The sequence below is a fragment of the Spirosoma lituiforme genome, from assembly GCF_054776635.1.
On the sequence record NZ_BAAHBO010000001.1, the window covers coordinates 288,358 to 346,028 of the forward strand.

The following is a 57,671-nucleotide window of genomic DNA, read 5'->3' on the forward strand; positions in this document are numbered from 1 at the left end:
GCTGGGGCTGTACGTCTTCGCCGTAAACGTCGAAGAATACCGCAACGGGCTGAAAATTGGCGAAGTAAGGCGCGACTTTCAGCTGCTCGTTGTCGACTGCCCGCCAACGACGACACCCGATCCATCCGTGCAGATTAAAAGTCGACCCAAACAACCCGTAACCATCCTTTGCGAGGGCGACTCGGCGGTACTGATGGCCAGCGTGAACGACAATTGGAATTACCAGTGGCGCAAAAATGAGGTTAACATTGCCGGCGCTACGAATTCGTCGTTGTCGGTGAAAACATCTGGCCAGTACGCCGTCATTGTTTCGCTGAAAACATCGTGCAGTAAAGTGGGTAGTTCCGAAACGCTGATCGTCGATGTGATCGGCAGTACGGCGACCGTTTCGGCGAATGGGCATCTGTGCGCCACAACGGGCACCATTGACCTGAAGGCAAGCCGGCTACCCAGCGTAACGTACCAGTGGTATAAAGACAACCAGGCTCTGGCGGGGAAAACAATTGACTCCCTTCAGGCTACGCAACCCGGCAAGTACTGGGCCGTGCTCACCTACCCCACCCTCGGCTGCCAGGCCCACACCGACACGGCCGTTCTCGATCGTTCGCCCGCGGTAGTGGCCGAAATCAAATCAAGTTCGGGTTTCAACCGGATTTGCCCGCAGGATTCTCTCCCCCTGCTGGGTAGTGGCGGCTTGCTGTACAGCTGGCAGAAAGATGGCGTAATCGTTGGTAGCAGCGGGTCGAAACTGGTGGCAACATCGGCAGGTACGTATGTGGTCAGGGCCACCGATCTGTATGGTTGCGAAGGCACATCCGGTCCGGTTACGTTGACCCAGCTTGCGCCCGTTGTTGTTACCCTCGACTCCATTCCGGGCGTTTGCGGACCCGACGTTCCCGTACACACATTGACGGGCAGCCCGGCCGGGGGCGAATTTTCTGGCGTTGGCGTAACGGGTAACGTGTTTAGCCCGAAGCTGGCCGGTGTCGGCAATCATCCCGTAACGTACACGGTTAAAGCCGCGCCCGAGTGTGTGGGTACGGTGGCCAGTCGTGTAGCGGTTGTTGCTCCCATCCCGACCATTCAGCTGACCGATTCGCTGACGACCTACCAAGGGAATACATTTTCGCTTAACCCGGTGTATACGGGTAATCCAACCCAGTTTATGTGGGTCTCATCGACTTACCTGGACAATCCGAGCGCTGCGAACCCGACCATTACCTCCATTGCCAACGACATCACGTATACGCTCGATGTAAAGAACAGCACCGGCTGCGAAACGAAAGACACCATTCACATCACCGTGTTTGCTACCGTGTGGGTGCCGGACGCGTTCTCGCCCAACGGCGATGGGCTGAACGATGTTCTGGAGTTACCCGGCGTCGAAGCCTTCCCCGATGCAGTCCTGACCATTTTCAACCGATGGGGTGAAGTCGTTTACTCGTCGGGGAAAGGCTACGCGAATCCGTTCGACGGTACCCTGAACGGTAATTCCCTCCCGATGGGGGTGTACGCGTACACCCTACACACCGTACCGGAAAAGCCCGTTATCAAGGGCCGACTGGTTCTGGTACGGTAACCCGCTACAGCACAAATCCGGAATGAACTGATTTACTCAGTTCATTCCGGATTTGTGCTGGATTTCTATTTATGGAGTTAAGCCTGCTTCGTCAACTGGATGTTCAGCACCAGTTTCACATCGTCGCTCACAACAACACCCCCCGCTTCGGTAATCCCATCCCAGGTCAGGCCAAACTCTTTTCGTTTGATCGTGCCGGTTGCCTCAAAACCAGCTTTGGTCTGACCGTAAAAATCCTGCATCTGGCCACCATGCTCTACATTCAGGGTTACGGATTTTGTAACACCATGAATGGTCAGATCACCCGTCAGGTTGTAGGTATCGTCACCCGTTTTGGTCATGGCCGTTGACACGAACGTCAATTTAGGGAACTGCTCCGCATCAAAGAACTCAGCCGATTTCAGGTGGCCGTCGCGTTGTTCCTGACCAGTGCTGATGCTCGAAATATCGGCGGAAAACGAGATTTTAGCATCCGAGAAATCATCACCAACTGATTCGACCTGGCCTTCGTACTGACCAAATGAACCGGTTACGGTGGAGATAACCAGATGTTTCACCTTGAACTGGATCTCGGAGTGGGCTGGATCAATGGCCCAGGTTGTTGCGGTTGCGGGTTGTGCTTGCATATGTTTAGTGGTTTATTTCGTGTAATCGTATTTGATGTATATACATTTAATTCACATCAATTGGTTCACATCAATCGTAAAAAGTTGACTTTTTACTGAATCATGCTGTTGGTACTGCCGGTTACTTGATCAGCATAACGGCGGCCATGATGTCTATACCGTCCCACAGATACTGTACTTTGACATTTTCGTTCTCGGCATGCTGGTTGTTGTCGTAATTAACCACCGGCACCGATACGACGTTGGCTTTCAGGACTTTCTCGAACAGATAGAGGGGTAAACTCCCCCCCGCCGAGGGCGATAGAACAATCGGTTCAGCGCTGGTGGTCTGCACCGCTTTTATAACATCCTGCGCAATGGGCAGATCCATGGGTGTCCGCTGGGCGTTGTAACCCGTACCCTGCGTTATCTTGATGAGTTTCGGATACTGCTGCCGCTCCGCATCGGTCGGTTCATGGTCGAGAACCTGATATCCCTGCGCCCGGATATGGTCAATTACCCGGCCGACCTGCCGCACGGCATCATTGCCCCGTACGAGTCGTAAATCCAGAACAGCCTCCGCTTTGGTAGGAATAATGTTGCCCGCCATTGCGCCAACGTTAGCACTCTGCATCCCGTTTATGTTCAATGTTGGGCGCATGAGCAGTTCAACAAACGAGGTGCCGTTGCCATCGGGTCTGGCAATGCCCAGCTCCTTTTTCAAAGCCGCTTCCATATTGGGCACACTGGCCATGGCCTTTTTTTCACTGGCCGTCAGTGGCACCACATCATCATAAAACCCGTTGATAACGACCTGATCCTGGTCATCTTTCATACTGGACAGCAGTTTGACCAGCCGCATGGCCGGATTGGGTGCCCAGTTTCCGTAATTGCCACTGTGTAGCGGCCGTTTAGGACCGTAAACCGTCAGATGCATGTTCACATCGCCCCGAACTCCGAATTGAACAACGGGTTTGCCTGATACATGGCGCGGTCCATCGGCAATGATCCAGAGGTCGCTGGTCAGTTTATCCCGGTGCTTGTCGAAAATTTCCCCCAGGTGAGTGGAACCGATTTCTTCCTCTCCTTCAAAGAAAAATTTCAGGTTGGCCGTAAGCGGAATTTTACTTTTCACTAAAGCATCATAGGCGTTGAGGATGGTCATAACACCCGCTTTATCATCGGCGCTCCCCCGACCAGCCAAGCGCCAGTTTGGGTCGATCGAGTCCCCTGATTTGTAGGTTGAAACGACTTTGCCTCCCTGCTCAACGGGGGCAGTAATAAATACCGGGGTAAAGGGCTGCAGGCCTTCAGCCCACTGTTTGGGATTAACCGGCTGACCGTCGTAATGCGCGTAAAACACCAGCGTCTTTTTAGCACCCGGCACCCGGACTTCACCAAACACGGCGGGGGTTGTACCGGGCGTGGGCCCTTCGAGGAGCTTACCCGAAATACCCCGTTTCTGCATCATTTGCAGGATGAAAGCCGCGTTTTTTCGGATGTTGACCGAATCTGCCGACACGTTGGGTATGGATAGAAACGCCCGGTATTCATCCATCAGCGCCGTTTCCTGCGCCTGTCGATACTGCCGGATGCGTTGCTGGGTAGTTTGTGCGTTGGCCGAAATGATACTGACAGCCACTACGAAGAGGAAGGTTTTTGGAAACATGAATGCGTCGATTAATCCGGCTAAATATAGGCAGAAACCTGCCTACAAAAGAGCGGATAACGCGTCGCTGTGCGGTTAAAAATCCGGACAACAGCCGCACGAGTTCAGCGACTCAGTCGTTTCACTCGTCAGGCCATCAGGACGATGGAGCGCAATCTGGCCGTTATCAGTTTACGAATGAGGTAACTTCATCCGGTACAATCTAAACGGGTAATCCACCTTATCGACCCCTTTATTGTAGCGTTTGGTCCGGTGAATCTGGGCGGCTGTCAGGTACAGGTAGCCATCCGGACCAATAGCAAAACTGTCGGGCCAGAGCAAACGGCTGTCTCTAACGAGCGTTTCCAGCCGACGGTCAGCGGTCAGGTAACGAACCGCTTTGTTGGGTGAATCGGTCAGGTAAACATTGCCGGCTTTGTCCGAGATCATTCCGTGAGAAACACCGGTTTCAGCCATCGTTTCGACCATTTCACTCAACTGGGCCGGGCTCAGCGATGGGTTCGTGAGCGATTCGGTCCTGATGCGAAAAAGCTTGGTCTGCGTGATGGGCCGGTAATAAAGAAAGGCGAAATCGTCCGTCAGAGCGATTCCGTTCACGTTGCTGGCAAAGTACTTCCCTTTCGTATCCCGCACCTCCTGCCCATCAATTTTCAGCTTGAAATCAGGATCTGCTTTGGTCGACTTATCCCCTTCCAGCACCGTGCGACTCTTCCCCGAAGCCAGATCAAGCACGACAAGGGCTGCCCGACCCGGATCGGACAGGTACGCAACCTGCCGACGCGTATCGACCCGAACATCATTCAGCGCCGTTCGCTCCCGGGGCAAATCCTCGAACCGATAAATTTTCTCAATCTGGTTCGTCGCTAAATTAATTTTAAGAAGTTTTATCCCCGCAATGATGGGCGCTTCATCACCCGGGTTGGCCGGGTCAAGTACCCAGAGGGTATTGGTCTGATCCACAAACAAGGCCTGCACGTTGATAAACCGATTCTGTGGATTCAGCGAATCCCACTGATTCCAGGTCGCATTGGGATAAGGAACGCGCTGGCCACCCACAATTTCGGCCAGGCCAAAGTCGTAGTTTTCAGGAGTTTTGGGGAACGTAATAAAGATTCGTTTCTCTTTTGAGACGCCTACGCCAATGGGCTGGTGTTTGCCAAACTCAGCGACTACGTCCAGTTTAGGGGATTCGGCCGCAACGGGCTGTGCCTGGGTGTGTAGGCTATTCATCAGCAACAGAAAAAAAAGGTAGCAATATCGTCTCATGCGAACAGTTGAGCCATACATGCTGCTTTAACGAGCCGTTCGAAGAAATGTTCGGAACTGCAGTCAGGCTCAGTTTAGCGCAGCTGTGCGTTGGCCAGCGGCAAAGCAAGTCGATAACTTTTAGGCCAACTGATGAGTTGGCAATAAAGCTACTTGAGCCCCTTAGACGTGATGAACTTTCTACAATACGCTGCCAAACGGCTACTGACCGGTTTGTTTTTGATTTCCTGCGTGGCTACTGCCCAGTCACAACCTTATGCGACGATTGGTCAGGTTGTTCGGCTGGATCCTCAACTTGACCGACTTATTCCACCCGATGCCAAAATCGACGTGATTGCGGCCGGTTTTGGTCATCTGGAAGGGCCTGTCTGGTACAGAGACAGCAGTTACCTGCTGGTCAATGACACCAAAGCCCAGACAATCTATAAGTGGTCGCCCAAAACGGGCTTGGCCAAATTTCTCGAACATACGGGCTATACCGGTCGGTTGCCCTACAGTGAAGAACCAGGCAGTAATGGCATGACCATCGATCAGCGTGGTCAGTTAATTATCTGTGATCACGGTGACCGTCGGATTGCCCGGATGCCGCTGGTGGGTCGTGGGGGCAAACGCACAGTGACGGACAATGTGGCCGGCAAACGATACAACAGCCCAAATGATGTCGTTGTACATCCCAACGGTAGTTTGTATTTCAGCGATCCACCGTATGGATTACCCGGCAAAGAGAACGATCCCAGCCGCGAAACAACGGCCAACGGCGTTTATCGGGTGGCCCCGTCAGGCCAGGTAACGCTTCTGACAAACGAGCTGAAATACCCTAACGGACTGGCCTTTTCAGCCGATGGCAAATTGCTGTACGTTGCCCAGTCTGATTCGTTAAAACCGCTACTCATGGTCTATCCGGTGAAAACCGATGGGTCATTGGGCAAAGGCCGCGTCTATTTTGATGCCACGTCTTTACCCCGCTTGCGCCCTAAAGAGGTTATTGACGGCCTGAAAACGGATCGGGAAGGCAACGTTTGGGCAACAGGGCCTGGTGGCCTGTTAATCATCTCGCCAGCGGGTAAACTACTTGGCCGAATCGACACGGGCGAAGTGATTTCAAACTGTAGCTGGGGTGACGACGGGACTATGCTTTATCTGGCTTCCAGCATGTTTTTATGCCGCATTAAAACAACGGCCCAGGGAATAGTAGCGGGCCATCTGGCCACTTCGCGCGCAAAATGAGCTTGTTTGCTGGTCAGATAGTCCTTCTGTGGCGGGGATACTTGTCGTGCTGTTTTCGGGGTATTCAGGCCTGCCTTTTGACGGTATCCCTAAACAATATTTATCGCTCGGTACTGTCTTTGCCGGGGCTGTCGAGCGTTTTGGTGAGGTCAAGCCCCGCGTCAGTCAGTTTGACAACCTTTCCTCCCGCATCCAGCATGAACCTTACGAAATCTTTCCCATTCCAGAACTGGTCATATGTAAGCCGAAAGGTGTCGTAATGCCAGTGGTCGAGGTAGCCGGTCATGACCCTGTTGAGGGAAAAATAGAGCTTACCATCGCGCAGCGTTACCTCAGCTTTGCCATAGAGCGGGTCCGTGTAGAAACCAACGTAGGCCGTTAGCGGAAGCGATGGTTTGGTATTCATACTCCGGGTACTGTCTGCTCTTCGTTCAGCCAGTTGGGTCTTTTGCCTGATTGCTCCGTACAACTTCTGGCAATCCGCGCTCCAGTCATTCGATAGCCCCAGCGCAAACGCATCGAATGCCCGAAGCATCAGCGCGTGGCGTAACTCGGCATGGTCGAGATTTCCCTGAATATACACCGCCAGTTTTTGATCAGGCAACTGCCCATGCATAGCCACCATGCCGGTTAGGCTGCCTGTGTGAAAATTGATCCGATGACCGCGGTAGTCCTGCTGAAACCAGCCTAGTCCGTAGGTTTTCCAGACGGGCCTGGTCAATGCCTGGGTCGGATAAAATTCCGCGTCCGTTACCAGCGTTTGGGGCTTGAACAACTCGGCCCAGGTAGCGGGTTTCAGGAGTGCTTTCCCCTGCGGTTCGCCGTTGTAGTACCGACCACTGTCGAGCATACACTGCATCCAGGCCGCAACGTCATCGGCACAGGTCCAGACGGAGCCAGCCGGGCCAACGGCATCGACCAGCCCTTCTTCTTTGGCACTATTGATGGCCCGTATCGTATCATTAATAGTCATGTGCGGCCTGGCCCGATTCGCATTGGTTACGTCACGAAACAAAGCCTTTGTCCGGCGCATACCCAGCGGGTCGAACAGGCGGGTGCGCATAAATACAGGCCACGGCATACCGCTTACTTTCTCCAGCACTTTACCAGCGGCCAGGTACATAATATTCTGATAAACAAAGCCTGACCGAAACGAGTAGGTCGGTTTAACGAATCGCATCCGGCGCAAAATTTCGTCGGGAGATATCGTCATGGCCGCCCAGAGAATATCGGCATTACCCACGCCGGTGTTATGGATCAGCAAATCCCGAACCCGCATTTCGCGGGTTACGGCAGGGTCGTACAACTGAAAATCGGGGAGATAGTCCGTAACCGGATCGTCCCAGCGCAGCTTTCCTTCATCGACCATCATACCGAGGCAGGCGGCCGTCATGGCTTTGGTGGTCGAGGCCATAGCAAAGAGCGTTTGCGTATCAACGGCTTCGGCCTTACCCGAACCCACCCCCGGTAACTCCCGAACGCCGTACCCTTTTTTCAGCAGGAGTTTACCGTCTTTAATGACTGTAACCGTCAGGCCCGGCACCTTCCATTCGCGCACAGCCTGCTGCACATACGCATCGTACTGGGCAACGGGATCGGTCGTATGCTTCTTGGATTGAGCCGACAGAGGTTGTTTGGCAAGACCCGCAAGCAATAACCATAAAAGAAGGTAAGGCGGTTTCATGGCGAAGGTTTGTTTTGTAAAGGTGACAAATAGCCGAGCAGCAATTTACGAAAAGCATTCCGTCAGGAGACGTACATTTGAGCGGCTGTCCGTAGATTTGTTAAGGGCCAGTTATCAACCTATAACAAAACGATGATCTATTTAAACTTCAGCAACATTCGGTTCCTGATTACGGCAGTAACGCTCTTCTGGGTCACAACGACCAGCCAGGCCCAGCCTAAAGTCAGTGCCGCCAAAACGGCAAATGCAGTATCGGCGATCAAGGAAAGTGATATCAAGCGGGATCTGTTTGCGCTGGCAGGCGACCATTTTCGCGGGCGGGAAGGCGGCTCGCTCGATGAACTCAAAGCGTCGGTCTGGATTGCGGATCAGCTTCGGGCTATGGGTTTGCAACCCGCAGGCGATGACGGAACCTTCTTTCAGTTTTTTCACATCCAGCGCACCCGCATCACCGAAACCAGCCGGCTGAACATCGGGAGTCATCAACTTGTCCACGGACAGGATGCCTTTATTCTGGCACCCGCCATTGCCTCCGTCGACGCTCCCCTCGTTTTTGTGGGCAAAGGAACGCCCGAAGAGCTGGCCAACGTCGATATAAAAGGCAAAGCGGTCGCCCTTGAATTTTCCGGAACAGGCCCGCCAGAACTGAGTTATCGGCGTTTTCTGTTCGGAACGATGACCCGCCGGGCCGCCGACCTGATAAAAGCTGGAGCTTTAGCGGTTATCTGGCTATCCGACACGCCTGCTCAGTCTTATTTTGAGCGCTGGACAACGGGCCTCGAACGGGGCCGTTATGATCTGCCCGGTGGAGCCAATACCCGGGTGTTTTCGCAGGCACCAACGATCTGGTTACCAGCCAGTGCACTGGCGTGGATCAAACAGCCGGGTCAGCAGTTCACGAACGTCGTCAACGTGGAAAGCTTCAACTACCCGTCCGTCAATATTGTGGCGAAAGCGCCGGGAACAGACCCAAAACTAAAAAATGAATATGTCCTGTTCAGTACCCACCAGGATCATGACGGGGTTCGGCGGGCCGTGGCTGGTGACTCGATCTGGAACGGAGCCGACGATAACGCCAGTGGCTGCGTAGCCACGATGGCCATCGGGCGGGCATTCGCTCAAAAGCCCGGCAAGCGGTCGGCCCTAATCGTTTTTCACGGCGCTGAAGAGCGTGGTCTGCTGGGGTCGCGCTATTATGTGGAGCATCCAACCGTACCGAAAGGCTCCATCGTAGCCGTCCTCAACGCGGAAATGATTGGCCGGAATGCGCCCGACAGCGCGGCTATTTTAGGCCAGCAGTCTCCGCACAAAAACTCAACGGATCTGGTGAATGCTGCCCTGGCCGTCAATCAGTCGGAAGCTCATTTTAAGCTCGATACACTTTGGGATAAACCTGAGCATCCGGAAGGCTGGTATTTCCGCTCCGACCACCTGCCCTACGCCCGCGCCAACGTACCGGCCATTGCGTTCACAACCTTGTTGCACCCGGACTACCACACGCCGAAAGATGAACCGGACCGCATTAATACGGCAAAAGTAACCCGTATCGCGAAGTGGATCTACCTGACCGGCTGGGATGTCGCCAACCGCCCCGACCGGGTACGAGTCGACCAGGGGTTTAAGCTGGAACGATAGAAAAAAGGCTGCCAATGTGATCTGGCAGCCTTTTTTATGTAAAGAAACGTTGCTGTATCCGAACCGTCCGTCATATCTCGGTAGGGCCTCTGTGGTGTCAGTTTCTCAAAACTGACACCACAGAGGCCCTACCGGCGACCGCCACCGTGGAAACCACCGCCCCCAAATGAGCGCATGCCGCCACCGCTAAAACCGCCACCGAATGAGCGCATACCGCCCCCACCCCAGCTTTGTCCGCGGGAACCGCCAAACGTAGTGGCTGGTGCCGCAACCCGAGCGCCACCGATACGACCAGTTGATTGATTGAATGGATGGGCATTCGTGACCCAGTTACCACGGGTTGACGGGCCAAATGCCCGGTGAGCAGCCGTCATGAAGCCCGCGCTGGCCGGCGTAAACCGCCGATTAAAGCCCGTATACGTGCTGTAGTATCGGTTGAAACGACCGTATAAATGCGGATAGGCATAGTAGCCTCCCCCGAAGAACCAGTTCGAGAAGCCAAACGACGGTAACCCGAACACCATCATGTTTCCACCCAACCCGTAGTAGAAACCCGTACCCATCCACCAGGCCGATGGATACCACATGGCCGATGTATACCAGTAGGGATAACCAAACCAGTAAGGATAGGGATTCACGTAGTAATTGGTCGTGTTCGTCCAGGCCGGGTTTGGGTTGATCCCCGTTTTGTACCCGTTCGCCTGAGCGTAGGCCTGACCCGCCTGCTGCAACTCCTGCCGCGCCTGTGGATCCTGATTCAGCTGATTCTGGTAGTCAGCCACGTCCCGCTGGTTTTGAGCCGTGATGCTGTCATGCATAGCCGTCAGGTTCTGCGTTACTTCATCAGGATTTGCCCGGTAGGCACTGGCCAGTTCAGCCGTTTTGTCGGGTTGGTCAGTCAGCTGCGTCAACACATCGGGCATGTCGATCAACTGCCGGAATGCCTGTTGCGTTGGGCCGTCGAGCGGACTGATTGCGTTTTCGAAGGCTTGCCGGGCCTGCTCGTTCAGGTTGTCAACCCTCGCCAGATCATCGTGATGGTGGCGGTACAGCTTCCAGGCAGATTCCTGCGAATCGGCGGGTAAGGTTTTCGCCAGTTCTTTCACCTGCGCTTCGCTGGAGCCAGCGGGCAAGGCAGCCAGCGTATGCAGCACATCGGGATAACGCGAGAGGTCATAAAACCAGCCTTGCTTATTTTGGCCATAGGCCTGAATCAACTGACTAAACGCCTGCTGACTGGATGCCCGTTGCTGGGCCAGGCGGCTCAGTACCTGCGGCTGTCCGCAGGCAAGCAAAACCGACTGGCGGACATCGTCGCGGTAGGGAGCAACGACGGAAGCCAGCGATTGATCGGTAGCCTGTGCGGGTTGCTGCCCGGCATTCGTGCTTTGGGCATTAGTGGGTTGCCATCCTGCGGCCAGTAAGCCAATTGAAAGCAACAGAACTTTTGCCGCGATACTCTGGATGAACGTTTTCATGAGCTACTCTCTTTAATCGAGATACTAATTGGTTGTATGGATGCTTAGCAAGCCGCTAAAAACGGGGTTTGTTGGCCGAAAAAAGAATCGGTTTTGTCCGTCCGTCAGCCCTCGTCGCCGACTACACAAACAACAAGAATGCTCCCCGATTAGGTATAAATCCCCAATTAATGTTTCGTTAAAATGGGTTGATCGAGTCTCGTCTGTAGGCTAACCCGGATGAGCGCGGGCGAAGACAGATTACAGGCACTACTGCTCACCGGATCCGCTCCACAAACGGGCACCTACGAGAAAGGCTGCTGTTCGAACGACGGCCATCGGCTTAGGGAACGCATGGAAACATTTTACCTATCGCAATATTGCGATAAACTACGTACCTTTGTGACATGGGGCTAACGAAAACCGAGATCTTCACCGATGAGCAGAACCGCCTGGCAGATCTGGCTAAGGCTTTTGCGCATCCCGCCCGAGTAGCTATCCTGCAAATGCTCATCGCCCGAAAAGCGTGCGTTTGCGGTGATCTGGTCGGTGAATTGAACCTGGCCCAGCCAACGGTTTCCCAGCATTTGAAAGAACTGAAACGCATCGGCATCATTCGGGGCGAAATCAACCCGCCCCGCGTCTGCTACTGTATCAATCCGCCCGTGTGGGAGGAGGCCCAAAAAGCGTTCGGAACGATTCTGGCGTCGTGGGTACCGGCGTCCATCACCTGTTGCTGAGACGAGACCGTCTATTTTTTTCCCTTATTTATCGTAATATTACTATATACCAATGAACGAACATGCTACCAATCACGAGCCAATGACCTGGCAGACGTTTAAACACACACTCGGTCAACATTCTGACAAACGCCTGCAGTTCCAGTACGCGGAAGGCGCATTCGTTCACCCGTCCTTTCACCTCACCGAGATCAAGCAGGCATCCATTGTCTCGGTCGATTGTGGCGGTCAGATGAACGCCTGGACGGAAGTGATCGTGCAACTCTGGGAACCGCAACTGGCAGAAGCCCATCACGCGATGCCTGTCAGCAAGGCGTTGTCAATCATTGATTTAGTAGAGAAATCATTACCGCTGGATCCGGCGGCTACGGTCAAGATCGAGTTCGGCAATACTACCTTCGATACCCGCCAGCTGTATCCCGGCGAACTGACCACCGAAGGCAACAGGCTCACGGTTAATCTGACGCCTGATTACACCCAATGCAAAGCCCTCTCCCGCGGTGGACGCTGCGACACGCCCTCTGTTGGTGAACCTTGCTGCGCACCCGCCGATGCGAACAAAACAGCTCAACCTACCCTAGTTTTTATCGAAACGGAGGCTCCCTCCTGTACACCGGGCTCCGGCTGCTGCTAGTCAAAATCAGTATTCCCCCATAAAGTTGCCATGAAAAACATCTTAGTTCTTTGCACGGGCAATTCGGCCCGCTCCCAGATGGCCGAAGGCTATTTACAGCATTTCGCCGGTAACCGGGCTCAGGTCTACAGCGCCGGGGTTGCACCGCATGGGGTTAATCCCCTGGCCATTCAGGTCATGGCCGAAGATGGCCTTGATATTGCCCACCATACGTCGAATCACGCCGATGAATACACCAGCTTACCCCTAGATTACGTCATAACGGTCTGCGACAATGCCCGCGAACAATGCCCTTATTTCCCTTCAACGGCCCAAAAGATACACCACAGCTTTACGGATCCGTCTCACGCCCCCGAGGGTGAACGCTTAGCGCAGTTTCGCATCGTGCGCGATGAAATCAAAGCCTACAGCCGTCAGTTCATTGACGCGAACGTACCCCGTTGATTTGTTCTGGACTGACGCAACCAATACGATGACCAACAACCGTCTCTCTTTTCTCGACCGCTTTTTAACCCTGTGGATTTTCATGGCCATGCTGATCGGCGTGGGCATCGGGTATTTTTTTCCGCAGTCGCAGGGCTTCATCAACCAGTTCAATGCCGGCTCAACCGCAACGGCGGCCGTCAATATTCCGCTGGCCATTGGGCTGGTGCTGATGATGTACCCCCCGCTGGCCAAAGTGCGGTACGAAGAATTGCCGAAGGTATTTGCCAACACCAGCATACTCGGTCTGTCGCTGCTGCAGAACTGGATCGTCGGTCCCCTGCTCATGTTTGGTTTGGCGGTTATTTTTCTGCCGGACAAGCCCGAATACATGACCGGCCTGATCATGATCGGCATTGCCCGCTGCATTGCCATGGTGATTGTCTGGAATGACCTGGCTAAAGGCGACCGACTGTATGCCGCTGGTCTGGTGGCGTTTAACAGTATTTTCCAGGTACTCTTTTACTCGATCTACGCCTACGTGTTCATTACTGTGCTGCCTCCCTTGTTCGGGCTGAAGGGGTACACCGTCAACATCACCATTGGCGAAGTCGCCACGAGTGTTTTCATTTACCTGGGCGTGCCGTTTTTAGCCGGTCTGCTCTCCCGTATCGTTCTTACGCGACTGATCAGCCGCCAATGGTATGAGGACCGTTTTCTGCCCGCCATCAGCCCCATTACGCTCCTTGCGCTGCTGTTCACCATCGTTGTGATGTTCAGCCTCAAAGGGCAATTGATCGTATCGATTCCGTTCGATGTGGTACGCATCGCCATTCCGCTGACGATCTATTTTGCCATTATGTTCTTTTCGGCTTTCTACCTTTCAAAACGGGCCGGGGCCGATTACGCCAAATCGACGTCACTGGCTTTCACCGCAGCGGGCAATAATTTCGAGTTGGGCATTGCGGTAGCCATCGCCGTTTTCGGGATCGATTCCGGTGCCGCCTTTGCAGCTGTTATTGGCCCCCTGATTGAAGTACCGGTGCTGATTCTGATGGTCAATTTCGCCTTGAAGCAGGAAAAAAAATTTACTCCGCAATTCCCAGACGCTGGTTGACTCTACTTCCCGCAACGAAGCCGGTCAGCAGTCTATTGTCCGGCACATTCGGCGTCCGGCAGCGTGCGGTTGGCCAAAGCCTCTAGCCATGAACCAACGCATGAACATCCGTTACCTCACTTAAGGACCCGTGACTAATCAGAATGGTCCAGGGTTTGTATACAGGTTTTCCACCATTCCGTATGCTACTTCGTCTGACCGTAATTGATTCGCAGAATCGAACCAGAAAACTCTATCTACAAATTAAGCAGCCTGAACAGGGATTCGACGTAGTAAACCACATCGTGGCTAGTGCAGAAAAACTGATGTCGGCTCAACTGGTCGATGGGAAGACCGTTGTCGATTTGCCGGTTGATTCCTTTGATCCTGGGTTATCCGTCGAGCAAAATACAGACCTGGAACGGGAATGGCAGGCTGTTCTGAAGAAACCACAGCTAACGGCAACTGAATTTTACTCGGCGTTACTGGAAATCACCAGAAAGCAACTAGCGGCCTGCGAGAGCCGGATCGCCCGGTTCGAACCGTTGGTTAGCCGTATTGACGCCCTGCTGGCACACGTTCAGACAATGAACATATCCCGGGAAGCCAGGCAAACACTGGAGAACAACTATGAACAAGCGCTTAGCCGGTATCGACAGCAACTGGCCAACGCTTACCTTACTCATCAGCATTTACTGGACCTGATTAATAAGTTAACGTAAGACGGGCTACCGCCTGCGGAGGACGGACGGCTACCCGACTTCCGGCTATCTACCAGAAAGCGATACGGCTGCTTGCCTACCCTGCTTTTCCGGAAACAAATTGGTAAAGCAGGGGGTTATTCATGGTATTTCTAGCGGGAAAACGGGCAAATCACTGTCTGTTGTTAATTTGCACCGTACTCAGTAGCCGCCTTCAATGAATAATGATCGAAGCCCCCTGGACGTAACGAAGAAACTCACGGAGCAACTCGATGTTGACTTTGCCCTTAAAGCCGCCGGGCTTGGGGTCTGGGAAGTAGACCCCGTTACCAACAGAGTAGTATGGGATGATCGATGCCGTGAACTCTTTGGGCTGTCGAAAAACAACGAGTTATCGTTTGATCAGGCCCTTCAATCCATTCATCCCGACGATATAGACCAGGTTAACCGGGCCGTACAGTGGGCAATGACTCCCCAGTCGAACGGGTATTACGACGAAACCTACCGCACAGTGGGCGCGGATGACGGTCAGATCCGGTGGATTCGCTGCTACGGCAAAGGCTACTTTTCGGAAACCGGTGACATTTACCGCTTTGCGGGCGTGACGCAGGAGGTAACCCAGCAGATGCTGGCCCAGCAGAATGAGGCCAAGCTCATCAAAAAAAATGAAGCCCAATTTCGTTCCCTGATCGAAGAAGCTCCCGTAGCCACCATGCTGATGGTCGGCTCTGAGCACACGATTGAAGTGGCTAACGAAGCCATGCTTCGCCTGTTGGGAAGAGACGCAACCGTAGTGGGTCAACCCGCCATCACAGCCGTTCCCGAACTGGCTTCTCAGGTATATTTACAGTGGCTAAATGACGTGTTCGCGACCGGAATCACTCACGAAGCCAAAGCCATGCCGGGCGAACTGGTTATCAATGGACTAACCGAACACCACTATTTCGATTTTACCTACAAGCCCCTGCGCAACCCCACCGGGCAGGTGTATGGGATCATCAGCATGGCGGTGGATGTTACCCAGCAGGTGAAGACGCAGCAACGGCAGGACGAAAATCAACGGCAGTTACTGGACTTATTTGAACAGTCACCCGTGGGCTTGGCCACGATCAGTGCCGACGACAACCTGGTGATTCAGTGGGCGAATACGTTTTATGGCGAAATGGTGGCACGCCCGCTTCAGGCTGTTGTGGGCAAACCCTTGCTGGAAGCGATGCCCGAACTGACAGGTCAGGGATTTGACGATATTCTTAAACACGTCATTGCGACAGAAATTCCGTTTAATGCGCCTGAAGTAGCCGTAGACATCCTGCGTGACGGGGAGCTAACAACTATCTACATTGACCTGACGTATCAGCCCCGCAAGGGAAATCTGGGTTCCGTTGATAGTATCTTGGTTGTAGCCACCGACGTCACCCAGCAAGTACGGTCGCGCCGGGAGATTGAAGCCAACGAGCGGAATTTACGGGAAATGGTCATGCAGGCCCCAATTGGGATCTGCTTACTGAATGCCTCGAACCTGACAATCGAAAGCGTCAATGCTGCGTTTGTGGAGGTGGCCGGCAAGCCCACCGACGCCCTCGTAAACAAACCTTACTGGGAACTTTTTGCGGAAGTAGCCTTCCAGCATGAAGAGGACCTGAAGCGGGTCATACAGAATAGAGAAGCCTTTTATGCCAATGAGGTCGAAATGACGCTGGTTCGGCATGGCAAGAAGGAAACCATTTATGTCACGTTTGTCTACATGCCCCTGAGAGATGGAACGGGAGAGATCAAAAAAGTGGCCGTGTGGGTACTGGAAAATACGTATCAGGTAACCGAACGGCAAAAGATTGAAAAACAGGTGCAGCAGCGTACGGAAGAGCTGGCAACGGCCAACAAAGAGCTGGCGGCCATGAACAAAATGCTGACCAGCAGCAATGAAGAGTTACTGATCACCAGTGAGAAAACTATAGCGGTTAACGAAGAGCTGGCCCAGTCGAACTACAACCTCAGCCGCTCGAACGACAGCCTGGAGAAGTTCGCTTACGTGGCCAGCCACGACCTGCAGGAGCCACTACGCAAGATTCTTCAGTTCAGCGATATACTCAGCTTACAATATGGCGCACAATTAGGTGAAGGTACCCTGTATCTAGAGCGAATGCAGTCGGCAGCTGCCCGTATGTCCACCCTGATTCGTGACCTGCTCACGTTTTCGCGCATTGCTACCCAGCCGCCGACGGCTATACCGGTACCCTTGGGGAAGGTCATTGACACCATTCTGGATGATCTGGAACTCCGTATCCGAGAAACTGGCGCCGTTATCGACGTTGATTCCCTGCCGGTGGTGCCAGGTGACCGCCTTCAGTTAGAGCAACTGTTCCAGAACCTGCTGAGCAATGCGCTCAAATTTCACCAGGCCGGGCAACGTCCGGTCGTTCACGTTGGCTACCAAAAAATCACCCGGAATCAGCTGCCGGCCTCACTAAAAGCGGGACAAACGGCCAGTCAGTATCATCAGATTGATGTGACCGACAATGGGGTTGGCTTCGATGAGAAGTACCTGGACCGCATCTTTCAGGTCTTTCAGCGACTACACGGCCGAAATGAGTTTGCCGGCACGGGCATTGGGCTGGCTATCTGCGAAAAGGTAGTGACCAATCACGGTGGCGCCATTACCGCCCGTAGCCAGCCGGGGCAGGGGGCCACGTTCACGATTTATCTGCCGGCCTAGCACCCGGCACGCCAGTTGACTTTCACCCCTTTCCTGCCAGGTTTCTTCTTGGCCAATTCCGAAAAAATGCGTAGTTTTATAGGATAGCAAACAGGCGTGGTGATGGTGAATGAGCGAGTGATGGAGAAGCTGGAAATCCTCTCCGATGCGGCAAAATACGATGTTTCCTGTTCGTCGGGGCAGAGTAAGCGAGCCAATAAGGACAAAGGGTTGGGCGACTCGAAAGGCTACGGCATCTGTCATGCCTTCACGGACGATGGCCGCTGCGTATCCTTACTTAAAATCCTGCTGACCAACCACTGCATTTTCGACTGCGCCTATTGCGTGAGCCGCAAAAGCAACGACGTAAAGCGAGTTGCCTTTACGGTGGAGGAAGTCGTCGATCTGACCATCAGCTTTTACCGCCGAAATTACATTGAAGGACTGTTTTTGAGCTCCGGCATATTTGATAGCCCGGATTATACGATGGAGCGGCTGGTCAGGATTGCCAAAAAGCTGCGTACGGAAGAAAACTTCAACGGCTACATTCACCTGAAAGCCATTCCGGGCGCGAGTGAAGACCTGATGAAGGAAGCTGGCCTGTACGCCGATCGCCTGAGCGTTAATGTGGAAATGCCCACCGAACAAAGCCTGAAACTACTGGCTCCCGAGAAAAACCACCAGGACGTGATTCGGCCTATGGCGTATCTGAAAACCCAGATTGCCGGCCACCAGGAAGAGAGAAAACAAAATAGCAAAGCCCCCCTCTTTGCTCCGGCAGGCCAGAGCACGCAAATGGTGATCGGCGCTACGCGGGAAAGTGATCTAGAAATTCTCGGCATGGCCGATCATTTCTACCAGCAGATGAACCTGAAGCGGGTCTATTACTCAGGCTATGTCCCAATCAGCCAGGACAATCGACTCCCCGTTATTGGGACGCCCGTGCCCATTATTCGCGAGAACCGCCTGTATCAGGCCGACTGGCTGCTGCGCTACTATGGCTTTGGCGTCCATGAACTGGTCGGGTTTGATCAGCCTAATCTGGACCTGGATATGGATCCGAAACTGGGGTGGGCACTGCGCAATCTGGACCAGTTTCCGGTAGATATCAATACGGCCGACCTCGAACTGATCAAACGCGTTCCGGGTATCGGCGTTCAGAGCGCCCTGAAAATTGTGGCCGCGCGCCGATTCAGAAACCTGCAACCCGAGCATTTGAAAAAAATGGGAATAGCCTACAACCGGGCGCACTACTTTCTGGCTTTCAGTACGCCTTTCTCACTCCACAGAGACTACTCCCCTCTGCAACTCAGACAACTGATTCTGGCGCAGCAGAAAAGCAAGTACAAGGCCAACTCGTCCACCCAACTGAGTTTATTCTGATTTATGACGAGGTTACTCTACGATGGTACGTACGAAGGCTGGCTGACTGCCGTTTTTGATATCTACAACAACAAACTGGACGATGTGTCGTTTGACGCTCAGGAAGCGTCCTCCGGCTTGTTGTTCGGAACAACGCAATCCGTTATCACTGACGAAACGAAAGCGGAGCGGGTGCTGGCCGGGCTGAAAAAGCGGCTGTCAGTTGACGGTGTAAACCGACTCTACAAAACGTATCTTTCTGGTATTGACCGGCACGAGGAGGTTATGTGGCAGTTTGCCCGGCATGTCTTTGACAGTCCGCAAAATGTAGAAGAGGACTATAGCCACCCTGCGGTATGGGCAGTGAAGCAGGCCGCCAAACGGGTCAGGCAGGAGGTGCACCGGATGGAAGCGTTTGTTCGCTTCAAGCTGACCAAAGATGACTTATACTACGCCATCATCGAGCCCGAATGCGATGTTTTATTGCTGGTTGCTCCTCACTTTGAAAACCGTTACGCCGATCAGCGCTGGCTGATTTACGACGCAAAGCGCAAATACGGCATTTATTACGACCTGAACCAGGTGATAACAGTAACCATCGATTTTCATTATGGCCGGGCTTCCTCCAGCGTGATTGAGGAGATCAGCGACGAACGCGAAGAATTTTACCAGGAACTATGGCGTCGTTATGTCAAGAGTGTCACGATCGAATCCCGCAGAAACATGCGGCTGCAGATGCAGCACATGCCCAAGCGTTACTGGAAGCACCTGACCGAAAAAATACCCAAAGGTTAATGGCGAAAGCCTCGACCGGGCGGATCCGGCGACCAGACCAGCCGACGACCGAACGGGAACAAATTGTCGGTATTATAAGTTAAGTTGCTTACCTTTCAGACACTTAGCCTACGGAATCCCCCGCCTGGTCATGTCGAAACAGCTCAGAAATCGATTAATAAATGGATCAGGAAGCTTACAGGTACCGGCAAAATTTACGAAATGACATAAAACATTGCCCACAATCAATAAAATTTTTTAATAAGTATAATTACCCACAAGTATACATTTAAAGAATGTAAGTATTTTTACAGCAGAACCCTAAAAGAACGAAAATGAACCGCTCAACCCCGGAAAACAGTGAGCCATCCATAGACAAAACGGCGTACACGAATGTTTTGGCAGCCTGGACGGAAGCATCGTTCGACTTGTTCGTCAACTTCAAGAAAATAAGACAATGCCTGAATCAGGATGCCACTTCCGGGGAGCCTGAACGCGGGCAAGGCAGCTATATAGGCCAGTGCCCTAGAGAACCGCTAGCGGCTCTGTTTACCGACATAGGCGAGGAACTGGACGGATTACTTCAGGAACTTGAGCACTTGAACCGGGGCAGTCAGGCGGAATACAAAATGAAGCACGCCAGGATGATCGCTCAAACGGTAATCCTAAATCAATTAAATCAGCAAGCCAGAGACAAGCTGTTTCTCGCCACGTTGTCCGCTACCTGACCGCAAAAAACATGCAAAGGTGTGAAGCGAATCAGCCGTACATCCGATTACTACGTTGTCATGCCGACGCCGAGAAACACCCCAGCGTCAGCGTGACAAAAAGACCAGCCTGGCATCCACCAAGTTACTGGCAACGAGCCTGTTTACTGACCTCAGACCGGCCTCATTCAGACCTCAACGATCATTTTGCCGGTGTTCTGGCCGGAGAATAAGCCCAGCATGGCATCGGGCAGCTTGTCAAATCCCTTCAGTGTCGTTTCGGTGTAATGCAGTTTGCCTTCGTTGACCCAGGCGGCCAGTTGCTGAGTACCTTCCGCAAAACGGTCCTGGTAATTGCTGACGATAAAGCCTTTCATCAGGACACTTCTGGTCAGCAGCATCGGCTGAATACGGGGACCCATCGGTACGTCGGTCGTGTTGTAGAGGGATATCTGACCGCACAGGGGTATTCGGGCGTGAAAGTTGATATGTTTAATGACCGCATCCGATACAGCTCCACCCACATTATCGAAATAAACATCGACCCCATTTGGGCAGGCTTCGGCAATGGCTTTTGACAGATCGGGAGCCGTCTTGTAATTAACCACCACATCGTAGCCAAACTCCTTTGTCAGTTGCGCCACTTTCTCATCGGAGCCTGCAATGCCCACAACCCGGCAACCGCTAAGTTTGGCAATTTGCCCCACAATTAATCCGACCGCGCCAGCCGCACCTGATACAACAACGGTTTCTCCCGCTTTGGGCTGACCAATGTCCAATAAACCGAAGTAGGCCGTCAGCCCTGGCATACCCAGTATACCGAGGTAGTAACTGGCCGGGGCCAGCGTTGTATCTACTTTTTTCAGGCCCTTGCCCGGCACCACCGAGCGGGTCGCCCAGGGCAGGGTTCCGATAACGACATCGCCGGGCACAAAGCCGTCTGCCTTACTGTCAATTACTTCGGCGATGGCTCCGCCACTAATCGGCTGGCCAACCGCAAACGGCGGCACATACGATTTTGTGTCGTTCATCCGGCCCCGCATGTAAGGATCGACGGAGAAATAGGTTCCCCGCACGGCTACGTCACCGTCTTTGAGTTCGGACAGGGTTAGTGGTTCAAACTGGAATGTGTTTGCGTCGGGCATTCCGTTGGGACGCGATGCAAGAACGATTTGTTGATCACTCATAGGGTTGCGGTTTCGTTGGTGGTAACCGTCAGGGTCACCGAAATGTTACCGCGCGTGGCATTCGAGTATGGACATACTTGGTGTGCTTTATCCACCAATTCTTCCGCAACAGCCTGATCGACGCCTGGCACGTTCACGTCGAGCGTGACAGACAGTCCAAAAGCACCTCCATCCAGTTTACCGATGCTCACATCGGCCGTTACCGCCGTTACACCTGTTTTTACTTTAGCCATTCGGGCCACCATGTTGAGGGCGCTATCGAAACAGGCGGCATAGCCCGCAGCAAACAGCTGCTCGGGATTAGAATAGGCACCTCCTGCCCCACCCAGTTCGCGGGGTGTGCGAACGTCGAGGCTCAAAACTTGATCGGATGAGGTGACGTGACCATCGCGGCCACCGGTTGCCGTAGCCTGGGCTGTATACAACGATTGAAACATGATTTTATTAATTAATTAGTCGGTACTGGTAAGCTGATGTAAAATAGTTTGAAGCTGATCTCGCAGGGCAATGAGTTGCTGAGTGTCCAGGTGCAGGCTTTCCTGTAACTGGTCCGGAATTTCCATAGCCTGGTTCTGCATGGTTCGTCCGCTTTCGGTGAGCAGAAGCGTCACCTGACGTTCATCGTCCGGATTGCGATTCCGTGTCAGTAACCCCTTCTGTTCCATGCGCTTGAGCAACGGAGTCAGCGTTCCGGAGTCGAGTAGCAACCGCTCCCCTATTTCACCAACGGTTCGGTTGTCTGACTCCCAAAGCAACAGCAGCACCAGATACTGGGGATACGTCAGATCCAGCTTTTCGAGAAAAGGTCGATACTGCGCCGTCACCTGCCGGGAAAGCGCATACAGCGGAAAACAAACCTGGCTATCCAGCAGTAACTTATTCATTGCCCAAAATTATATTGTGTACAATTCAATAACCGATGACCGTCGATAAAAGTTTGGCACCAATGATTCTTTTGTTGTTGACCGTCTCAGGGCAGAACCTACAGCGGTCGCCAAACGCGGTTTTATCGCTTATTTTAAGGGTATAACCAGGCGAAACAAGGTACCCTTGGCATGAATTAATTCATACTGACCTTCTAACTGATCACTCAGCAGACCAATCAGCTGTTTGCCAAAGGAAGATCGGTCGGCACCCGGATGCCAGTTGGCGGCCTCCGTACCAGGACCATTATCCTCGATCTCCAGCGTGAGTTCATGCGTTACGGAAAAAGCGACACGCAACTCGGGCCGCTCGTGGTCCTGGTACGCATGTTTGAGCGCATTCGTGATTACTTCGTTCGCAATTAAGCCGAGCGGAATGGCCGTATCTGCTTCCAGGTCCCGTTGGTCTATGGCAAGGGTCAGGGCAAGGGTTGCGCCATTGTAGCCGTAGGACTGTATCAACCCCTGCGTCAGATCAACCAGGTATTCGTGCATGTTTACCTGCGTGATGCGATCGGTCAGGTACAGGCGCTGGTGAATAAGTGCCATTGCCTGAACCCGCTGCTGACTGGCCAGCATGGCCTGCCTGGCCACCGGATCTTTCAAGCGCGAGAGTTGCAGATTCAGCAGGCCCGTGACAATGGCCAGGTTGTTCTTGACCCGATGGTGGAGCTCTTTCATCATTACCCTCAATTCATCGGATTGCTGCTGAATTTTAGTCCGGCTCCGCTGGATGCGCTTGTTCTGCCAGACCATAATGCTGAGTAGCCCCGACAGCACCAGCAGGCCCGCCAAACCAACCCATAACTGGCGGGTTTGATAAGCGTTAAGCGCATCTAACTGGCGAATCTGGGTTTCTTTTTCTTTCGTCTGATAACGGGTTTCCAGTTCCGCAAACTTCTGGCTACGGACTTGATTCTGGATACTGTCCCGGTAAATGGCCCATTGCTTGTGAGCCCCCAGAGCCTGACGAAACTTCCTCTGTTTTTCATACAATAGCGTGAGTGCGTCATAAACCCACATCTGGTGCAGCAGTTGATAGCCATTATCCTGACGACCGTATACCAGCGCCTGCCGGGCATAATATTCAGCGAGTTTGAAGCGATTCAGTTGAATGAGGGGGTAAGGAATACCGTCGTAAATGGCCGTTACGAAATGACGCTCAAAAGCTTTGTCAGTCCTGTTTTGCGTTTTAATAGCCTGGGCGTACTTCATGCATTGCTGGTAAAGCCGAATAGACAGTTCTGGGCGATGCAGATCACTGTAGTTAAAAGCGATATTAACGAGCTTGTTATAGTAACCGTCCCACAGCCCCAATCGCCGGAAAATTGCCTGGGCCTTCTTGTTATAGAACAAGGCCTGTTGCGCATCGTGCCGCTGATCAGCCAGATTCGCCAGACCACCATAGGCCTGCGAAAGATTGACTAAACTGGCCTTTGGCGCGCTGGCGTCGATAATTTTGCGGTAGTAAAAACGGGCATGATCCACATCCAGCGTGTGCTGGTAGGTATTGCCCATGTAAACATACAGTTGATGAATACTATCCGGTCGAGTGAAGTAGGCAAGGGCCAGTTGGTACTGGCGTAAGGCCTGCGGGTAATTATTCTGTTGATTGGCCAAACGCCCGCTGGCTTTATAAACACTGGCAATTTGATTGCTATCCTGCCGTTGTTCTGCCAGCTGGAGGGCTTCCCCCAGGGCGAGTTCGGCTTCTTTGACATGATGCAGACTCATCTGACGCTCCTGAAAACGAATCAGCTTAGCGATTCGGATCGAATCCGGCAACCCGGCCAGGGTCAGTCGAAAGGGCCTGTAGCCATCGGGAGCGGTTGGTAGCTGAGCCCAGCTCAACGGTAGAGCCAACCAGTACAATACTAGAACATTACGCAATTTCATGAAGGCAGGCGCGAAAAAATCTCTCTCATGCAGTTAAACAAAGCTAAGGAAACAGTAAAGAAATCCCTTGTCTACGGTTATGGCCGTCAAACCAGCCCAAACAAGGCTGATCCAGTGTGGTCTCCTGCAAAGTAAGTCGGCTTCTTGTTGTATAATGCCGCATTTGACAACGCAGGGGCACAGTGAATGTGCTGTCAGTTGAGATCGTAGCCCCCGTTAGCGCCTGCGATCCCGTCTTTTTTCCGTCCATAAAAGTTTGCAAAAAAACGGGTCGTATACCCCTACATTCACCCGGCAAACTAGCTACACTCAATTACACTAGCGAATGAACATTCACTCCAGACGGACATTTATCCGGCAGGTAGGGCTCGGTTTGGGTACCTCGGCTAGCTGGCCAGCATTGGCGTCTCTGGCGCCATCCGACGTAAACGGAAACGAAGAGCCAGCGAAAAAACTAACCATTGCCCTGTGTGGCCTGGGCCAGTACGCGACTATTTTGAAAGGCAGCATTAGCCAATCCCAGTATTGCCGGCTTGGTGGAATAATTACCGGTACGCCAGCGAAGGCGCAGCAATGGAAGAAGGAATTCGGGTTAGCCGACAAAGACGTCTATTCCTACCAGAACTTTGATCAGATCAGGCACAACCCGGCAATTGACGCCGTTTATATCACGTTACCCAATGGCCTGCACAAGGAATACGCCATCCGGGCCGCTCAGGCGGGAAAGCATGTTATTGTTGAAAAACCGATGGCACTGACCGAAACCGACTGTCAACAGATGATAGCCGCCTGCCAGAAAGCGGGCGTACAACTGGCCGTTGGGTATCGACTGCACTACGAGCCACACCATATCGAGCTAAAACGATTGGGCCAGCAGAAGGTATTGGGGCAAGTGCGCCTGATTGACGCTTCTCTGGGGTATCGGCTGGCGGGTATTAGCCCGACCGACTGGCATCTTAAGAAAGCCATGGCCGGGGGAGGCCCCCTCATGAACCTTGGCATTTACTGCGTTCAGAGTGCCCGGTATGTGCTGGGCGAAGAACCGATTGCGGTTACGGCTCAATATGGGCCGGTCACCATGCCTGCTTTATTTAGCGAAGTGGAAGAAAACATAAGCTGGCAACTCTACTTTCCCAGCGGGGCCATGTGTACCTCATCCAGCATGTCCAACTGTACCATTGATCGCTTTTTTGCGTCGGCCGACGAAGGTTACTTCGAGCTGAGTCCCGCGTTAAGTTATGGTCCGTTTAAAGGGCAATCCAGCCAGGGTGTTTTCAATTTCCCCGTCATCAACCAGCAGGCCGCCCTGGTCGATGACGTTGCCAGGCACATTTTAGCCAACAAACCCTTACCCAGCCACATCGCAGGGGAGGAAGGCCGTAAGGATATGAAAGTACTGGAAGCCATCTATCGGGCCGCGGATACGGGCAACAAAATCCGTTTGGCCTGACCTGGTTTGGTGCCTGCACGGGAGGGGCTTACCGCAGCCCGCTTATTTTTCTTTTCTATGCTGCAACTCACTAACTTCAGAAAAACCTACCACAGCCAGCCTGTTCTTCAGATTGACTTCTTGTCGATAACGTCCGGAATTTATTGGGTTCAGGGCGTTAACGGCTCGGGTAAGAGTACACTGCTCAAAGCCCTGGCCGGCATTGTCTCCTTCGAGGGCGATAGCGTACTGAACGGACAAATAAGCCTGAAGCGACACTCGGTTGCGTATCGGAGGTTGGTCAACTTTGCCGAAGCCGAGCCTGTATTTCCCGAATTTCTGACCGGAACGGAACTGCTTAACCTATTTGAAGTCGCGAAACAGGCTCCAGACCAACAGGCCGATTACTTCCTGGAGAGTATGCTTATGACGGGGTACATAAACGATCCAATCCGTACGTATTCGAGCGGGATGCTGAAAAAGCTTTCCTTAGTGCTAGCCTTTTTGGGGCGGCCAGCCTGCATCCTGCTGGATGAACCGCTGACAACTCTGGACGTCGACTCCTTGCCCATTCTGCATGCCTGGATCGCCGAACAGCATCTCCAGCAGGGCACAACAGTTCTCCTGTCGTCGCATCAGCCGCTCGAAGGCACTACGCTTCCGACGATACAGAACATAGTCGTTGAGCATCAAACGATACGGTACGCTCCATGAAGAAAAAACTGACTCGTGTCTTGGTCAAGGTAGTGGCCAGCGGCTTTTACCAGGCGCATGCTGGTTTATTGCTTTCCCTGTTTATTCTTATTTTCATCAATTTCTTTTACACCAGTGTTCTCAACCAAACGCACCTGACCCAGGATCAGCTTATTCGGAACGCCTTGAAATTAGTGCTTACGTCGGTGAGCGAACCGCTGGGGGTTATCGTTTTTTGTAGCCTTTGTTTGGTGTATAGCCTGAAAAGCGGACAATACGTAACTCGGCGACTCAGAGCAGATGACGTACAGTTTCTGTTTTATAGCAGTAACGCCTTAAGTTGGGCGCAGCAGGTTGGGGCCTGGTCCATCGTTCAGCTGATCATCGCACTACCGATCTGTGGTCTGGGCCTGTTTGCCATGATCATCGGGATTACTTTCGGGTACTGGGTTGTTCCCCTGCTGATCCCCGTTTATTTACTGGCCCTTATCTTAATTAGTGCTGTTTATTACACGCGATTGATCAACACGACGGTTAGTCCGCCCGGTAGAATAAAGCGATCAAACTGGTTAAGAAGCTGGCCCAAACCGCTGTTCAGTTTATTCCTGTATGAGCTTATTGACAAAAAGCGTGTCCCCTACCTGATCACCAAATTACTGTCTCTGGTCAGTATCGGCCTGCTTTTTAGCCTGTTTGCGGATGCTCGTACCGATATTCGCCTGTTGGGCCTGATCGGTTTATGTGTTGCGTTGGCGCACAGTATCCTTATCTATCAGTCGAGCGAATTTGAGGTGGTTTATCTGCGTTTCGCCCGCAACTTTCCCCTCGGCCACTGGCAGTTGTACCGCCAGCAAAGTGCCCTGTATAGTCTGCTGCTGCTTCCCGAAATCGTCTGGTTTCTTCTCGTGGGTGGGTTTAGTCAGGGGTTGCTCGGCGTTTTGTTGATGCTGAGTCTACTGTTTTTGTTTCGTGCGCTCCTCTACAGACTCGGCCAGCGGATGGATGCTTATCTACGGTGGGTGTTCGGGCTATTCACGTTCTGTCTGCTGGCAATCGTGTTTGGTTTTACTCTATTTCTGCCTGTTTGTAGCGCCGTGGCAGCCTGGGGATTACACTATCGTTATCAGTATAGATCGTTAGAGTAGGCAACAGGAAGCGACCTGGCCGATTTACAGCAGCAGATTGCGTTTTACCGGTTGACTAATAAGTAGCTATCCGTACAACCTGACCGATTAAGGGCTATCAACCAGTAGTTCTGGCGGGCGATTTTTACAAGAATCCAGGCTGATCAACAAACCATTACACGTTCAAAAATTGGCTTGGCTTTTAATGAACGAATTAGGTTTCGGCCCGTTCCAGACAGTGTTAACAGCGTGTTTAAACGTGGATTCAGTCGATAGGTTCGGTTGTATAGGCTGGATATAAACGTGTCGTCGCGCCGACATCAACAGTGACAATATGCGCCTGGCCGCCTTCCCGTTCAATCGCTTCGGCTACTTGTTCGGCTTTATCCGGTGCATAAACAAACATACACCCCCCTCCACCCGAACCGTTAATTTTGCCCCCCAAAGCCCCCGCAGCAAGCGCGGCATCCAGCATCCGGTCAATTTTGGCCGTTGAAATTTGCTGAGCATCCCGCAGATTAGCCTGGTGCTCTGTTAACAACTGACCAAATCGGCTATCGTTCAGCACGGAACCCGGTGCAGAAGCGTCCTGAATCAGCGTTAGGGCATCCCGCAACAGATCACGGTTGGCCAATGTTCCGCGCAGCAGGATGTAATCGTCTTTTGAGAGAACATTTTCGTATGCCGACACAGCCGTAATCGGGGTTGTGTGCAGCGAAAAGGTTGGAGCAATAGCCGTCAGTTGCTTCGCGATGCGTAACATGCCGTACTTTACGCGACCTAAAATTCCGATGGTATCTTTTGGCTCCCGGGAGTTGCCCAATACAAACGTGCCCAGCCTGGGCTGGTAGGTTTCCAGCCTGATGACAGGCGTCGATTCCAGATAAATTACGCCCCCAACGGCGGTTGAATAATGATCCATCATCCCACCGGGCTCGCCAAATTCCAGCACTTCAGCCACGTAGGCAAGTTCGGCCAGTTCTTTGGCAGTCAATAGCTTAGGATCATCAGCCAGTTGACTAAGCACATTGAGCCAGGTAATCAGCAGGGCCGATGAACTCGATGTACCCGCATTGATGGGGATAGCTCCCCTGACCTCTCCTTCGATACCCCGGCTAAAGCGGAATCCGTTCCGATGCAGTACGTTAACCGCACTCCGAAAATAATCCCGGTCATGCTGATACGCCAGCGGTAAATCCGTTAGGTCGACTTGCACCCGGCTGTTCAGATCCGGTAAGTTCAGACGAACCACCGGCTGGTTTGTGCGTTCGGCAACGACCTGAATGCGGCAGGAGATAGCGGCAGCAATAACAGGAAGGCCCAGATAGTCCTGGTGTTCACCAAAAAGGCAGATGCGCCCGGGTGTAGAAGCGGAGATAGCGGAATCAGTCATAGTCAGAAAAAACGTGCCGGATGAAGGTACCAGCCCTAAGGTAAAGCGTCGATGTTGATAGCCGGAGCCCGCTTGCTGGCGGATCTTGCCAAGGGTGTATTGATCGGCGTGTAGGTATCGAAGAAGCCGCAGTTGCGCAGGAAAAAACGCTGACCGTTTAGCCCCCCCGCGTAATCCAGCCGATACGCTTTTCGAGCGGTGTTGTCAGCCGTAAACTGGGCGTTTGTCAGCTCTTTCCACTGCCCGTCCTGGCTACGGATCCACTGGTTTCCGAACTCGACTTCCCGCTGGATAGTACCCGTTTCGGGAGTGAAGTTTTCCAGAAACGAATAGAGCGATTTCAGATACGTTGTGGTTTTCGGCCGTCTGAAACTGGCGATAAGGTGCCAGTTGGTGTCGCTGGCCGGTTTAAAATAAGCCGTGTACTGGGTGTAACCGTCTGTTACGGGTTGACCGTGCAACAGGAACTGGTACGTTTGGCCAGTCTGCCAGTTGTACCGCCAATAGCTCTGCCCGCCCGAGCCTTCGTTGCCAAAATCGTTGGTAACGACATCCGTTCCTTTTCTTACCAGTCCTATTTTCTGGTCGTCCGGAATGGCGCGGGGATCATCGGTTGTAAACGGACTCCAGACCGAAAACAGAATCCGCCGTTCCGTTGCCGAGTTAACCTGCATGCCAAAATACCCTTCGCCGAAACCATTGGCCATGAAATACGATCCGATCACGTCACTGCCTTTGGGAACGGTTACTTCGTTGTAAAACCACTCGGCCTCCACGCCTTCCGGAATCGGGTAGCGCAGGTGAACCGACGGCCCCCGCCGACCCCAGTAGAAAAAGTTACCCTCGTTGTTTCGGACAAAAGCCGTCTGTTCGTCGACCGCGTTTCCGCTGATACCGAAATCGGATACCTCGGCATACGTAGCGCCGGTTTTACTCACCCCTTCCAGCGTGATCGGTACGTATCCCGCCTTTGCAATTGTCCATTGCCCAAGCCTGTGGTCGGCTACTGGATCGCCCTGTACGTCAATCTCTTTCGATTTGCCCAGCAGCGTAACCCGGATTCGACTTTTACCGGCTGGCACCCGCAGATTGATGGATAGTGTAAGCGTCCCTGCCTTCCCAAACCGCACATACGTCACGATCTTACTGGCCGGGTCCGACCAGTTTGTCAGACCATCCTGGCCAAGGCTTGCCGAAGTACCTGCTGGCGTGGCTACCCAGCTATTGCCCCCAACGGGCACCCGGACCACGTTCGTGTCGGAAACAACAGGCGTATTGATGGGTATAACCAGAGGCCTGCAGGCAAACAGGAATAGACTGAGTGCGCAGGCCCAGTGGAGAATGATCATGTTCGCAAACGGATTAAACGGCTAATGACAACGGGAGCGACCTACGAACGTCGCAGGTCGTTCCCGGCACCGGCACTGTATTACAATGGATTCTGTTTCAGGTTTTTATTCAACACGATTTCCGATTCAGGAATCAGATTGACCACTTGCTTATCATCGGGAGCCACCGTCTGCTGGCCGTTCGTCGTATTATGAAAGCCGGGGTAGTTGCGCACCAGACTCCGGTTGTTGCGGAATAAATCGTAGGGGCGGTGGCCTTCGAAAGCCAATTCCAGCCGACGTTCCTGAAGTACTACGTCCAGTACGGTTGGCAAACCTTTCAGGTCGGTCATTGAATAAAGTTCCGCGCCTGTCAAACCAGCCCGTTGCCGGATCAGGTTCACATCAGCGATCGCCCTGGCAGTTTCGCCGGTTTTGGCGTAGGCTTCCGCCCGGTTCAGGTACATTTCCGACAGCCGCAGCACAATGGGCGAACTTAGTGTTGGAATACCCCCCTGGTTCGAAAATTTGGTAATGAACACCTTGTCAATCCCATTCCGTTTTTCCTGCACACCAGCGGTCGTCAGCTTTTTCACTAAAAACGACCGGCGTTTATCGTTGGGGTATTTATTCACCAGATCCTGATATTCCTGCGAGGCATACACCTCGCCCCAGCCAATCCCGCCCGGCGACGTATAGTACATCGAGCCAATGGCACTAAAGCCCCGGTCGTCTTTCAGGGTGTGTTTGATGGCAAAAATAACTTCCCGATTCTGCTCATTTTCCAGCGTGTAAAAATCAGGTACCTGCGTTGGAGTCGCGAGGGCAAACCGGCTGTCGGCAATGACCAGATCGGCGTATTTGAGCGCGTTGGCGTTATCGTTCATGTACAGATACACCCGCGACAACAGCGCGTTGGCAGCCGCCGGACTGGCATAACTACTGGTGCGAACGGTTGTCATGAGTTGGGCCGACCGCTGAAGTTCGCTCAGAACAAACGCATACACCTCTTTTACCGTAGCCCGCGTGGCATTGTCATCGGCGTTGGTATCCGTTTTGATGATGACCCCCAGATTGTCCGGACTCTGGGTGTACGGCCGACCAAACAGGCGAACCAGATCGAAGTGGACCATGGCCCGCAGAAACCGATTCTCGCCCAGAATCTGATCCAGTTCTTTCGATGTCCCTTCTTTAATGGACGAAATCACCTTGTTGCATCCGACAATGACCTGATACGCTTTCCGGTAAATCTGTAATGCGTTGCCCTGGTCGGACGTATGTCGGTAGGTATACGTCAGGAATAACGGGTCGGTCGTAGTACCGCTTAGCGTAAGGTTGTCGCCGGGGTACTCGTTCATGATGTACAGATTACGAGTATAGTCCGAATCTTTAATGAACGTATAGTTACCATCTGTAGCGGCCCGTAAACCCTGCGCATTTTGCAGAATGGCATCTTCGGGAAGGCCGTTGTACGGGGTTTTGTCAATGCTGCAGGCGGAGGTTATGAAGACGATACCCAGCCAGGTATACCGAGAAAAAAGAGCTTTCATAAAGGGTGCTGCTTAGAAACTGAGTTGAACGCCAAAGACAAACTTCTTGCTGAATGGATACTTCGTCCCGACTTCGCCGGTCTCCGTCACGTCGGGGTCGATGCCCGAGAACTTGGTGATTGTGAACAGGTTATCCGCCGATGCCGACAGCCGCACGTTGTTAAGTTTGGCCCGGCTGATCAGCGTTTTGGGCAGATCGTAATTCAGGGTGATGTTGCGTAAACGCAGGTAATTGCCGTTTTCGAGAAAGCGCGACGACGGGCGCTGGGCGTTTTTGTTGCCGCCGATAACGTATTTGGGATGCGTGGCCACGTCACCGGCTTTTTCCCAACGGCTCCAGCCGGGTTGCAGGGCCAACAGGTTGTAGCGATCGTAGGCACCGTCATTGTCGAACAGGTTGCGATCGCCATTGTAAAGGGTTGCTCCCGTGGCGTACGTAAAGAAGGCGTTCAGTTCGAACCCCTGCCAGCTAAGCACCTGCCGGATACCCCCGAATAGTTTCGGGTTGGCGTTGCTACCGATAAACTGTAGCGTGGCTTCGTTGTAGTTGTTGGTTGTTGTCGTTGTGCCATCCGTGTTTACTTTCTGCCACAGGGGGTCGCCCGTTGCCGGATCAACGCCTTCCCATCGGCGCATGTACCAGCTATTCAGTGGCCTTTCCAGCGCAAACGGACGCATGCCATTCGCCACGAAGGTCCGGTCGCTGTAGAGAGCCGTTACCTTGTTGCGGTTGAGGCCCGCGTTAAGGTCAGCCCGCCATTTAACCGCCGTTTTTTGCAGAATATCAGCCGACAAAACAATTTCAACCCCCTGATTCCGCACCGAACCAATATTTTCAGTAATGAATGCATAACCACTCGTCCCCTGCAATGGCCGGTTAAACAACAGATTATTGGTCAGTCGGTTATAAGCATCGACGGTTACGTTCAACCGATTCCACAACGTAGCGTCGACACCGACGTTGGCATTATTGGATACCTCCCACGAGAGGTTCGGATTTTCGATACGGGTTGGATAAGCGGATGGATTGCCTGCATACTGGCCCGTTAAGTTATACAGGCCCTGGGCGGCATAATCATTGATCCCATCCGCATTACCCGTTGTCCCGTAGCTGAGCCGGAATTTCAGGTTGTTGAGGGTCAAATTATTGCTCAGAAATGCTTCGTTGGAGGCAATCCAGGTCAGGCCGACGGCATAAAAGTTGCCGTATTTCCGGTCGCGGCCAAACTTGGACGATCCGTCTCTCCGAAACGATGTTGTGACCAGATACTTTTCCTTATACCCGTAGTTGGCCTGAAACAGGTACGATTGAAACGCGTTGTCAGTCTTGGTACCACCAATGGTTTCGGGCTGCGACGTAGCGTCTAGAATATTCAGACCAGAAAAGATGCCCTTGCCCGTCGCGCTGAGCGATTCATAGTAATACGTTTGATATTCGTAGCCCACCAGTCCGTCGAGACTATGTCCACCATTGAAACTGCGTTTGAAGCGAAACAGATCAGACGTCAGCAACGTGTAGTTGCGGCTGGTAAATTGACTGAGCCGACCCAGTACATCGGCGGCTGCGTTACCGCGCAGATCCTGATTGCTTTCGCTACCGTAAATGGTCGTTTGGGCCCGGTTGGTGGTTGAGAAAGAAAGCCAGGGCAACAAGTCATACTCGGCTTTCAGCAAGACATCGCCTGCCTGCGTATTCTCGTTGAATGTATTGAACTGCTGGTTGTAGATGAAGTTGGCATTGTCGCGACCGTACCACCGTTTTGCTCCCGTGACTGGATTATACGGTTGTCCGTTGTAATACGGATCATCGTAGGGCAGGTAGGTGTAGGCCCCGTACAGCGAACCATTGCTGTTATCGAAGCCCCGCGTGATCGTACCGGCCGTATTCAGGCTTACCCGAAACTTTTCGCTGAGGTTATGGCTAAAATTCAGCCGAAGTCCGAATCGGTTAAGGCCCGTACCTTTCAGGATCCCGTCTTCCTGGTAGTAGTTGCCACTCAGGTAAAAGCGGGTCTTGTCGCTGCCACCGGCAGCACTCAGTTCGGCCAGCGTATTGGTAGCGGGTCGGAACGACTGATCGAACCAGTTCGTATTGGCGTTGTCGTCAGGCGTAGGCAGGTAATCGTTAAGAACACCCGTTGGCCGGTCGCGCTGAAAAACACTTTTTTGCAGGTCGTAGAGTTCCTGCCCGTTGAGCAGCCGGAAATTACCCAGGCTGAGGTAACCGACGCCCTTGTTGAGCCGGGCCGTTAGTTGCGCTTTCCCGGATGTGCCCCGTTTGGTGGTGACCACAATAACGCCGTTGGACGCCCGGGCCCCGTAAAGAGCCGTAGACGCGGCATCTTTCAGTACCGTAATCGACTCGATATCACTGGGATTCGGAATACCGCCGATGACGCCATCCACAACGTAGAGTGGGTCTGAACTGGCGGTCAACGTACCGATTCCCCGGATCAGTATTTTGGGTGGTGTCCGTGGATCGCCGGAGCTATTGCCCACGAACACACCAGCGGCTTTGCCCTGCAACAACTGCCCGACGTTATTAGCCGTTACATCCTTGAGTTCTTTAGCCGATACGGCCTGGGCCGCGCCCGTCAGGTTTTTCTGCGTTGTTGTGGTGTACCCCAGCACGACCACTTCGCTGAGACTTTTGTTATCGCTGGCCAGCCTGACATCGATAGTGGTTTTAGTACCGATGGCAATCTCCTGCGATACATAACCCACGGAGCTGAAAACCACGACTGTGCTGGCGTCGGCAACGGTCAGTTGATAACGTCCATTGCCGTCGGTCGTGGTTCCGCGCGATGATCCTTTGGCGACTACGTTGACGCCAGGCAGACCCTGGCCATTCTCCGTATCCGTAACGGTCCCATTGACCGTAAGGGGTGACTGAGCCTGGGTGACCACAGTCAGTGAAATCAGCAACAGACCCAAAAGCCACCGTAACAATGGTCGAGCACCGGTCCTTATTCGTAGAAATGAATGATTCATATTGGCGATTGGTTGCTATGCGTGAAGGAGAAAACGTGTCATTGGAGCCGTATCCTACCCCCAGCCCCTCCCCTCTGTTTTCAGGACGAATCGGCAGGGGTCTCGGGATGGGGCTGGGATACTAGGTCGGAAAATGTGCGCTCATTGACTTAGTAGCTCTCATTGAGGCCAAAAATGGGCTTATTGGTCTTCCATTTGCCCCGCGTAAAATCCGGGATGTCGATGGGTTTGCTGCCCTTGGCGATACTCTCTTCCGATAAGGGGCTGATGGCGCTCCAGGCAGCTGCGTCATACACGTCGATGGGGGGAGAGACTTGATTCTTGATGGCTTCAATGAACCCGCGTAGTATGAAAAAGTCAATCCCCCCGTGCCCTGCATTCTGAGCGGTCTGAGCGTGTTCCTTCCACAAAGGGTGGTCGTATTTTTCCTGGTACGGGCCAAAGGGTTCGCCCTGGTGGGGTTTAGGGCTAACCCCTTCCAGATAGATCATGTTGCCATCATTCATCCAGATACCCTGCGTTCCCTGCGCCCGGAATCCTAATGAATACGGCCGGGGTGAGTTCGTGTCGTGGATGACCACGATGTTCTCGCCATTCGCGCACTCGATCATAGTGGTCACGACGTCGCCCAACTTGAACCTGACTTTTGCATTCGGGTGATTCTCACCGCCTTTGTCCACCACGTATTTGTGCAGCCCCCGGCTTTTGGTGGCCATCGACGTCAGGCGAACAAACTGATTGCCCCGATTGATATTGAGCCAGTGCGCTACCGGTCCCAAACCGTGCGTTGGATATAAATCGCCGTTCCGATCGACGGAATGCTGGGTACGCCACTGCGCTTCGGAGAACCCTTTCTCGCCAAATTCGGCCCCCACACCGCGAGCGGTACCGTCATTGAATTTGATGTTGCGCAGATCGTGTTCATAGCCGCAATGCGCATAGGTCATCTCCCCAAACATTCCCTGCCGTACCATGTTGAGAATCGCCATGACGTCGCGCCGGTAACAGACGTTTTCCAGGATCATGCAGTGCGCTTTGGTTTTCTCATACGTATCGACCAAATCCCAAGACTCCTTCAACGTAACCGTGGCGGATACCTCGAGGCCGGTGTATTTACCCGCTTTCATTGACGCTACGGCCATCGGCGTGTGCCATTCCCAGGGGGTGGCAATCACGACACCATCAATGTCATCGCGCTTGAGCATGTCCAGAAACGCTTCGTCGCCTTTGGTATAGGCTGGCGGAATTTTGCGCCCCGCCTTCTCAATCATCGCGTTTGATTTGGCAATGGCATCCGCCGAAATGTCGCAGAGGGCTGTAATGTCCACATCAGGCCGGTAAAGTGCCTGCTGGAGATGGTTTCGTCCGCGCAGGCCAACACCAATGAAGGCCAGCCGTACTTTTGCCAACGCGGAAGGCAGACCATCTGCTTTGGCTACGGAATACAGGGAAGGTAAAAAGGGTACGGCAGCGCTGGTCAGGGCAGCGGCCCGGATAAATGAACGACGAGAGGGTAAGGACATGAGCAAGAGCGGGGGTTTGCCAAGCGAAAAGGCCTGATTGAATTGACGTTATCGTCTAAAGAATGATTGAAATTAGGGAGGTGAACGGCAATAGTAAACAGCCGGTAGCGCACAGGGCCTGTAATAAATAGCGAATTGCTCTGTGCAAACGTTTGTCCTGCCGTGCGCAAACGTTTGTCTAAAACAGAAATTAATTTTGCGTTAAAAGCCGGAATGGCTATTTTGTATAAGTGATATAGCCAACTGATGAAAGAAGGAGTAACTATTAAGGAAATTGCCCGGCAATTAAAGATTTCGCCCTCTACCGTTTCACGGGCGCTCCAGGACAGTGCCCGGATTGGCCGGAAAACGCGTGACGCGGTACACGAACTGGCCGCTCAACTCCGCTATACACCCAGCCAGACGGCTCGCAATCTGCGAAGTGGGAAAACAGGCGTTTTTGCGCTGGTTTTACCGGAGATTCGGGAAAACTTTTTTTCGGAAATAGTCAATGGCGTCGAAGAGCTGGCCTTCAGTCATCAGTACAGCGTTGCCCTGTATCAGTCGCACGATTTATTTGAGCGGGAACGGAAGATTCTGTCTTTACTGAATCGGAATCAGGTAGATGGCGTGATGCTGTCGGTAGCGAAGGAATCGCAGCAATTCGGGCATGTTCAGGATCTAATCGACCGGGGCGTTCCCGTCGTTTTATTCGACCGGATTCCGCCCGGGATCAACACGCACCAGGTGGGTTGCGACATGGAGAAAGGGGCTTACGAAGCCACAAAATGGCTGGCCAACCGCGGATTTCGGCGCATTGCCCTGCTGAATGGCCCCTACCCGCTGGTGGCTAGCGAAGATCGGTACCGGGGGTATATCAAGGCACTACTGGAAGAGAAACTGCCCGTCGAGAGTGCTCTCGTGAAACGGGTTGATCTTACACCGGACGATACCATTCAGAAAACGAACCAGTTACTAACCTCCGTTCATCGACCGGATGCGGTACTAGCTTTCAATGATTATGTGGCCCTGGATGCCATGCGGGCGTGCCGGAAACAGGGGTTTCGCATTAATGAAGATATCTCGTTCGTCAGTTTTGCGAATCTGCCCCTAACAGCCTACATGGATCAGTCACCCCTGGCGTCGGTGGAGCAGCATCCGTATCAGATCGGCCAGACAACGGTTACCATTCTGCTGTCCCTTCTCGAATCGAAAGAAAAGCAGCCTGCGGATACATTTCAATGCGTTATGCTGGAACCCCAGCTGGTGATTCGTTGAGTATACCGGGCCATAAAAAAAGCTGATCTCTCTCAACCGAGAAAAGATCAGCTTTTCAGACTACATTTCAGGGGATTAACTCACCGCTTCACTCGGTGTAATTACCTTGAGTTCCTGGCCAATTTTGGTAAACGCAGCAACGGCCTGCTGTAGGTGTTCCATGGTATGCCCCGCCGAAATCTGCACCCGAATACGGGCTTTACCCGTTGGTACGACCGGGTAAAAGAACCCAATCACATAAATGCCTTCCTTCAGGAGCCGGGCCGCGAATTCCTGCGCCAGGGGGGCATCGTACAGCATAATCGGGACGATCGGATGCTCACCGGGCAGCATATCGAATCCGGCAGCGGTCATTGCATCGCGGAAGTACCGGGTATTGGCTTCCAGTTTATCGCGCAACGCCGTTGAGCCTTCCAGAATGTCCAGCACTTTTAACGAAGCGCCAACGATTGACGGGGCTAATGTATTGGAAAACAGGTACGGCCGTGATCGCTGGCGCAGTAAATCGACAATCTCCTTTCTAGCAGCCGTAAAGCCCCCCGATGCGCCACCCAGGGCTTTGCCGTACGTTCCGGTGATGATGTCAATGCGGCCTAAGACATTCCGATGTTCGGGTGTTCCGCGGCCTGTTTTGCCGATAAAGCCGCTGGCGTGGCACTCATCCACCATAACCAGTGCGCCATACTGATCGGCCAGATCGCAGATTCTATCCAGTTGGGCAATCGTGCCGTCCATCGAGAACACCCCATCCGTCACAATCAGCGTACGGCGGGCCGTTGAAGCCGCCTGCAACTGCGCTTCCAGATCGGCCATGTCGTTGTGTTTGTAGCGGTACCGCCTGGCCTTGCACAACCGAATGCCATCAATAATCGACGCGTGGTTTAGTTCATCCGAGATAATGGCGTCCTCTTCACCCAACAGCGGTTCGAAAATGCCCCCGTTGGCATCGAAGGCAGCCGCGTAGAGAATACAGTCTTCAGTCCCGACGAATTCGGCCGTTCGCCGTTCCAGTTCCTTATGAATATCCTGCGTGCCGCAGATGAACCGCACGGACGACATACCGAACCCGTGCGTATCCAATGTGTCATGCGCAGCCGCAACAACAGCCGGATGAGATGACAAGCCCAGGTAATTATTGGCACAAAAGTTCAGTACCTGCCGTCCGTCATGAACAGCGATCACAGACGATTGGGGTGACACAATGATGCGCTCGGTCTTATACAGCCCGGCTTCTTTAATGCTGTTCAGTTCCTGCTGAAGTTGTTCCTTGATTGTTCCGTACATAAAGCGTTAACGGGTTGGGGCCAGTGGCTTATACACTGCGGCCAGGTTGGTAATCATTTCCTTCGTCATTTTATCCAGATCGAACGCCGGTTTCCAGCCCCAGTCACGCCGTGCCACGGAATCGTCGATGGATCTAGGCCACGATTCGGCAATGCCCTGCCGAAAATCCGGTTTATACTGTGTTCTGAAATTCGGAAAATAGGGCTGAATGGCGGCTGTTAATTCAGCGGGGGTAAAGCTCATTCCCGCCAGATTATACGACGTGCGTACACTAATCTGCGATTCGGGCGCATCCATTAGCTCCAGCGTAGCCCGCAACGCATCCTCCATATAAATCATAGGCAGCCGGGTGTCTTCCGCCAGAAAACAGTCAAACGAAGAACCCTGGAGGGCTGCGTGGAAGATCGCGACGGCATAATCCGTGGTGCCCCCACCCGGCATGGACTGGTAGCTGATTACTCCCGGATACCGCAGCGAACGCACATCGAGCCCGTATCGCTTATGGTAATACAGCGACCAGTTTTCGGCGGCTACTTTGCTGATTCCGTACACGGTGGCCGGGTCGAGTAAAGTCGCCTGCGGGGTTTCGTATTTGGGTGCATGCTCCCCAAAAGCGGCAATTGAGCTGGGTACAAATAATTTTTTGACGGTATGCAGCCGCGATACTTCCAGGACATTCAGCAGGGTCTGCATGTTCAGATTCCACGCCCAGATCGGATCGCTCTCCCCCTTGGCGGATAGAATGGCTGCCAGGTGGTATATCTGGGTTATGCGGTATTTACGCACTACGTCCGTCAGCGCATCGGGTCTGGTAGCGTCGAGTTGCTCAAAAATACCCGTGTCGGATGCCGGCTTTCGAAGATCAGCCGCAACGACATTGTTCGTACCGAATTGCGCCTGTAATTGCGGGAGCAGCGCCGTTCCGATCTGCCCATTGGCCCCAATAATTAAAACGGTTTCTCGCTGCATAAATACCAGAAAAAAAATAGACAGTCATGCGGTTGGCTCGTTCCTGAATCGACGGCAACCGATCATTATTTATTTGCGGCACAAAGTTAGTTTACCAGACAATAAATGATAATCAATGCTTTAAATCAGCGAATATTGTTACGCTCGTTTATTATTACAGGAAAATTAACTTTACAGGAACTTCGCAGAAAGAGGTTCGCAGAAAAATTTTCGGTATGGATGCCTTAGATGATATTGACAAACAGCTCCTGCGGTTATTGCAGAAGGATGCCAAGTTGACGACGAAAGAACTGGCCGCTCAGCTTAAGTTGACCCTGTCGCCGGTTTATGAGCGAATTAAGCGACTGGAAGGGCTGGGCTTTATCAAGCAGTATGTCGCGGTGCTGGACAAGAGCTTATTGGGGCAACCCATTACCACCTTTTGCCAGGTATCCATGCGCTATCACGATAAAGCGTTTATTGATAAGTTTGAAGAAGAGGTGCAGAAACTAGAGGAGGTTCAGGAATGCTACCACATGGCGGGTCAGGTCGATTTTCTGCTTAAGATTCATGTCGGTAGCCTTGACGAATACCACGATTTCGTCAAGTACAAGCTTTCTCAGATCGAGAACATTGGCGTATTAAACAGCACGTTTGTCCTGAAAGAAATCAAACACAGACTTGGTTACTACATTCCGTAAAAAGAGGTGCACTTCTTCTTTGTACCACACGAGAAGCCTGTGCGCAACGATTAAAGCCGGACAGAGATACCAGAATGGAAGCGGTTTCCCGGTTTTTGGTGAACGGTATAGAAAAGGCATCCGCTGCTTTTTACAACGTATTGTCGCATCGACTTAACCGCACGACGTCCATTCATGGGTATGAAACTAACGGGTACGCTTTCTCTTCTTTTCGTCGGTTTTGCCCTGATCACCATTGGGCAGCCGCAACCGGCGAAAAGCCAGCCCGCCACCCGCGCCGGTAGCCGGCCACCGTTACGCCCGAATCCGTACCGCGAACTTCCGTTAGGGGCCATTAAACCGCAGGGGTGGTTGAAAGAAATGCTGATCCGTCAGAAAAACGGCGCAACCGGGCAGTTGGATAAGTTATATCCGCTGGTGATGAATAACCGGAACGGCTGGTTGGGTGGCGACGGCGATCAGTGGGAGCGCGGTCCTTACTGGATCGACGGTTTGTTGCCACTTGCCTACATTCTGGACGATTCGGTATTGATCGCCAAAACGAAACCCTGGATCGAGTGGGCCATCAACAGTCAGCAACCGGACGGGTATTTTGGCCCCTCGAGCGATTACAGTCCGGAACCCGGCATTCAGCGGGATAACAGCCGTGACTGGTGGCCCAAGATGGTGATGCTCAAGATTCTGAAGCAATATTATTCGGCAACGGGCGACAAACGGGTCATTCCGTTGATGACGAATTATTTCAAGTATCAGTTAAAAGAGCTGCCAAAAAAGCCGCTCGACCACTGGACGTTCTGGGCACGCTACCGGGGTGGCGATAACCTGATGGTTGTGTACTGGCTGTACAACCTGACGGGGGATAAATTTCTGCTCGAGCTGGGCGATCTGATCCATAAACAGACGTTCGATTACACAAATGCCTTTCTGAACACGGATATGCTGACCAGGCCCGGAAGCATCCACTGCGTGAATCTGGCGCAGGGTATCAAGGCACCGATCATTTACTACCAGCACCACCCTGACAAAAAATACCTGGACGCAACGAAAAAGGGATTCGCTGACATTCGCCAATACAACGGTATGGCACATGGTCTGTACGGGGGCGACGAAGCCCTGCACGGCAATAACCCCACCCAGGGATCAGAGTTGTGCTCGGCGGTCGAGATGATGTTTTCGCTGGAGAGTATTCTGGCAATCACCGGCGACGTAGCCTACGCGGATCAGCTGGAAAAAGTAGCCTTTAATGCCCTGCCCGCTCAGGTGTCCGACGATTTTATGACCCGTCAGTATTTCCAGCAGGCTAACCAGGTAATGGCGACCCGCTACCCACGTAACTTCGGTGACAACCACGGCGGTACAGACCTTTGCTTTGGCTTGCTTTCCGGTTATCCCTGCTGCACATCGAACATGCACCAGGGCTGGCCAAAATTCGTACAGAATCTGTGGTATGCTACCGGTACGCCGGGGCGGCCTGACAACGGGCTGGCTGCGTTGGTTTATTCGTCCAGCGAGGTAAAAACGACCGTGGGCAACGGTACAGGCGTTTTAATCAAAGAAGAAACAAACTACCCGTTTGACGAAACGATCAAATTTACGATCAACATCGATCGGGGCTCCAGATCCGTTGCGTTTCCGTTTCATCTTCGGATACCCGCCTGGTGTACAAAAGGTACGGTGAAGATCAACGGAAAAGTCTGGAAAGAAGAGCCAGGGAATCAGATCGTAAACATCAGCCGCGACTGGCAGTCGGGCGATGTTGTGGAACTGGCGCTGCCCATGCATGTTGTCAACAACACCTGGTATGAGAATTCGATGTCGGTAGAGCGCGGCCCCATTACCTACGCACTAACGATTGGGGAGAACGTAAAACCGGTAAAAAATGAGAAAGATCCCATCGACTATGGGACCACGTACAACGAAGTTCGCCCGACTACGCCCTGGAATTACGCCCTCATCCAGGTGCCGAATAATAAGCTGGAGGAGTCGTACAAACTCGAGAAGAAAGGCCCGTTTTCGAATTTCCCGTGGAATCCCGAGAGCGCTCCACTGCGGATTAAAGCAAAAGCCCATCGCATTCCGTCCTGGGAAATGTACAATGAAATGACCGGACCGATTCCTTACAGCATTACACACCAGTTGGAAACGGCCAGGGAAATCGAGGAGGTTACATTGATTCCCTATGGCTGTACCAGCCTGCGGATTTCTCAATTTCCAGTCGTTCGCAAATAAGCCTCAACTCGTTCGGAACACCCGGTTAATTCGTCATCACGTTTTTACTGACAGATCGGTACGACAGCGTCGTCTATATGAGATCTATCCGACGGTTCTTACGTTTCTATTGTCCTGCGGGATGTAGCTGATGTAGGCTAAGGCGCTACATAAGCCGCGATTATGGGTTGCAGACGCGGCAAAATGGCCTCGATCTGCGCCTTTTCTTCGTTGGTCCAATGTCGGGGGTCCCAAACATACAGGGCTGTAAAATGCCCCACAGCTGATTATCCTGCTGAATATGGGCATGAATCAGTGCCCGATGGCCAAACGTTTCTTCTTCAAATTGCCGGTTGAGCACGTGCGGGCCTGCAGTCTCCACGTCATCAACATAAACGGATGGTTTCATGGCCAGACCGGCCCGGATGAGTGGATCCTGGGCGGGCAACGCGTCCGTATCCGGCTCCCAGTCGGGGCGTATTGTATTTTTGTCGGGTATGCCCGGATGCTTTCGCCAGCAAAAAGCGGTTCGGCCCCGCTCCTGTTCGGGTTGCCGTACGTACAGAAAGCAGCGGTCGGCTTGCAGGGCCATGCCAACGCATTCCACAACCCGATTCAGTGTATCGCTTGGGGAATGACCCGCTGAAATAAGTTCGTCAATGGCTGCCGGTAAGGTTTGTCGATGAGTCATGTGGGGTTAACGCCTGGTGAAGTTCTACTAGTAAACAAAAAACGCCCTCGTAAGGACGTTTTTTGGTAGAAATAAACTAAAGCTGGTTGCTCCGGCCCGTCTCTTTTCGGCCCTGAACCCTCATCGTGTTTTTACTTTCGTTGCTTTTGCCGCTGGATTTAATTCAGTAGGTGCCGACGGTAATACGGGTGCCGGCTCACTTGCCGATTGCCGACGCCTGTTCCGCCCTTCGTGAAAGATGACAAATCCAATGAGAGCAATCAATAACACATTGCAGATCAGGTCAATTGTATCGCCCGTATGCGCCAGTGGCGGATCAAATCGAAACTCGACGGTGTGCTTCCCGGCGGGAATACGCAACGCCCGTAAGACATAGTTCGCCCGCAGGTGTGGCGCTGGTTTGCCATCAATAAACGCCTGCCAGTCCGACTCACCCCGGTAGTAGATTTCCGAGAAAACAGCCAGCCCATCGCGGGCCGCGTTGACGTCGTACAAGAGCTTATCGGGTCGGTAGCTCGTCAGTTGAATGGTACTCCCCGTGTGATCCAGGGTAGCGGGCAGGTTCCCCAACTGCGCGGCAAATCGCTTGTCGACAACCGCCGAATCGCGCGGATTCAGGGTTTTCATGGCCGCCATCTCTTCGTCGGCGTTATTTACCTGCCGCACGGTACCCACAAACCAGGCGGCTCCCATCACCTCGGGGTTCGGGAGCGCAACGGGTGCAGCGGGTGCCTGCTGCGGATCGTTCGGATTGGGCTGTCCGTTCTGAATGACGTATTTCGCGTGCAGCATGTTTAACACGTTGAGCGTGTTGGTCGGAAAAGCGAAGCTGATCAGCTCATTATACCGCCGGAGTCGAGTGGTGTTGTAGCCCCCGATCGAGCGGTGAAAATAAGACGTCCGGTTGGTTTCCATGAACGAGCCAGTCTGGTCGAACACCCGGTATCCCAGGGACTTATCCTGCAGGATCTGCTGGTCGGCCGAGGTAGGTTCAAACAGAACGCTGGCCTGGGTTTTCGACACAAAGTCGTCGCTGTTCAGGAAGCGCTTGTCAACGGCAAATAAATCGAAGACAACGATGGCCAGTATCAGCGGGTAAAAAAGGACGGCTTTGATTTTAGTCGTCAGGAATAGCCAGACGGCACCGGCTGCCAGCAAAATCAGAACAACCGACCGAATGGCATCGGCCCGGAACAGGCTCTGCCGGTCAGTGATCAGAGCCGTTTGGAACTGCTGGGCGGCTTCGCTAAAATAGCGGGACAAGAAAGGAATATCGTTCGGTGCCTGGAAACTGAACAGCGACCCGCTCAGCAACGCCAGCACAGCGGCCAAACCGGCGGTTAGCCCCAAACTAATCAACAACGGCTGTTTCAGCTCGGCCAGCGTACGCTTCTGGCTAACAATCTGCTGAATTCCCAGCGCGGCCCCGGCGGCAATGAACAACTGGGCCAGACAGAAAGCCATCGTCATAGCCCTGAACTTGTTGAGGTAAGGCAAATTATCGAACAGAAACTCGTTGAAAAACAACAGGTTCTTTCCCCAGGCCAGCATAATCATCAGGGCCGTGGCACTCAGCAGCCACCACTTAACTGATCCGCGGATGACAAACAGACCCAGCACAAACAGGAACAACAGGGCCGCCCCGGCATAGGCTGGTCCACCCACCATAGGCTGATCGCCCCAGTAGGTAGGCGCCCCCAGCTCCGCCATTTGCTTGGCCGCTGCCGGATCGACACCCCGGCTTGTCATGGCTTTGTAGAATTCCGATCCGGTGGTTAACCCACCTCCCGATGCACCACCGTAGGCATTGGGAATAAGCAGGGTAAGTGTCTCGGCTTTGCCATAACTATAGGTGAAGGCGTAATCTTTGTCCAGTCCCCCTTTGGATTCGCTGCTAGGCGACTTGCCGTCCGGGTTGGTCGTTTTTGCCGTCAGTTCTGATTTACCCCGAATCGTTTCTTTGGTGTATTGGTTGAGCACGAGCAGCCGTTTGCCGAAACTACCCGCTGCCAGTACACTCACGACGGCCAGCGTAGCCAGCCCGAGAACCAGCTGCCGCGTTTTCCCCGCCCGAACCAGCGAAACGCCTTCAATGATTACGTACAGGGCTGCGGCCATGAACAGGTAATAGGTTATCTGAATGTGGTTGGCCCCCAGTTCCATACACATAAAAAAGCCCATCAGGGCCGCCCCAACCCAATAGCGCCCCCGTAAAGCGAGGATTATGCCGGCAAACATGCCGGCCCCATAGGCCATAGCGAATAACTTAGAAACGTGCCCTGCCTCCAGACTAACGATACCGAACGTACCGAGCCCGTAGGCAGCCGCACCAAGAGCTGAAAGCCAGGCGTTGCAGCCCAGTACCGCGAGCAGAATGTACATGCTCAGCATAACCATAAAGATGATGCTGGCCGTATTGGGCAGCACATTAACAACGGCCATGACACCCTTGTAAACCAGAATATACGGGTAGTTGAAATCAATCATGTAACCGGGCATACCACTGAATACGGCATCCGTCCAGAGCGGCTTTACCCCCGTTTCTTTTGCGATTTCGCGAATTTCACGGGCCGATGCAGAAGCCTCCTGCACGTCGTGCATGGATAGCGTTTTGCCCGACATAACCGGTGAGAAATAAATAAGGGCCAGCACAAATAAACCGAGTACGGCAATCAGGTGCGGGCGCAGGCTGGTTTGCCGGGATGGTTGAGGAAAGGTTGGTTGGTTCATAAAATCAACTGATACGTAGCTCAAAGATACGGCTTTGTACCAAAACGGAGGAAAAGGAACGTGGATTGTTGTTTCAGCTCAAATACCCAGCATGGCATAATTATTGACACTATATCATGTTTACATTTATTGGTTGGTATTTTTCCTGAAAGCCGCTGTTTTGCCTTCGGGTAAACGTAGGCCCTATTGTTACTAGAAAGGCATTTTACAGTATATTTAATTAATTAACATGCAAATTAATATATAAAATAACCAAGACGGGCAAAAACGTTAAACTACAAATAAAGCTTTTAGTATGTCGTTGAATCCGTTTTTTAACTTGAATAAACATACCGTATAATCAATTTTCATGTCGCCCGCTAAAATTGGCCATTAAAGCCATACAAACCATCAAAGTGCTGGTCCATCTGATTAATCGAGAAATTACACCTCTCACTATCAGCTACATAGCCTTAACATTCACAAAATAGCTTGGCTAAAACCGGATCAGTATGGAGTTGCTTTTTGGAATGGCCTTCCCGGAAATGCTTTTTTTTAATTCCCCCGGTAGTAACCGACTTTATACTATCGTAGTCTAAAAATTCGAATCTAACCCATAGATTTTACTACTCTAGATTACTTTAATGAAGATGAAACGCCATATCCTCATCGTAGACGAAAATCAGTACGTCGTCGATATACTTGTACAAACCCTGTCGAAAGATTTTAGAATTACAGTGGCTAACACAGGACAGGAAGCGGCTCGCTTGTTAATTCAGGGAAACCGTTTCGACACGGTACTTACCGAGTTGGATCTACCCGTTTTTAACGGACTGGAATTAACAAAGCTGATTCGGATGAGCCACCTCACGGCACAGACGCCGGTCGTTATTTTATCCAATGTATCGGACAGTACAACCCGGATCGATTGCCTGGAACAGGGTGTCGATGCGTTCCTGTCCAAACCGTTTAATCCCCTAGAAGTGAAGGCCAAGCTTCATTCCCTGCTCCGGCGTGCCGATTTGACAGGTCAGCAAGCTCCGGACAGCCAGCCCCTTCAGATTAAGTCCGAAGCAAAAACCTCCTGGCCCCAGCGCTCACGCATTCTATCTATGCTGCTGGGTGATATGGCCGTATCGTAAACAACCGTCCGATACGGTAACCACTACTCCCCTCGTCAATGATCTGACTCTACTTCTGCTTCCATTTCCTGTTACTTACTTCTGTCGTTCGTCGGTCTCACAACCAGCGTAGCTGATCAATACCCCTGTGGGCATAAAAACCCGCTTATACAAACAAAAAAATGCCTATAATTTATGTCTTACTGGTAATAGAAGACGATCTGATCGCCAACCGGATTGCCAGTTTGATTGGTTCAGGTCATTCGATTATACGCTTCAAGGAGACAAACGAATCGGAGAGATGGCTGACGGATAACCAGCAAGTCGATCTGATCATTACAGACAGAACTAACGGGGATGTTATGGTAAGCCTGGTTCGCAACAATTGCGATTATCGGCTGGTCCCTTTTCTCATCGTATCCCGTTTGGGCGAAAGCCCGCTGGAACAAGCGACCATCGTGTCGGGCGTTACCGACCTGTTGGCGATTCACGAAGACAACTACCGACTCCAGACCAAAATAAGCTATTACCTCTCGTTGAGCGATCAGGTTCGGACCTTCGATAAGCCCAGCCTGCTGGCAACCCCCGGTCAGTTCCGTTTACCCTGGTGGAAACGCCTGCTCGATATTAGTGTCTCGTTCACCGTTCTGCTGCTGTTATCACCGGTACTGCTGATCGTTGCCGCCGTTATCGCGCTTGATTCAAAAGGACCGATCATTTATAAGTCGAAGCGGGCCGGGGCCAATTTCCATGTGTTCAACATGTATAAGTTCCGGACCATGCGTGTTGAAGCAGACCAGCTTCTGGCCCAACTGGCCTCGAACAATATCTACGCCAAAGCAGACAGTAAAGCAGCCTTCAACAGCCCTGAAGCCGTACCCTGTAGTGCGTGCCAGGCAGACGGCGTCCCCTGCCAGAAGCTGCTGTTCGATCAGGATCACCACATCTGTGAAAAGCATTATTTGCAGGAAACACAGGAAAAAGCAAAGTTCATGAAGTTCCGTAATGATCCACGCATCACCCGGATCGGCACGTTTCTGCGCAATAGCAGCATCGACGAACTGCCCCAGCTGTTTAACATTCTGGTGGGCGATATGTCGCTGGTCGGTAATCGTCCGCTGCCCCTGTACGAAGCGGAGAAACTGACCTCCGACGAATTTGCCCGGCGATTTGCGGGACCGGCTGGCCTGACGGGTTTGTGGCAGGTAAAGAAACGGGGAAAAGGCCAGGGACCCATGTCCGACAAAGAGCGGACTTTACTGGACATCGAATACGCGTCAACCTTTTCGTTTAAAACAGATGCGCTGATCATCTGGCAGACCCTATTCAGTTTATGGCAAAAAGAGAACGTGTAGTCGGCACAGACGAGTCGGCCCTCGTCTCAATCATCACCATCAACTACAACCAGGCCGACGTAACGCGTCAGTTTCTGGAATCAGCAAAGGGCCTCACCTACCCTGCCTACGAGATCATTGTGGTCGACAATGGATCGGTAGAGCCGTTTGCCGGTACCGTGAACGTAAGCCAGTACCCGCACCTGCGGTACATCCGGTCGGAGGTTAATTTAGGCTTTACCGGCGGCAACAACCTGGGTATGCAGGAAGCGCGGGGCGATTACTTTTTTATTGTCAATAACGACACCGAACTGTCGCCAACGATTCTTGAAGACCTGCTTGCTCCGTTTGCCGAGCGGCCTGATATTGGGGTCGTTTGCCCGAAAATACGGTTTTACGATTCCCCTCAGCTACTCCAGTACGCAGGCTATAGTCCCATCAATATGTATACGGGAACAGCAACGGCCATTGGGTGTAACCAGACCGATATGGGCCAGTATGATGAGCCTCACGCGACCAATTTTGCGCACGGCTGTGCCATGATGATCCGCCGGACGGTTGTTGAACAGGTTGGGCGGTTTGCCGAGCGTTTCTTCCTGTACTACGAAGAACTGGACTGGTCGCAACGGATCCGGGACGCGGGTTATCTTATTTATTATCAGCCGACGGCGTCTATTCTCCACAAAGAATCCGTATCCGTCGGGCAGCACAGTCCGCTGAAAACCTATTACCTGACGCGCAACCGGATTCTATTCATGCGACGCCATTGCTCTGTTTTTCAGCGAGTGGTTTTTTATTCGTTCTTTGCCTTTTGTATTTTACCAAAGCACATGGCTTCGTATCTGCTTACCGGCCAGTTGACGCACGCCAAAGCGTTTATGCGGGGTACGCTCTGGAATTTAACATCGCCTAGCGTATCGCCGGTTTGACCGTACGTTATATTCCGTTTTACTTTGTTTTTATGAACTGGTGTGTGCTGGATAGATTCGCCCGTTTTTGTCAGGGCAGTCGTTTCGGGGTTTGGGGAAAGTCCAGACGAGCAGCCTGATCATTACCCAAGACAAACCGTTAACAACAGATGGACCTCACGAACCGCTCTCTTTTTGCCGCTGAGCAATGGCGCGAAAGCCCCTGGCTCATCTACGTGATTGGCATCCTGGTCGCTTTGCTGGCCGGTTGGCTGGTGGGCACCTATGGCCTGCTCGGTGGCGCTACGCTCGTTGGTTTACCCATTGCTATCGCCTTGCTGCTGGGGGTTCTGATCGAGCCTAAGATCGGGTTATTTCTGTACGTTCATCTGAGTTTTCTGATTGGCTTCACCCGCTTCCTGCCACCCGCCATTCCGCTTGGCACCGCGCTAGACGGACTTCTGGTGCTCAGCCTGTTAGGCACCTTCCTGAACGGAAAGCGAATGGACTGGAAGCAGTTAAAACAGCCGTTCCTGTGGATACTTATCGTTTGGCTGGCCTACACTCTGCTCGAATATTTCAACCCCGAAGCCCCCTACCGTCCGGCCTGGTTTTATAACGTTCGTTCATTTTCGCTAAGCTGGTTTTTCATTGCCATCGTCGTCATGGTTAACCCGATCAGCCGCAAGGACATCCGCCTGTTCATTATCACCTGGCTGGCCTGGTCAGTATTTGCCGCCTTCTGGGGATTTAAGCAGCAGTACATCGGTCTGGCGGGTGCCGAGAGTCAATGGCTGGCCGAAGGGGGTGCCCGAACTCATGTTTTGTGGGGACAGCTACGCAGTTTCTCCTTCTATTCCGATGCGGGTCAGTTTGGCTCCGAAATGGCAGGCGTAACCCTGGTTTGCCTGATTCTGTTCTTCGAAGGCAAGTCCTGGGGCAGTCGAATCATTTGCCTCGTATTGGCCGCCATCCTTTTCTGGGGGTTTGCTGTTTCGGGTACACGGGGCGCCCTGTTCGTTTTATTGGCCGGATTCCCGGCGTATCTGTTTCTGAGCCGCAACCCGCTAAATATTATTCGGGGGCTCCTGATCGCGGCACCCATTCTTGGTATCCTGCTATTTACGTCGGTTGGTGACTCCAATTATCAGATTTTCCGTATTCGCACCGCGCTTCGCCCCACCGAAGATGCCTCGTTTCTGGTTCGACTGGAGAACCAGCAAAAGCTACGCAATTTTCTAAAAGACAGACCATTCGGGGCAGGTATTGGCACCTCATCGGGCGCGGGTAACCGCTTCTCGCCCAATCACTTTGCGGCTCAGATTCCAACAGATAGCTGGTACGTTCAGCTCTGGATCGAAACTGGGGTGGTAGGATTGACCATTTACCTGATGATGCTGGCGGGCATAATCCTGCTGGGTACATACCGGATCTGGCAGTTGAACGACTCTTCCCTCAGGGTACTGATGATTGCCCTCTTGGCCGAGTTCATCGGTATCGCTGTCGTGAGCTATACCAACCCAATATTGGGCCAGTTCCCGACGAGCACGATCATTTTCATCAATTCAGTACTATTCACCACCTGTTCCCGATGGGACACCCCAACGAAATCACTACATGCGGATCGGCATTGAAGCACAGCGGCTCCTGAGGCCCCACAAGCACGGTATGGACATCGTGGCTCTTGAAACAATCCGGGCTCTATCGACCTCGGATCAACACGAGTTGGTCATTTTTGTGAAGCCCGATACCGACCGGGCCGGACTGCCTGATACCCCGAATGTTGAGCTAGTGGAGTTGGCTGGCGGTCCGTATCCGCTCTGGGAACAATATGCGCTGCCGAAAGCGGTGAAACAACACGGCGTTGATCTACTGCACTGTACCGCCAATACGGCCCCGCTGCATTCGCCAGTGCCTTTGGTACTGACGCTTCATGACATCATTTTTCTGGAAAATCAGCCAATGCTGCGTGGCAGCTGGTACCAGCGTTTTGGGAATCAATACCGCCGGTGGAATGTGCCCCAGATCGTGAATAAATGTGATCGGATTATTACGGTCTCTGATTTTGAGCGGCAACGGATTATTGACCACCTGAAGCTGGACCCCGATCAGGTCGTTACCATCTGGAATGGTGTCAGCGATAAGTTCAAGCTCATTGATGACCACGATCAGCTCGCGAGCATCCGGCAACAGTTCAGACTACCGGAAGAATTTATTTTTTTCCTGGGCAACACCGATCCGAAAAAAAACGTGCAGGGGGTCATGAAGGCATTGCTGCGCCTGAAAAAACAGGGCCAGCTTACCTTACCCGTCGTTGTCTCGAACCTTACAGTCGCTTCGCTGAACGCGATCCTGACAGATATTGACGGACAGGCACTCGCCGAGAACATCCTGCTGTGCGGCTACATACCCAACTCCATTCTACCCCTGGTGTACAATGCCGCAACAATTTTCCTTTGCCCATCGCTCCGGGAAAGTTTCGGCTTACCTATTCTGGAAGCCATGGCATGTGGTACTCCCGTTCTGACGTCGTCTACGTCGTCTATGCCGGAAGTAGCCGGTGATGCAGCGCTGCTGGTTGACCCTACATCGGTAGAAGCCATGGCCCTACAGCTTAGCTACCTTATCCAGCAACCCACCCTGCGTGCCGATCTGCGCAAAAAAGGTCTGGCCCGTGCCGCGTTATTTTCATGGCAGGCTGCGGCCAATAAGTTACTTGATGTATACGAGGAAACTGTAAATGCAAACGCTGCATCGGTGGCTTATTGATTTTTTTGCTTAGCTTGCCCCTTACTCACTTCTGGTTGTAAATGGAAAATTTCGACAGCATCATTTGTGTTGGACAAACCCCCTGGAAAGGTGATTTTCAGAAGGCAGTTGTTCAGTTGATGTCTGAATTATCGGTACGGCATCGGATTCTTTACGTCGATTACCAGTACACATTGAAAGACTTTGCGATGGGCGCTATTGGCCGCCAGGATGTTCCTCTTCAGGAACTGATGCGCCTAAAAAACCCGCTGGTTAAGAAAACTGTCGATAACGGCAGCGATGTCTTTGTCTGGACGCCCCCCCTGATGCTTCCCATCAACTGGTTGTCTGACAGACCTTATGATGTTCTCATCAAGCAGAATGTCGGTCGGATGGTGAAAGGACTGCGTCGGGTTATGAGCGAGCTGAACATGAAAAAGCCGCTGGTCATCAACGCATTTAACCCAGTCTTTGGCCTGCCCATGCTGCATCAGCTGAATGAATGGGCTACGATTTACTATTGTTTCGATGAGATAACGGCGGCCACCTGGATAAGCCGCCACGGAAATCGGTACGAGTCGATGTACCTAGAGCAGGTCAACGCGATCATCACGACATCGGAAGCCCTGCGCCGTTCCAAATCCGTGCAGCAACCCAACGCGTACTGCGTCAAAAACGGGGTTAACTTCGACTTATTCCATCAGGCCCGTCAACTGGCGGAGAAACGCCCTCCGCTAAAGCCAATCGTTGGTTACCTGGGTACAGCCGATAACCGCATCGACCTGCCTCTGGTCGAACACTGTGTTCGTACGATGCCGGATGTTTTGTTCCAGTTTGTGGGCGAGGTTAATGAACCCAGCCTTAAACAGCGGCTCTCGGCTTACCCGAACGTTGAGTTTATTCCTCCTCATCAACCGGCCGAGCTACCCGCCTTGCTGGCCAACATGCAGGCGGCCATGATTCCGTTCGTGTGCAACGAACACACCTACACAATTTATCCCTTAAAGATTAACGAATACCTGGCGGCTGGTTTACCCGTCGTTTCTACTCCTTTTTCGATTCTCGACGACTTCGATGGCGTTGTTGACATGGCCGGAAGCCCGGTAGCGTTTGAGCAGGCGCTCCGCCGTGCCCTGGCCGATACGAGTGCTCCCCGGGTCAACGAACGGGTGGTTATGGCCAGAGCCAACTCGTGGAAGAAACGGGCAGAAGAATTTGAGGCCGTTATTGAGCAGCTTTAAACTGCTGGAACCAGGGGAGGATTCAGGCCGGCTCCTTTGAGCCACTGTTCGGTTTCCTGATCATAGTGCTTGAGAATCCGGGCCGGATTGCCGCCCACAACCGTGTAAGGCGGCACATCACGCGTAACAACACTACCACCCGCCACAACCGAATGTCGCCCGATGGTAACGCCCGCCGTAATGGTTACGTTGGCCCCGATCCAGCATTCGTCTTCAACAACAATGGGTCGCATGGTTACCCGCTGATCGCGGATCGGCAATTCCACATTCTCGTAGGAGTGATTCAGGCCCGAAAGCACAACGTGCTGAGCCATAATGACCTTCGACCCAATATTAACCGGACCAATGACAACGCCACCAATACCGACAAGGGTATTATCGCCGATCTGAACCGGGCCAACCCCATTGTTGATCACCCCAAAATCGTCGATGATGCTGTGCGCTCCCAGCGAAAAGGCGTTGTACGGTAAGACATCCAGCCGTACGCTGGAGCGAATAATGGCCGTCCGATGCAGGTTATGGATAAATGGATTAACAAACCATCTTACCCAACGGCGTGGTTTGGCCTGGTTATGGGGCTCAAGTAGCCAATGTACAAATTGCTTGAGCGCAGGTCGCTGGTCGATATAGTGTTTAAATGACATAATGCTGGTCTAAATACTGAAATACGTCGGCCGTATTTTTGGCGTGCAGGATTTTAGCGCCCGAAAGGGCCGGAAAAATAGTATCGTATTCGTTGAAATGATGCTCCATCCCCCCGCCCGGATGCGACAGAATGATATTGATGCCCTCAAAGTAACTGGCCAGAGCCGCCGTACCGCCATGCATCGAAATGAACCGGTCGCAGTTGGCATAGACGAGTAGCTGAAGGTGATTGAAGTTGGCTACGCTATCGCGGTGCTGTTCGTGCAGGTCATTCATCAGGATAACGTCCGAGTGGTTTTGCCGAAGCCACGCATGCTCGTTCAAATCCATGATTTCGCTGTTATCGACAACGATCTGGGAAGAGAGCGGGCGGTTATAAATGATCTGGTACGACTGCTTAAACATCGACACAATCCGATTCAGGGCGGGAATGTCCAGAAAATTAACGGGTGGTTTATCCCATTCGATGTTGTACTTATTGGCAATAACCAGGATCGGTTTTTCAAACACGAACCGGTCATTCTTATAGTGGCTTTTCAGCGGTACCCGCGCCCATTTGGTGAAACTAAACGAGGGGCTGTGGGTCATGTTGGGTACTTCGTAATAGCCGTAACCAGCCTGCCAAACCCGTTTTTCGTATTTTTCGGTGTGGTTTTCGCTGAAGAAGTAGAACGGTTTGGTATTGCTGCTGGAGATCGTTTGCTTGAGAGTACCATTCAGGTAGTGCCAGTAAGCAAAGGGCAGAACGTAACGCAATTCCTGGTCAAATTCGCCGTGAAAATCAACCACTTTGTACTTCTTCTTCGCGATGTAATCTTTGGCGACAAACCGAAGTTGATTTAACCGGGCAAAGTAGTTGTCGCGGATAAAATACCGGAGATCCTGCCGGATTCCTGCATATTTCAGAGCGGCCACTACATACAGAAATTTCAGCATTAATCGCTGCATACAGGCACAGGCGTTGATTTAGTCAATACGGAGAGAGCTGGCAAGCAAAGTCGCTCACCCTTCCTACGTTAGGACTTTAAATTAACGAATAAGCCACTTTCGAGAGTGTAAAATTTAGGTGTTTCGACCATCGCCGGGTACGCAACAGCCCCCGGATAATCGGCCGAGATGACAAAACCCATCACCTGCCAGTCACCCGTGCTCCCAATCACCTGGCTGTCTGTTTGATGGGGGCCGTTCAGAGCGGGAATCCGGAAAAAATCGTCATCCAGGCCTTTACCCGTTGCCTTGATGAGGGCCTCTTTACGGGTCCACAGCTGATAAAAACGCCGTCGGCTGTCGGCATCAGCTCGGATATAAGCCTGCTCTGCCGGACTAAAACTGGTAGGCAGCATATCGCTGTAAGCGAATGGAGACTGTATCCGCTCTACGTCAACGCCAAGCCTAACGTTCCCAACCGCCAGCAGAATCCAGTTGCCGGAATGCGATACGTTCATGTGCCAACCCGTATCGCCCGCCAGAACGGGTTTGCCATGCGCATCTTTCGCGAACCGCACCTGCTCCGGACGCTGGTGCGTGCAGCGTCCGGTCAGGATGCGCAGCAGCCCCCGGGCATAAACGAATCGCTGCCGATCCTCAGCCCGGTGGTATCGTTTGGCCCGACTAATTTCGTCGGGCTGGAGCAACGACAATAACTCCGTTGGCAGAACAGTCTGTTCGGGTAATTGAAACCGAAAAACAGCTACCGGGTCATCCACTACATCCGGATAATCCGGGCAGGGATGCCACGAAACAACCTCCGACTCGGCGCAGAAAACATGACAGATAGCCATACGAAGACACGATTTATCCATCCGGTACTAATGAACAGTGGCCTTTATCCACTATCTGTAATTAGTTGACAATAAGGCGATTCATTAGCGCAAATGGTGACCAAATTAAGCGATCAATGTCTAAATCACTAACCATGCTTCTTGATTACCATAAACTTAAACGAGTCAGCCGACTATGGCTCAAGGTGTTACACGGCGGCACTGGCTTGCTTATCTATTCCGTGTACGCCTGTTGCCAACCGGTTTTTGCGCAATTCTGCGCCAATCCATCCGGCCCGTTGCTTATTAATCAAACATTTGGTACAGCTAGCCAGCCCATATCCATGGCGGGCCTAACACCTTATCAATACGTACCCCCAACGTGCCCTAGTGATGGACAATACACGGTTACGGAGACCATCGACGGGGGATGTTTTAATTATACCTGGTACGCCGTTCCGACGGATCATACCCCCGACGATGTAGATGGAAACATGATGATTGTCAACGGGGCCAATACGGCCGGGGCTTTTTACCAGCAAACCGTATCCGGACTATGTCCCGGCACCACTTATGAACTCTCTTTGTGGGCTCTTAACCTGCTCAAAACAGGTATATGCCCCACGCCACTCGTTCCAAATCTGATGCTTACCCTCGAAACGAAAAGCGGCACTATTCTCTCTTCCGTCCCAATCGGGTCTATTAATCTAAACGATCGACCCGTCTGGCTTCAGCATACGGCGTTGTTCAATGCCCCCCCGACCACCGAAGATGTTATTCTGAAACTGGTGAACACAAAGGGCGACTACGGCTGCGGTAATGATATGGTGGTCGACGATATTCAGGTCAGGCAGTGCGAGGATTGCGTGTCCAGTCAGGTGTATGTACCGGACATATTCACGCCGAACAACGATGGGCAGAATGATGACCTGACATTTTTCATGCCCAAAGTTTCGTCTTACGATCTGAAAGTATATAACCGCTGGGGGAGCGTAATTTTTGCCAGCACGAACGTAAACCAGAAGTGGGATGGCACCTACGGCGGGAGTCCCTGCGCATCGGGCGATTACACCTGGACGATCGCTTATCGACCAGAAGGTACCAGTCGGAACCAGCGTGAACACGTTCAAACCGGTCACGTACTGCTTGTGCGTTAAAACCGCTTCATTCACTCACTACGACACCACCCATCTTCTTGACAAAGCCTGACAGTACTCATCCAATGCTCAAAGCCCTCCTCCTTTTAACCCTTGCTTCAGTCACGTTCGCCAGTGCGGACCAGCCTCAACAGGCCCACACGAAACAGGGGACAACCAGCCAGAATGCCGCTAAAATAGGGCTTGATCCGAAACGCTGGTACCAGGTTAATAACACGACGAATGGCCTCAGCGCGTTATTTGATGGCGACATCAGTGAAACGGTCAATACTGGCTGGGGCAAAATATTAACCAATTTCGACGCGTATTACCCGCTTTTACCGGGCGAACGCATTTCCATCGACAGCCTTCGGATGTATGATGGAGCCGGTTCGTATACCGATACGCCCATGACCCTGTCGATTATTACCGACAAATGGGAACGTATTCCGATTGCCCGTTTCACCGGCGATAAATACCAGACCTGGGTAGGCCCCGATCCGGAACACCCGACGGATCTGGTCATTAAGGTATCGACCACCAATGCCCGCTACCTGGTGCTGAATTCGTCCGGCTTTTACCCGACCGAAATGGAACTGTACGGCACCTACCAGATCGGGAAGGAACCGGACCTTTTGCCGCTGGCATCCTATCCGTTTCGGCACACGCTAGGCATCAACGGATTCGAATGG

Annotated in this window: 47 protein-coding genes (2 of these 47 only partly in view); 26 read left to right on the plus strand and 21 right to left on the minus strand. The window is 52.6% G+C overall.

The features are described from left to right. Positions 1–1,579 carry the 3' portion of a gliding motility-associated C-terminal domain-containing protein gene (locus tag ACYU87_RS01230; RefSeq protein ID WP_461132197.1) on the plus strand. It extends 800 nt beyond the left edge of the window, so 1,579 of the gene's 2,379 nt are visible here — the last part of the coding sequence; its start codon lies off the left edge, out of view; it ends in the stop codon at positions 1,577–1,579. Positions 1,580–1,656: 77 nt separating this feature from the next. Here the strand turns inward: ACYU87_RS01230 and ACYU87_RS01235 are convergent, their stop codons facing one another. The 3 genes from ACYU87_RS01235 to ACYU87_RS01245 form a co-directional block, all read right to left on the minus strand. Then, positions 1,657–2,205: a YceI family protein gene (locus tag ACYU87_RS01235; RefSeq protein ID WP_461132198.1), complete on the minus strand. Its 549-nt coding sequence runs from the start codon at positions 2,203–2,205 to the stop codon at positions 1,657–1,659. A gap of 121 nt (positions 2,206–2,326) precedes the next feature. Beyond that, positions 2,327–3,853 carry a M20/M25/M40 family metallo-hydrolase gene (locus ACYU87_RS01240; RefSeq protein WP_461132199.1) on the minus strand — a complete coding sequence of 509 codons (1,527 nt, stop codon included), beginning with the start codon at positions 3,851–3,853 and terminating at the stop codon, positions 2,327–2,329. Positions 3,854–4,024: 171 nt separating this feature from the next. Beyond that, the gene (locus tag ACYU87_RS01245; protein WP_461132200.1) at positions 4,025–5,083 is read right to left on the minus strand and encodes an L-dopachrome tautomerase-related protein; all 1,059 of its coding nucleotides are present in this window, start codon (positions 5,081–5,083) and stop codon (positions 4,025–4,027) included. Between the two features lie 207 nt (positions 5,084–5,290). On the opposite strand from ACYU87_RS01245, the gene ACYU87_RS01250 reads away from it, so the two are divergent. Beyond that, entirely contained in the window at positions 5,291–6,346 is a 1,056-nt protein-coding gene (locus ACYU87_RS01250) for an SMP-30/gluconolactonase/LRE family protein (protein WP_461132201.1), read from the plus strand. Between the two features lie 100 nt (positions 6,347–6,446). On the opposite strand, the gene ACYU87_RS01255 is transcribed toward ACYU87_RS01250, so the two are convergent. Beyond that, positions 6,447–8,030, minus strand: a complete 1,584-nt coding sequence (locus tag ACYU87_RS01255; protein WP_461132202.1) for a serine hydrolase — start codon at positions 8,028–8,030, stop codon at positions 6,447–6,449. Between the two features lie 132 nt (positions 8,031–8,162). On the opposite strand from ACYU87_RS01255, the gene ACYU87_RS01260 reads away from it, so the two are divergent. Next, on the plus strand, positions 8,163–9,665 hold the full coding sequence (locus ACYU87_RS01260) for a M28 family peptidase (protein WP_461132203.1): 1,503 nt from the start codon (positions 8,163–8,165) through the stop codon (positions 9,663–9,665). 128 nt (positions 9,666–9,793) lie between these two features. On the opposite strand, the gene ACYU87_RS01265 is transcribed toward ACYU87_RS01260, so the two are convergent. After that, a complete protein-coding gene (locus tag ACYU87_RS01265) occupies positions 9,794–11,143 on the minus strand; it encodes a hypothetical protein (protein ID WP_461132204.1) in 1,350 nt (449 codons plus the stop codon). Positions 11,144–11,529: 386 nt separating this feature from the next. On the opposite strand from ACYU87_RS01265, the gene ACYU87_RS01270 reads away from it, so the two are divergent. The 9 genes from ACYU87_RS01270 to ACYU87_RS01310 all read left to right on the plus strand — a co-directional run bounded on the left by ACYU87_RS01270 (position 11,530) and on the right by ACYU87_RS01310 (position 20,272). Continuing rightward, positions 11,530–11,862, plus strand: a complete 333-nt coding sequence (locus ACYU87_RS01270) for an ArsR/SmtB family transcription factor (RefSeq protein ID WP_461132205.1) — start codon at positions 11,530–11,532, stop codon at positions 11,860–11,862. A gap of 52 nt (positions 11,863–11,914) precedes the next feature. Next, the gene (locus tag ACYU87_RS01275; protein ID WP_461132206.1) at positions 11,915–12,496 is read left to right on the plus strand and encodes a DUF6428 family protein; all 582 of its coding nucleotides are present in this window, start codon (positions 11,915–11,917) and stop codon (positions 12,494–12,496) included. A gap of 30 nt (positions 12,497–12,526) precedes the next feature. Continuing rightward, positions 12,527–12,940, plus strand: coding sequence for an arsenate reductase ArsC (locus ACYU87_RS01280; protein ID WP_461132207.1), 414 nt, complete (start codon positions 12,527–12,529; stop codon positions 12,938–12,940). 28 nt (positions 12,941–12,968) lie between these two features. Then, a complete protein-coding gene (gene arsB, locus ACYU87_RS01285) occupies positions 12,969–14,036 on the plus strand; it encodes an ACR3 family arsenite efflux transporter (RefSeq protein WP_461132208.1) in 1,068 nt (355 codons plus the stop codon). A 182-nt stretch (positions 14,037–14,218) separates the two neighbouring features. Further along, entirely contained in the window at positions 14,219–14,737 is a 519-nt protein-coding gene (locus tag ACYU87_RS01290; RefSeq protein WP_461132209.1) for a hypothetical protein, read from the plus strand. A 196-nt stretch (positions 14,738–14,933) separates the two neighbouring features. After that, positions 14,934–17,429: a PAS domain-containing protein gene (locus tag ACYU87_RS01295; RefSeq protein ID WP_461132210.1), complete on the plus strand. Its 2,496-nt coding sequence runs from the start codon at positions 14,934–14,936 to the stop codon at positions 17,427–17,429. Between the two features lie 105 nt (positions 17,430–17,534). Then, complete coding sequence (locus ACYU87_RS01300) at positions 17,535–18,791, plus strand: putative DNA modification/repair radical SAM protein (RefSeq protein ID WP_461133612.1); 1,257 nt, start codon at positions 17,535–17,537, stop codon at positions 18,789–18,791. Positions 18,792–18,794: 3 nt separating this feature from the next. Continuing rightward, positions 18,795–19,565 (plus strand): TIGR03915 family putative DNA repair protein, encoded by a 771-nt coding sequence (locus tag ACYU87_RS01305; RefSeq protein ID WP_461132211.1) that lies wholly within the window; start codon positions 18,795–18,797, stop codon positions 19,563–19,565. A 314-nt stretch (positions 19,566–19,879) separates the two neighbouring features. Continuing rightward, positions 19,880–20,272 (plus strand): hypothetical protein, encoded by a 393-nt coding sequence (locus ACYU87_RS01310; RefSeq protein ID WP_461132212.1) that lies wholly within the window; start codon positions 19,880–19,882, stop codon positions 20,270–20,272. A gap of 167 nt (positions 20,273–20,439) precedes the next feature. On the opposite strand, the gene ACYU87_RS01315 is transcribed toward ACYU87_RS01310, so the two are convergent. The 4 genes from ACYU87_RS01315 to ACYU87_RS01330 form a co-directional block, all read right to left on the minus strand. Beyond that, positions 20,440–21,438, minus strand: coding sequence for an NADP-dependent oxidoreductase (locus ACYU87_RS01315; RefSeq protein ID WP_461132213.1), 999 nt, complete (start codon positions 21,436–21,438; stop codon positions 20,440–20,442). Next, positions 21,435–21,875 (minus strand): organic hydroperoxide resistance protein, encoded by a 441-nt coding sequence (locus tag ACYU87_RS01320; protein ID WP_461132214.1) that lies wholly within the window; start codon positions 21,873–21,875, stop codon positions 21,435–21,437. The genes ACYU87_RS01315 and ACYU87_RS01320 overlap by 4 nt, the downstream gene beginning before the upstream one ends. Positions 21,876–21,890: 15 nt before the next feature. Next, complete coding sequence (locus tag ACYU87_RS01325) at positions 21,891–22,322, minus strand: MarR family winged helix-turn-helix transcriptional regulator (protein ID WP_461132215.1); 432 nt, start codon at positions 22,320–22,322, stop codon at positions 21,891–21,893. Between the two features lie 129 nt (positions 22,323–22,451). After that, the gene (locus ACYU87_RS01330) at positions 22,452–24,257 is read right to left on the minus strand and encodes a sensor histidine kinase (RefSeq protein WP_461132216.1); all 1,806 of its coding nucleotides are present in this window, start codon (positions 24,255–24,257) and stop codon (positions 22,452–22,454) included. Positions 24,258–24,582: 325 nt separating this feature from the next. Here ACYU87_RS01330 and ACYU87_RS01335 point away from each other — a divergent pair, with 325 nt between their 5' ends. Genes ACYU87_RS01335 through ACYU87_RS01345 form a run of 3 tightly spaced genes read left to right on the plus strand, consistent with a single transcriptional unit; the run spans position 24,583 to position 27,524 of the window. Then, complete coding sequence (locus tag ACYU87_RS01335; RefSeq protein WP_461132217.1) at positions 24,583–25,707, plus strand: Gfo/Idh/MocA family protein; 1,125 nt, start codon at positions 24,583–24,585, stop codon at positions 25,705–25,707. Between the two features lie 57 nt (positions 25,708–25,764). Further along, positions 25,765–26,400, plus strand: coding sequence for an ABC transporter ATP-binding protein (locus ACYU87_RS01340; RefSeq protein ID WP_461132218.1), 636 nt, complete (start codon positions 25,765–25,767; stop codon positions 26,398–26,400). Further along, positions 26,397–27,524 carry a hypothetical protein gene (locus ACYU87_RS01345; RefSeq protein ID WP_461132219.1) on the plus strand — a complete coding sequence of 376 codons (1,128 nt, stop codon included), beginning with the start codon at positions 26,397–26,399 and terminating at the stop codon, positions 27,522–27,524. Before ACYU87_RS01340 ends, ACYU87_RS01345 begins: the two co-directional genes overlap by 4 nt. Before the next feature lie 244 nt (positions 27,525–27,768). Here the strand turns inward: ACYU87_RS01345 and ACYU87_RS01350 are convergent, their stop codons facing one another. The 5 genes from ACYU87_RS01350 to ACYU87_RS01370 all read right to left on the minus strand — a co-directional run bounded on the left by ACYU87_RS01350 (position 27,769) and on the right by ACYU87_RS01370 (position 36,288). After that, on the minus strand, positions 27,769–28,896 hold the full coding sequence (locus tag ACYU87_RS01350; protein ID WP_461132220.1) for a mevalonate kinase family protein: 1,128 nt from the start codon (positions 28,894–28,896) through the stop codon (positions 27,769–27,771). A gap of 35 nt (positions 28,897–28,931) precedes the next feature. Next, complete coding sequence (locus ACYU87_RS01355) at positions 28,932–30,245, minus strand: DUF3472 domain-containing protein (protein WP_461132221.1); 1,314 nt, start codon at positions 30,243–30,245, stop codon at positions 28,932–28,934. A gap of 80 nt (positions 30,246–30,325) precedes the next feature. Then, complete coding sequence (locus ACYU87_RS01360) at positions 30,326–31,774, minus strand: RagB/SusD family nutrient uptake outer membrane protein (RefSeq protein WP_461132222.1); 1,449 nt, start codon at positions 31,772–31,774, stop codon at positions 30,326–30,328. A gap of 12 nt (positions 31,775–31,786) precedes the next feature. Then, on the minus strand, positions 31,787–34,765 hold the full coding sequence (locus ACYU87_RS01365) for a SusC/RagA family TonB-linked outer membrane protein (protein ID WP_461132223.1): 2,979 nt from the start codon (positions 34,763–34,765) through the stop codon (positions 31,787–31,789). A gap of 149 nt (positions 34,766–34,914) precedes the next feature. Further along, entirely contained in the window at positions 34,915–36,288 is a 1,374-nt protein-coding gene (locus ACYU87_RS01370; RefSeq protein WP_461132224.1) for a Gfo/Idh/MocA family protein, read from the minus strand. A 246-nt stretch (positions 36,289–36,534) separates the two neighbouring features. On the opposite strand from ACYU87_RS01370, the gene ACYU87_RS01375 reads away from it, so the two are divergent. Beyond that, complete coding sequence (locus ACYU87_RS01375; RefSeq protein WP_461132225.1) at positions 36,535–37,545, plus strand: LacI family DNA-binding transcriptional regulator; 1,011 nt, start codon at positions 36,535–36,537, stop codon at positions 37,543–37,545. 75 nt (positions 37,546–37,620) lie between these two features. On the opposite strand, the gene kbl is transcribed toward ACYU87_RS01375, so the two are convergent. Both kbl and ACYU87_RS01385 read right to left on the minus strand, forming a co-directional pair. After that, entirely contained in the window at positions 37,621–38,829 is a 1,209-nt protein-coding gene (gene kbl / locus ACYU87_RS01380) for a glycine C-acetyltransferase (protein WP_461132226.1), read from the minus strand. Positions 38,830–38,835: 6 nt separating this feature from the next. Then, on the minus strand, positions 38,836–39,798 hold the full coding sequence (locus tag ACYU87_RS01385) for an NAD-dependent epimerase/dehydratase family protein (RefSeq protein WP_461132227.1): 963 nt from the start codon (positions 39,796–39,798) through the stop codon (positions 38,836–38,838). Between the two features lie 215 nt (positions 39,799–40,013). On the opposite strand from ACYU87_RS01385, the gene ACYU87_RS01390 reads away from it, so the two are divergent. Both ACYU87_RS01390 and ACYU87_RS01395 read left to right on the plus strand, forming a co-directional pair. After that, on the plus strand, positions 40,014–40,478 hold the full coding sequence (locus ACYU87_RS01390) for an Lrp/AsnC family transcriptional regulator (protein ID WP_461132228.1): 465 nt from the start codon (positions 40,014–40,016) through the stop codon (positions 40,476–40,478). A gap of 174 nt (positions 40,479–40,652) precedes the next feature. Then, a complete protein-coding gene (locus ACYU87_RS01395; RefSeq protein WP_461132229.1) occupies positions 40,653–42,707 on the plus strand; it encodes a beta-L-arabinofuranosidase domain-containing protein in 2,055 nt (684 codons plus the stop codon). Positions 42,708–42,867: 160 nt separating this feature from the next. Here ACYU87_RS01395 and ACYU87_RS01400 read toward each other — a convergent pair whose 3' ends face one another. Together ACYU87_RS01400 and ACYU87_RS01405 are read right to left on the minus strand one after the other, a co-directional pair. Then, positions 42,868–43,377, minus strand: coding sequence for a GAF domain-containing protein (locus tag ACYU87_RS01400; protein WP_461132230.1), 510 nt, complete (start codon positions 43,375–43,377; stop codon positions 42,868–42,870). 120 nt (positions 43,378–43,497) lie between these two features. Further along, positions 43,498–46,107, minus strand: a complete 2,610-nt coding sequence (locus ACYU87_RS01405; RefSeq protein ID WP_461132231.1) for a hypothetical protein — start codon at positions 46,105–46,107, stop codon at positions 43,498–43,500. A 629-nt stretch (positions 46,108–46,736) separates the two neighbouring features. Between ACYU87_RS01405 and ACYU87_RS01410 the strand changes: the two genes are divergently transcribed. The 6 genes from ACYU87_RS01410 (at position 46,737) to ACYU87_RS01435 (ending at position 53,438) form a co-directional block, all read left to right on the plus strand. Next, on the plus strand, positions 46,737–47,228 hold the full coding sequence (locus tag ACYU87_RS01410) for a response regulator (protein ID WP_461132232.1): 492 nt from the start codon (positions 46,737–46,739) through the stop codon (positions 47,226–47,228). Between the two features lie 161 nt (positions 47,229–47,389). Next, entirely contained in the window at positions 47,390–48,562 is a 1,173-nt protein-coding gene (locus ACYU87_RS01415; protein ID WP_461132233.1) for a sugar transferase, read from the plus strand. Continuing rightward, positions 48,541–49,470, plus strand: coding sequence for a glycosyltransferase family 2 protein (locus ACYU87_RS01420; protein ID WP_461132234.1), 930 nt, complete (start codon positions 48,541–48,543; stop codon positions 49,468–49,470). Before ACYU87_RS01415 ends, ACYU87_RS01420 begins: the two co-directional genes overlap by 22 nt. A 149-nt stretch (positions 49,471–49,619) precedes the next feature. Continuing rightward, positions 49,620–51,083 carry an O-antigen ligase family protein gene (locus ACYU87_RS01425; protein ID WP_461132235.1) on the plus strand — a complete coding sequence of 488 codons (1,464 nt, stop codon included), beginning with the start codon at positions 49,620–49,622 and terminating at the stop codon, positions 51,081–51,083. Next, positions 51,067–52,218, plus strand: coding sequence for a glycosyltransferase family 4 protein (locus ACYU87_RS01430; protein ID WP_461132236.1), 1,152 nt, complete (start codon positions 51,067–51,069; stop codon positions 52,216–52,218). Before ACYU87_RS01425 ends, ACYU87_RS01430 begins: the two co-directional genes overlap by 17 nt. A gap of 41 nt (positions 52,219–52,259) precedes the next feature. Then, entirely contained in the window at positions 52,260–53,438 is a 1,179-nt protein-coding gene (locus tag ACYU87_RS01435; RefSeq protein WP_461132237.1) for a glycosyltransferase, read from the plus strand. Here ACYU87_RS01435 and ACYU87_RS01440 read toward each other — a convergent pair. The 3 genes from ACYU87_RS01440 to ACYU87_RS01450 form a co-directional block, all read right to left on the minus strand. Next, a complete protein-coding gene (locus tag ACYU87_RS01440) occupies positions 53,435–54,082 on the minus strand; it encodes an acyltransferase (protein ID WP_461132238.1) in 648 nt (215 codons plus the stop codon). The two genes, ACYU87_RS01435 and ACYU87_RS01440, sit on opposite strands and share 4 nt — an antisense overlap. After that, entirely contained in the window at positions 54,072–55,031 is a 960-nt protein-coding gene (locus ACYU87_RS01445) for a hypothetical protein (protein WP_461132239.1), read from the minus strand. The genes ACYU87_RS01440 and ACYU87_RS01445 overlap by 11 nt, the downstream gene beginning before the upstream one ends. Positions 55,032–55,099: 68 nt before the next feature. Further along, a complete protein-coding gene (locus tag ACYU87_RS01450) occupies positions 55,100–55,864 on the minus strand; it encodes a 4'-phosphopantetheinyl transferase family protein (protein WP_461132240.1) in 765 nt (254 codons plus the stop codon). Positions 55,865–55,980: 116 nt separating this feature from the next. On the opposite strand from ACYU87_RS01450, the gene ACYU87_RS01455 reads away from it, so the two are divergent. Further along, positions 55,981–57,000 carry a T9SS type B sorting domain-containing protein gene (locus ACYU87_RS01455; RefSeq protein WP_461132241.1) on the plus strand — a complete coding sequence of 340 codons (1,020 nt, stop codon included), beginning with the start codon at positions 55,981–55,983 and terminating at the stop codon, positions 56,998–57,000. A gap of 65 nt (positions 57,001–57,065) precedes the next feature. Next, positions 57,066–57,671 carry the start of a T9SS type A sorting domain-containing protein gene (locus ACYU87_RS01460; RefSeq protein ID WP_461132242.1) on the plus strand. The gene runs 1,713 nt beyond the window's last position, so only the first 606 of its 2,319 coding nucleotides appear in the window; it begins with the start codon at positions 57,066–57,068; its stop codon lies off the right edge, out of view.

Coding starts and splice junctions, on each gene's coding strand:
- ACYU87_RS01235 (WP_461132198.1), bottom strand. CDS start 2,205: ATGCAAGCACAACCCGCAACCGCAACAACCTGGGCCATTGATCCAGCC.
- ACYU87_RS01240 (WP_461132199.1), bottom strand. CDS start 3,853: ATGTTTCCAAAAACCTTCCTCTTCGTAGTGGCTGTCAGTATCATTTCG.
- ACYU87_RS01245 (WP_461132200.1), bottom strand. CDS start 5,083: ATGAATAGCCTACACACCCAGGCACAGCCCGTTGCGGCCGAATCCCCT.
- ACYU87_RS01250 (WP_461132201.1), top strand. CDS start 5,291: ATGAACTTTCTACAATACGCTGCCAAACGGCTACTGACCGGTTTGTTT.
- ACYU87_RS01255 (WP_461132202.1), bottom strand. CDS start 8,030: ATGAAACCGCCTTACCTTCTTTTATGGTTATTGCTTGCGGGTCTTGCC.
- ACYU87_RS01260 (WP_461132203.1), top strand. CDS start 8,163: ATGATCTATTTAAACTTCAGCAACATTCGGTTCCTGATTACGGCAGTA.
- ACYU87_RS01265 (WP_461132204.1), bottom strand. CDS start 11,143: ATGAAAACGTTCATCCAGAGTATCGCGGCAAAAGTTCTGTTGCTTTCA.
- ACYU87_RS01270 (WP_461132205.1), top strand. CDS start 11,530: ATGGGGCTAACGAAAACCGAGATCTTCACCGATGAGCAGAACCGCCTG.
- ACYU87_RS01275 (WP_461132206.1), top strand. CDS start 11,915: ATGAACGAACATGCTACCAATCACGAGCCAATGACCTGGCAGACGTTT.
- ACYU87_RS01280 (WP_461132207.1), top strand. CDS start 12,527: ATGAAAAACATCTTAGTTCTTTGCACGGGCAATTCGGCCCGCTCCCAG.
- arsB (WP_461132208.1), top strand. CDS start 12,969: ATGACCAACAACCGTCTCTCTTTTCTCGACCGCTTTTTAACCCTGTGG.
- ACYU87_RS01290 (WP_461132209.1), top strand. CDS start 14,219: ATGCTACTTCGTCTGACCGTAATTGATTCGCAGAATCGAACCAGAAAA.
- ACYU87_RS01295 (WP_461132210.1), top strand. CDS start 14,934: ATGAATAATGATCGAAGCCCCCTGGACGTAACGAAGAAACTCACGGAG.
- ACYU87_RS01305 (WP_461132211.1), top strand. CDS start 18,795: ATGACGAGGTTACTCTACGATGGTACGTACGAAGGCTGGCTGACTGCC.
- ACYU87_RS01310 (WP_461132212.1), top strand. CDS start 19,880: ATGAACCGCTCAACCCCGGAAAACAGTGAGCCATCCATAGACAAAACG.
- ACYU87_RS01315 (WP_461132213.1), bottom strand. CDS start 21,438: ATGAGTGATCAACAAATCGTTCTTGCATCGCGTCCCAACGGAATGCCC.
- ACYU87_RS01320 (WP_461132214.1), bottom strand. CDS start 21,875: ATGTTTCAATCGTTGTATACAGCCCAGGCTACGGCAACCGGTGGCCGC.
- ACYU87_RS01325 (WP_461132215.1), bottom strand. CDS start 22,322: ATGAATAAGTTACTGCTGGATAGCCAGGTTTGTTTTCCGCTGTATGCG.
- ACYU87_RS01330 (WP_461132216.1), bottom strand. CDS start 24,257: ATGAAATTGCGTAATGTTCTAGTATTGTACTGGTTGGCTCTACCGTTG.
- ACYU87_RS01335 (WP_461132217.1), top strand. CDS start 24,583: ATGAACATTCACTCCAGACGGACATTTATCCGGCAGGTAGGGCTCGGT.
- ACYU87_RS01340 (WP_461132218.1), top strand. CDS start 25,765: ATGCTGCAACTCACTAACTTCAGAAAAACCTACCACAGCCAGCCTGTT.
- ACYU87_RS01345 (WP_461132219.1), top strand. CDS start 26,397: ATGAAGAAAAAACTGACTCGTGTCTTGGTCAAGGTAGTGGCCAGCGGC.
- ACYU87_RS01350 (WP_461132220.1), bottom strand. CDS start 28,896: ATGACTGATTCCGCTATCTCCGCTTCTACACCCGGGCGCATCTGCCTT.
- ACYU87_RS01355 (WP_461132221.1), bottom strand. CDS start 30,245: ATGATCATTCTCCACTGGGCCTGCGCACTCAGTCTATTCCTGTTTGCC.
- ACYU87_RS01360 (WP_461132222.1), bottom strand. CDS start 31,774: ATGAAAGCTCTTTTTTCTCGGTATACCTGGCTGGGTATCGTCTTCATA.
- ACYU87_RS01365 (WP_461132223.1), bottom strand. CDS start 34,765: ATGAATCATTCATTTCTACGAATAAGGACCGGTGCTCGACCATTGTTA.
- ACYU87_RS01370 (WP_461132224.1), bottom strand. CDS start 36,288: ATGTCCTTACCCTCTCGTCGTTCATTTATCCGGGCCGCTGCCCTGACC.
- ACYU87_RS01375 (WP_461132225.1), top strand. CDS start 36,535: ATGAAAGAAGGAGTAACTATTAAGGAAATTGCCCGGCAATTAAAGATT.
- kbl (WP_461132226.1), bottom strand. CDS start 38,829: ATGTACGGAACAATCAAGGAACAACTTCAGCAGGAACTGAACAGCATT.
- ACYU87_RS01385 (WP_461132227.1), bottom strand. CDS start 39,798: ATGCAGCGAGAAACCGTTTTAATTATTGGGGCCAATGGGCAGATCGGA.
- ACYU87_RS01390 (WP_461132228.1), top strand. CDS start 40,014: ATGGATGCCTTAGATGATATTGACAAACAGCTCCTGCGGTTATTGCAG.
- ACYU87_RS01395 (WP_461132229.1), top strand. CDS start 40,653: ATGGGTATGAAACTAACGGGTACGCTTTCTCTTCTTTTCGTCGGTTTT.
- ACYU87_RS01400 (WP_461132230.1), bottom strand. CDS start 43,377: ATGACTCATCGACAAACCTTACCGGCAGCCATTGACGAACTTATTTCA.
- ACYU87_RS01405 (WP_461132231.1), bottom strand. CDS start 46,107: ATGAACCAACCAACCTTTCCTCAACCATCCCGGCAAACCAGCCTGCGC.
- ACYU87_RS01410 (WP_461132232.1), top strand. CDS start 46,737: ATGAAACGCCATATCCTCATCGTAGACGAAAATCAGTACGTCGTCGAT.
- ACYU87_RS01415 (WP_461132233.1), top strand. CDS start 47,390: ATGCCTATAATTTATGTCTTACTGGTAATAGAAGACGATCTGATCGCC.
- ACYU87_RS01420 (WP_461132234.1), top strand. CDS start 48,541: ATGGCAAAAAGAGAACGTGTAGTCGGCACAGACGAGTCGGCCCTCGTC.
- ACYU87_RS01425 (WP_461132235.1), top strand. CDS start 49,620: ATGGACCTCACGAACCGCTCTCTTTTTGCCGCTGAGCAATGGCGCGAA.
- ACYU87_RS01430 (WP_461132236.1), top strand. CDS start 51,067: ATGCGGATCGGCATTGAAGCACAGCGGCTCCTGAGGCCCCACAAGCAC.
- ACYU87_RS01435 (WP_461132237.1), top strand. CDS start 52,260: ATGGAAAATTTCGACAGCATCATTTGTGTTGGACAAACCCCCTGGAAA.
- ACYU87_RS01440 (WP_461132238.1), bottom strand. CDS start 54,082: ATGTCATTTAAACACTATATCGACCAGCGACCTGCGCTCAAGCAATTT.
- ACYU87_RS01445 (WP_461132239.1), bottom strand. CDS start 55,031: ATGCAGCGATTAATGCTGAAATTTCTGTATGTAGTGGCCGCTCTGAAA.
- ACYU87_RS01450 (WP_461132240.1), bottom strand. CDS start 55,864: ATGGCTATCTGTCATGTTTTCTGCGCCGAGTCGGAGGTTGTTTCGTGG.
- ACYU87_RS01455 (WP_461132241.1), top strand. CDS start 55,981: ATGTCTAAATCACTAACCATGCTTCTTGATTACCATAAACTTAAACGA.